This window comes from Halalkalibacter hemicellulosilyticusJCM 9152 (assembly GCF_000513115.1).
Taxonomy (GTDB): domain Bacteria; phylum Bacillota; class Bacilli; order Bacillales; family Bacillaceae_D; genus Halalkalibacter; species Halalkalibacter hemicellulosilyticus.
Map to the genome: position 1 here is coordinate 1 of NZ_BAUU01000035.1, position 40,601 is coordinate 40,601.

General features: G+C 38.6%; 39 protein-coding genes and 2 pseudogenes. 29 read left to right on the forward strand and 12 right to left on the reverse strand.

The features are described from left to right. The coding region (locus JCM9152_RS17710) for an aminoacetone oxidase family FAD-binding enzyme (protein WP_035346672.1) at nt 1–516 on the reverse strand (516 nt) is incomplete at its 3' end. Between the two features lie 412 nt (nt 517–928). On the opposite strand from JCM9152_RS17710, the gene JCM9152_RS17715 reads away from it, so the two are divergent. The 5 genes from JCM9152_RS17715 (at nt 929) to JCM9152_RS17735 (ending at nt 6,547) form a co-directional block, all read left to right on the forward strand. Then, the gene (locus JCM9152_RS17715; RefSeq protein ID WP_035346673.1) at nt 929–2,569 is read left to right on the forward strand and encodes a putative polysaccharide biosynthesis protein; all 1,641 of its coding nucleotides are present in this window, start codon (nt 929–931) and stop codon (nt 2,567–2,569) included. Between the two features lie 127 nt (nt 2,570–2,696). After that, the gene (gene ftsW, locus JCM9152_RS17720; RefSeq protein ID WP_369384587.1) at nt 2,697–3,812 is read left to right on the forward strand and encodes a putative lipid II flippase FtsW; all 1,116 of its coding nucleotides are present in this window, start codon (nt 2,697–2,699) and stop codon (nt 3,810–3,812) included. 71 nt (nt 3,813–3,883) lie between these two features. After that, nucleotides 3,884–5,077: a rod shape-determining protein RodA gene (gene rodA / locus JCM9152_RS17725; RefSeq protein ID WP_035346674.1), complete on the forward strand. Its 1,194-nt coding sequence runs from the start codon at nt 3,884–3,886 to the stop codon at nt 5,075–5,077. A 73-nt stretch (nt 5,078–5,150) separates the two neighbouring features. After that, nucleotides 5,151–5,828 carry an NAD(P)-binding domain-containing protein gene (locus JCM9152_RS17730; RefSeq protein WP_035346675.1) on the forward strand — a complete coding sequence of 226 codons (678 nt, stop codon included), beginning with the start codon at nt 5,151–5,153 and terminating at the stop codon, nt 5,826–5,828. Further along, complete coding sequence (locus JCM9152_RS17735; RefSeq protein WP_035346676.1) at nt 5,825–6,547, forward strand: pseudouridine synthase; 723 nt, start codon at nt 5,825–5,827, stop codon at nt 6,545–6,547. Before JCM9152_RS17730 ends, JCM9152_RS17735 begins: the two co-directional genes overlap by 4 nt. Before the next feature lie 36 nt (nt 6,548–6,583). On the opposite strand, the pseudogene JCM9152_RS22075 reads toward JCM9152_RS17735, so the two are convergent. Then, nucleotides 6,584–6,801 (reverse strand): annotated as a pseudogene (locus tag JCM9152_RS22075) (DeoR family transcriptional regulator). A gap of 245 nt (nt 6,802–7,046) precedes the next feature. On the opposite strand from JCM9152_RS22075, the gene pepV reads away from it, so the two are divergent. Beyond that, nucleotides 7,047–8,474, forward strand: a complete 1,428-nt coding sequence (gene pepV, locus JCM9152_RS17740) for a dipeptidase PepV (protein ID WP_035346677.1) — start codon at nt 7,047–7,049, stop codon at nt 8,472–8,474. A 127-nt stretch (nt 8,475–8,601) separates the two neighbouring features. Here pepV and cysK read toward each other — a convergent pair whose 3' ends face one another. Further along, nucleotides 8,602–9,537 carry a cysteine synthase A gene (gene cysK / locus JCM9152_RS17745; RefSeq protein ID WP_035346678.1) on the reverse strand — a complete coding sequence of 312 codons (936 nt, stop codon included), beginning with the start codon at nt 9,535–9,537 and terminating at the stop codon, nt 8,602–8,604. Between the two features lie 99 nt (nt 9,538–9,636). Here cysK and JCM9152_RS17750 point away from each other — a divergent pair, with 99 nt between their 5' ends. From JCM9152_RS17750 to JCM9152_RS17765, 4 genes are all read left to right on the forward strand, one after another. Further along, on the forward strand, nt 9,637–10,005 hold the full coding sequence (locus JCM9152_RS17750; protein ID WP_035346679.1) for a CidA/LrgA family protein: 369 nt from the start codon (nt 9,637–9,639) through the stop codon (nt 10,003–10,005). Beyond that, nucleotides 10,002–10,688 (forward strand): LrgB family protein, encoded by a 687-nt coding sequence (locus JCM9152_RS17755; RefSeq protein WP_035346680.1) that lies wholly within the window; start codon nt 10,002–10,004, stop codon nt 10,686–10,688. The genes JCM9152_RS17750 and JCM9152_RS17755 overlap by 4 nt, the downstream gene beginning before the upstream one ends. 63 nt (nt 10,689–10,751) lie before the next feature. Then, on the forward strand, nt 10,752–11,642 hold the full coding sequence (locus JCM9152_RS17760) for a nuclease-related domain-containing protein (RefSeq protein ID WP_052016106.1): 891 nt from the start codon (nt 10,752–10,754) through the stop codon (nt 11,640–11,642). A 12-nt stretch (nt 11,643–11,654) separates the two neighbouring features. Next, on the forward strand, nt 11,655–11,948 hold the full coding sequence (locus JCM9152_RS17765; RefSeq protein WP_035346681.1) for a hypothetical protein: 294 nt from the start codon (nt 11,655–11,657) through the stop codon (nt 11,946–11,948). Nucleotides 11,949–12,015: 67 nt separating this feature from the next. Here JCM9152_RS17765 and purU read toward each other — a convergent pair whose 3' ends face one another. Beyond that, nucleotides 12,016–12,882 carry a formyltetrahydrofolate deformylase gene (gene purU, locus JCM9152_RS17770; protein ID WP_035346682.1) on the reverse strand — a complete coding sequence of 289 codons (867 nt, stop codon included), beginning with the start codon at nt 12,880–12,882 and terminating at the stop codon, nt 12,016–12,018. A gap of 505 nt (nt 12,883–13,387) precedes the next feature. Between purU and JCM9152_RS17775 the strand changes: the two genes are divergently transcribed. Continuing rightward, entirely contained in the window at nt 13,388–14,182 is a 795-nt protein-coding gene (locus tag JCM9152_RS17775; RefSeq protein ID WP_035346705.1) for a phosphotransferase family protein, read from the forward strand. A 151-nt stretch (nt 14,183–14,333) separates the two neighbouring features. Here the strand turns inward: JCM9152_RS17775 and JCM9152_RS17780 are convergent, their stop codons facing one another. Continuing rightward, nucleotides 14,334–14,585 carry a YtzH-like family protein gene (locus tag JCM9152_RS17780; RefSeq protein WP_035346683.1) on the reverse strand — a complete coding sequence of 84 codons (252 nt, stop codon included), beginning with the start codon at nt 14,583–14,585 and terminating at the stop codon, nt 14,334–14,336. A 115-nt stretch (nt 14,586–14,700) separates the two neighbouring features. Between JCM9152_RS17780 and trmB the strand changes: the two genes are divergently transcribed. Then, the gene (gene trmB, locus JCM9152_RS17785) at nt 14,701–15,345 is read left to right on the forward strand and encodes a tRNA (guanosine(46)-N7)-methyltransferase TrmB (RefSeq protein ID WP_035346684.1); all 645 of its coding nucleotides are present in this window, start codon (nt 14,701–14,703) and stop codon (nt 15,343–15,345) included. A 312-nt stretch (nt 15,346–15,657) separates the two neighbouring features. On the opposite strand, the gene JCM9152_RS17790 is transcribed toward trmB, so the two are convergent. After that, on the reverse strand, nt 15,658–15,966 hold the full coding sequence (locus tag JCM9152_RS17790; RefSeq protein WP_035346685.1) for a hypothetical protein: 309 nt from the start codon (nt 15,964–15,966) through the stop codon (nt 15,658–15,660). A gap of 160 nt (nt 15,967–16,126) precedes the next feature. On the opposite strand from JCM9152_RS17790, the gene JCM9152_RS17795 reads away from it, so the two are divergent. The 9 genes and pseudogenes from JCM9152_RS17795 (at nt 16,127) to murC (ending at nt 25,918) form a co-directional block, all read left to right on the forward strand. Further along, a complete protein-coding gene (locus tag JCM9152_RS17795) occupies nt 16,127–17,200 on the forward strand; it encodes a M42 family metallopeptidase (protein ID WP_035346686.1) in 1,074 nt (357 codons plus the stop codon). Nucleotides 17,201–17,223: 23 nt separating this feature from the next. Continuing rightward, complete coding sequence (locus JCM9152_RS17800) at nt 17,224–17,739, forward strand: DUF84 family protein (protein ID WP_035346687.1); 516 nt, start codon at nt 17,224–17,226, stop codon at nt 17,737–17,739. A 99-nt stretch (nt 17,740–17,838) separates the two neighbouring features. Continuing rightward, entirely contained in the window at nt 17,839–18,444 is a 606-nt protein-coding gene (locus JCM9152_RS17805) for a hypothetical protein (RefSeq protein WP_035346688.1), read from the forward strand. An 11-nt stretch (nt 18,445–18,455) separates the two neighbouring features. Next, the gene (locus JCM9152_RS17810) at nt 18,456–19,478 is read left to right on the forward strand and encodes a PTS sugar transporter subunit IIC (RefSeq protein WP_035346689.1); all 1,023 of its coding nucleotides are present in this window, start codon (nt 18,456–18,458) and stop codon (nt 19,476–19,478) included. A gap of 14 nt (nt 19,479–19,492) precedes the next feature. Beyond that, nucleotides 19,493–19,819: a thioredoxin family protein gene (locus JCM9152_RS17815; RefSeq protein WP_035346690.1), complete on the forward strand. Its 327-nt coding sequence runs from the start codon at nt 19,493–19,495 to the stop codon at nt 19,817–19,819. A 298-nt stretch (nt 19,820–20,117) separates the two neighbouring features. Beyond that, nucleotides 20,118–20,915 (forward strand): DUF1444 domain-containing protein, encoded by a 798-nt coding sequence (locus tag JCM9152_RS17820; RefSeq protein ID WP_035346691.1) that lies wholly within the window; start codon nt 20,118–20,120, stop codon nt 20,913–20,915. A 161-nt stretch (nt 20,916–21,076) separates the two neighbouring features. Continuing rightward, nucleotides 21,077–23,266, forward strand: coding sequence for a DNA translocase FtsK (locus JCM9152_RS17825; protein WP_035346706.1), 2,190 nt, complete (start codon nt 21,077–21,079; stop codon nt 23,264–23,266). Between the two features lie 86 nt (nt 23,267–23,352). Then, a pseudogene (locus JCM9152_RS17830) lies at nt 23,353–24,447 on the forward strand (nicotinate phosphoribosyltransferase). Nucleotides 24,448–24,607: 160 nt separating this feature from the next. Then, on the forward strand, nt 24,608–25,918 hold the full coding sequence (gene murC, locus JCM9152_RS17835) for a UDP-N-acetylmuramate--L-alanine ligase (RefSeq protein ID WP_081728105.1): 1,311 nt from the start codon (nt 24,608–24,610) through the stop codon (nt 25,916–25,918). Nucleotides 25,919–26,243: 325 nt separating this feature from the next. On the opposite strand, the gene JCM9152_RS17840 is transcribed toward murC, so the two are convergent. Next, the gene (locus JCM9152_RS17840) at nt 26,244–27,359 is read right to left on the reverse strand and encodes an aminopeptidase (protein WP_035346693.1); all 1,116 of its coding nucleotides are present in this window, start codon (nt 27,357–27,359) and stop codon (nt 26,244–26,246) included. A 217-nt stretch (nt 27,360–27,576) separates the two neighbouring features. On the opposite strand from JCM9152_RS17840, the gene JCM9152_RS17845 reads away from it, so the two are divergent. Then, complete coding sequence (locus JCM9152_RS17845) at nt 27,577–28,008, forward strand: DUF948 domain-containing protein (protein WP_035346694.1); 432 nt, start codon at nt 27,577–27,579, stop codon at nt 28,006–28,008. 2 nt (nt 28,009–28,010) lie between these two features. Further along, nucleotides 28,011–28,442, forward strand: a complete 432-nt coding sequence (locus JCM9152_RS17850; protein WP_035346695.1) for a YtxH domain-containing protein — start codon at nt 28,011–28,013, stop codon at nt 28,440–28,442. 101 nt (nt 28,443–28,543) lie between these two features. Here JCM9152_RS17850 and JCM9152_RS17855 read toward each other — a convergent pair whose 3' ends face one another. Together JCM9152_RS17855 and JCM9152_RS24210 are read right to left on the reverse strand one after the other, a co-directional pair. Further along, nucleotides 28,544–30,223 (reverse strand): cell division FtsA domain-containing protein, encoded by a 1,680-nt coding sequence (locus tag JCM9152_RS17855; RefSeq protein ID WP_369384589.1) that lies wholly within the window; start codon nt 30,221–30,223, stop codon nt 28,544–28,546. Next, entirely contained in the window at nt 30,223–30,690 is a 468-nt protein-coding gene (locus tag JCM9152_RS24210; RefSeq protein WP_369384590.1) for a cell division protein FtsA, read from the reverse strand. Before JCM9152_RS24210 ends, JCM9152_RS17855 begins: the two co-directional genes overlap by 1 nt. A gap of 212 nt (nt 30,691–30,902) precedes the next feature. On the opposite strand from JCM9152_RS24210, the gene JCM9152_RS17860 reads away from it, so the two are divergent. The 5 genes from JCM9152_RS17860 (at nt 30,903) to JCM9152_RS17880 (ending at nt 35,647) form a co-directional block, all read left to right on the forward strand. Next, nucleotides 30,903–31,979: a bifunctional 3-deoxy-7-phosphoheptulonate synthase/chorismate mutase gene (locus JCM9152_RS17860; RefSeq protein ID WP_035346696.1), complete on the forward strand. Its 1,077-nt coding sequence runs from the start codon at nt 30,903–30,905 to the stop codon at nt 31,977–31,979. Nucleotides 31,980–32,272: 293 nt separating this feature from the next. Next, entirely contained in the window at nt 32,273–33,274 is a 1,002-nt protein-coding gene (gene ccpA / locus JCM9152_RS17865; protein ID WP_035346697.1) for a catabolite control protein A, read from the forward strand. Between the two features lie 32 nt (nt 33,275–33,306). After that, entirely contained in the window at nt 33,307–34,107 is an 801-nt protein-coding gene (motP, locus tag JCM9152_RS17870) for a flagellar motor protein MotP (RefSeq protein ID WP_035346698.1), read from the forward strand. Continuing rightward, entirely contained in the window at nt 34,094–34,879 is a 786-nt protein-coding gene (gene motS / locus JCM9152_RS17875; RefSeq protein ID WP_439644217.1) for a flagellar motor protein MotS, read from the forward strand. The genes motP and motS overlap by 14 nt, the downstream gene beginning before the upstream one ends. 69 nt (nt 34,880–34,948) lie before the next feature. Then, nucleotides 34,949–35,647, forward strand: a complete 699-nt coding sequence (locus tag JCM9152_RS17880; RefSeq protein ID WP_035346699.1) for a 5'-methylthioadenosine/adenosylhomocysteine nucleosidase — start codon at nt 34,949–34,951, stop codon at nt 35,645–35,647. Between the two features lie 97 nt (nt 35,648–35,744). Here JCM9152_RS17880 and JCM9152_RS17885 read toward each other — a convergent pair whose 3' ends face one another. The 3 genes from JCM9152_RS17885 to JCM9152_RS17895 are packed head-to-tail and all read right to left on the reverse strand — an operon-like array spanning nt 35,745 to nt 38,228. Beyond that, a complete protein-coding gene (locus JCM9152_RS17885) occupies nt 35,745–36,911 on the reverse strand; it encodes an acetoin utilization protein AcuC (protein ID WP_035346700.1) in 1,167 nt (388 codons plus the stop codon). 5 nt (nt 36,912–36,916) lie between these two features. Beyond that, nucleotides 36,917–37,552 (reverse strand): acetoin utilization AcuB family protein, encoded by a 636-nt coding sequence (locus JCM9152_RS17890; protein ID WP_035346701.1) that lies wholly within the window; start codon nt 37,550–37,552, stop codon nt 36,917–36,919. 43 nt (nt 37,553–37,595) lie between these two features. After that, nucleotides 37,596–38,228, reverse strand: coding sequence for a GNAT family N-acetyltransferase (locus JCM9152_RS17895; protein WP_035346702.1), 633 nt, complete (start codon nt 38,226–38,228; stop codon nt 37,596–37,598). 166 nt (nt 38,229–38,394) lie between these two features. Between JCM9152_RS17895 and acsA the strand changes: the two genes are divergently transcribed. After that, a complete protein-coding gene (acsA, locus tag JCM9152_RS17900; protein WP_035346703.1) occupies nt 38,395–40,110 on the forward strand; it encodes an acetate--CoA ligase in 1,716 nt (571 codons plus the stop codon). Nucleotides 40,111–40,601 lie beyond the last annotated feature (491 nt).

Here is a 40,601-nt window from a genome sequence, read left to right on the forward strand (position 1 = left end):
GCCAGTGTGTGGAACTGATATTCCTCCTGTTGCGATAATAACTGAGGAAGTGTATAGCTTATCCCCTGTTGATAGTTGAACGTAATCGACAGCGCCTTCTACATATTCAATCGTTTCAACGTGAGTATTTATCCGGATCGTTACGCCGAGTCGATGAACTTCACGTAAAAGCGTTTCGACGACTGTGGTCGCTTTATCATTAACGGGAAACATACGCCCGCGGTCTTCTTCTTTTAACGCGATACCAAGCCCTTCAAAAAAAGCTATAATGTCTTCATTATTGAAAACAGAAAAAGGACTGTACATAAATCGTCCATTACCAGTGATGTGGGCAATCAGGTGGTCGATTTCCATTAGATTTGTCACGTTGCAACGCCCTCCACCAGAAATCGCAAGTTTGCGTCCGAGTTTACTTCCTTTATCGATAAGTAGTACTTTGGCACCGTATGTTGCAGCGGCAATAGAGGCCATTAGACCAGATGGTCCACCACCAATGACAATGACATCTTGTTTCATTTCTACACCTCATCTCATACAAAGAATAAGGAAGTATACCAATTTATAAATGGGAAAGCAAGCACGTAATATAAATTGATTACAAAGAATGTTAGAATTTTGCAACCTTTTAGTTAAGCACTAGCCTTGACTCTATGGTAAAATGCAAAGGAGTCTTTAAAAGTAAATGTCAAGATGGGCGTTATGTTTTTTTAAAGAAGTTATTTGCGTTTTTCTTTAAATATAAAATTCTTAGAAGTTTAATCAAAGTGGGTGTAAGTGAATTCAGAGAAGGACGTTGGCTTCGCACGTTACACGTTAATCTAGAAAGAAGTTCACTTTCCGAATGAACTCAAACCCGGGAAACGGCTACGTACGAAGCAATTAAGGAAAGACTGCTACGCAGCTTTTCTTAAAGAAAGAAGGTATGACGATGTCTGATCAAAAGTTATTGCGCGGCACAATGATCTTAACAGCTGCGACAATGATTTCAAAAGTACTTGGTCTTATTTATATTTTTCCTTTTACAGCTATCGTAGGCTCAACTGGGGTAGCATTATATAATTATGGTTATCTCCCATACATGGTTTTACTAAGTTTGGCGACTTTAGGAGTCCCTTTAGCGATTTCAAAATTTGTTTCAAAATATCATACATTAGGTGATTACCGTACAGGTCATCGCTTGTTTAAGTCAGGAATCATCGTTCTATCTATAACAGGCTGTTTCGGTTTTCTCTTATTATTTCTGTCTGCACCATCTTTAGCTCCTCTTATCGTTGATTCTTCAGACCCTGGCGGAAATACACACGATGATATTGTTTTTACAATTCGAATGGTGAGTGTTGCCTTAGTGGTCGTTCCTATTATGGCTGTTATCCGTGGTTATTTCCAAGGCTTTCAATCGATGGGGCCAACTGCTGTCTCACAAGTGATTGAACAGCTCGTTCGTATTTTCTTTATTCTAGTTGTGACTTTCTTTATTGTACAAGTGATGAATGGTGAAGTGGGTACGGCAGTTGGATTTGCAACATTTGGTGCATTTACAGGTGCGATTGGTGGCTTAGTTGTATTAATGATGTACTGGTTTAAACGAAGACGGTTTATATATGAGCAAATTGATAAAAGCACAGTCGACCATCAGCTTTCCTATAAGGAGATGTATAAAGAGCTAATAGCGTATGCTCTCCCTCTTTCGTTTGTTGGTTTAGCTTTGCCTCTCTACCAAATAATTGATTTATTTACGTTTAATCAAACACTAATGGCAAATGGGATGGACCAGGTTGTATCTGAGACGTATTTTGGTGTGTTTTCAGGGACAGCCCATAAAATTATTCTCATCCCTATGGCTTTAGCGACTGCTTTATCTGTGACGTTGATTCCAACGATCACTAAATCATTTACGAGTGGTGATCAACAAACGTTACAGAAGCAGATCACGCAAACTTTTCAAATCATTCTCTTTTTAACTATACCAGCTGCAGTAGGGCTATCCGTACTTTCTTATGCGGTGTTTGGGTCTTTATACGGCTTGGAGGATCTTGAAATTGGTGGCTATATTTTACGGTATTATGCACCAATCACTTTATTCTTTGCTCTATTTGCTGTAACAGCAGCCATTTTACAAGGGCTTAATAAACAAAAATATGCTGTCATCGCGTTAGCAGTTGGTTTAGGAGTGAAGCTGTTAACAACTCAGCTGTTACTTTCTTGGCTCGGCCCAATTGGAGGAGTGTTCGCAACCTATTTAGGATATATCACTTCGCTTGCTGTTACAATCTCAGCGATTGGAAAGTATGCTCAATTCCATTATGGATTTGTCGCTAAAAGAGCACTCCTAATTTCGATCTTCTCGTTTATAATGGCTATAGGTGTGATTGTCATAAACCTTGGGATGCGACAAATGTTGGGAGAGGTGACACGTTTAGCTGAGTGGGGTATTTTACTTTTAGGGGCAGGGGTAGGTTTTGTTATTTTTATGTTCCTATCTTATCGCTCTCATTTAGCAGGACAAGTATTAGGGAATCGATTTCGTTTCTTGAAAAGAGAAAAAGCAAAACAGCAGCAAGGTAATTAGTGAGCATTCGACAAGTGTTGCTAATGATATCCTCTTTTGCTCTTTTTTCGCCTTTGATATAATAAAAGAATAGATCACAATAATCATGAATAGAAATGGTAGAATAAGGGTGTAGTTGGAGGATGCGATGAAATATTCATTTCGAAAAGATAATGACTGGTTCTTAATAATAACAGTATTCCTTCTTGCGATATTTGGCCTTATTATGGTCTTTAGTGCAAGCTATGTATTTGGAATCGCAATGGAAACACCAGACCCTTACTTTTATATAAAACGACAATTACAATGGTTTTTTCTTGGAACTTTCTTTTTTCTTGTCGTCATGCATATTCCTTTTCGATTTTATAAAAAGCTATCACCATTGCTTATTATCTTATCACTCATAGCATTGGCACTTGTCCTAGTACCTGGAGTAGGCTATACCGTAAATGGAGCAACAAGGTGGATTCGGATTGGATCATTTCAAATTCAGCCTTCAGAAGTTGTTAAAATTGTGATTATTATTTATTTAGCACAAGTGTATTCGCAAAAGCAAGCCTATATCGATCAATTTATTCGCGGTGTTATGCCACCACTTATTATTGTAGGCTTTATATTTGGGCTGATAATGCTTCAGCCTGATTTAGGTACGGCGACGTCCATTATGCTTGTAGCTGTCATCATCGTTTTCTTTTCAGGTGCGAAATGGTGGCATTTGCTAAGCTTAGGAATTGTAGGAGGCTCGCTGTTTGCTGTCTTTTCAATGTCTGAGGATTACCGTATAAGGCGTCTAACTTCTTTTGTGGATCCTTTTGCTGATCCACTAGACTCAGGATTACAGTTAATTCAATCGTATATAGCCATTGCACATGGTGGTCTTAGTGGTACAGGCTTGGGGCAAAGTGTTCAGAAGCTATTTTATTTACCTGAACCATTTACGGATTTTATTCTAGCTATTATCTCTGAAGAGCTAGGTCTTCTAGGTATTGCATTTGTGTTAGGCGCACATGCTCTGATTTTGTTTCGTGGAGTTATGATAGGAACACGATGTAAGAACCCATTTGGTAGCTTGTTAGCATTTGGAATTGTCTTTCAAATTGCGATTCAAGTCGTGTTTAATGTTGGTGCGGTCACGGGTTTATTACCTATTACAGGTATTCCTCTTCCGCTCGTTAGTAATGGTGGTTCATCCTTGTTTGTCACTTTAGTCTCTTTGGCGATTTTAGCAATATTTCTCGCTACAACATTCGGCAACAACGTTTAAATGAAAATAAAGATGACGTCCAGCTTTCTGCTTCATAAAGTAAGATTGCTGCTCTATAGATGGAGGGTCACATGGAAGAAAGAAAGACACCTTTTCAACAGCTCGATTATACGCTGCTGTTTTTAATGTTTGTTTTAATGTGTATAAGCTTATTAGCGATTTATAGTGGGGTTTCTGGCTCGACTCAATATGCGTTGGTCCCTTCCGCTGTCGTGACACAACAATTAGTGTTTTATGCAGCGGGTTTTATTATTATGATTGGGATGTTATTTGTTGATTATGATTTGTTTAAGAGCTTCTCAATCCCATTATATTTCCTTAGTTTAATTGCTTTAATATTAGTATCTTTTACACCTTTAGGAGTGCATAGAAATGGTGCGACCCGCTGGCTGGACTTAGGCTTTGCAGAACCACAGCCATCAGAAATTATGAAGATCGTTCTTATTATCATTTTGGCACATATGTTATTTAACATTACCCATCATCGAGTGGAAAAGGATTTGAAGTCAGATCTTGTTATTGTTTTTAAAGTGTTAGCGGTCGGGTTGCCACCTTTTTTCCTTGTATTGCAACAACCTGATTTAGGAACGGCTCTTGTTATTGCTAGTGTGATTGCAACGATGCTACTATTGTCAGGAGTCGCATGGCGAATTTTGTTTGCTCTTGGGCTTTCAGCAGTTGCTGGTTTACTAGGGCTCATTTATCTTCATAATACGAATTATGAATTATTTTCAAAATTTATTGCAGGTCATCAATTAGAACGTATTTATGGTTGGTTAGACCCTTATGAATATCAAGGGAGTTTTGGGTATCAGCTCGTTATGGCGATTCGGGGAATTGGCTCGGGACAATTGTATGGAGCTGGCTTCATGCAAGGGGTGCAAACACAAAGTGATATAGTTCCTGAAATTCATACTGATTTTATTTTTACCGTCATTGGAGAAGAATTTGGGTTCTTTGGAGCTGTTATTTTGATTGTAACGTATTTCTTATTGTTTTATCGGATGATTATAATTGCCCTTACGTGTAACAATTTATTTGGAACGTATTTAGTTTCAGGAGTGATCGGCTTACTCGTTTTCCAAGTTTTCCAAAACATTGCGATGACGATCGGATTAATGCCTATTACTGGCTTGGCATTACCTTTTATAAGCTATGGGGGAAGTGCTCTCATGACGAATATGATTGCAATGGGAATTGTTTTGAATGTTAATATGCGAACGAAGCACTATATGTTTGAATCGGATGAAGAAAGTTTGTCATGAAAAGAGTGAACGTACATTGATACGGGTATAGATAGAAGAAGCTGTATGAAGGAAAACATGAGGAGGGATGATCATGAAAGTAATCATTGGTTCTGGAAGGTTAGCGACATTACTTATTGATCGATTCAACCGTTCAGAGACGATCGGGGTGTATGGTCGAAACGAGAGTAAGGTACAATCGTTATTAACAAGATATTCTCATTTAACGAATGTCTCTATCGAACAATTAAAAGTAGCTGATGATGTCTTTCTTTGTATCCCGGCCTCCAGTTATCAAGATTTTTTTAAAAAAGCGAGCCCTTTTTTAAAAAAAGAAGCGACGTTTTACCATATGGCAACTGCGTTAATGAAGGAAGATGTGGAAGAGATGCTGCAAGGGCAATCTGTGATTCCATTAAAGTTTGCCGGTCATGCGATTCAAGCGAAATATGATCAAGGTGGTACGCTCGTTCTAGAGAAGCAATGGAGTGAAAAATGTGATTTGATTAAGCAGCTATTTCCTCTCATGCAAGTTGTCATTGGGACAGAAGAAGAGGTTTTGATGGCTAACACGCTAGCGACAAAAGCAGCGATCGAGATGGCTATGACTGTTGAGAAGGAATTAAAGAAAAAAGGAATCGCAGATGATATCTCTTCACAAATGCTCAAACAAGTTGTACCTGGAGTGTTAAACAGTTATTTATCAGGAGATCTTGGTCATTTTGCTCGTACATTTGTGAATGAAGTGCAAAAAAAGGTGGATCATCAATGAGACTTGATAAATTATTATCTCATACAGGCTATGGGACACGGAAAGAAGTGAAGAAGCTTCTGAAAACAGGTGCGATAAAAGTGAATGAGATGTGTGTGAAAGATGCGAAAACGCAAGTAGATCCACAAAATGATACAGTGAGCGTCTATGAAGAAATGATCCATTATCAACCGTTGATTTATTTAATGTTAAATAAACCAAAAGGGGTTATTTCGGCAACTGAGGATCAGCGTCACAAAACTGTCGTCGATTTATTGGAGAGTACTTATCAGCGTTATGAACCATTTCCGGTAGGACGCTTGGATAAAGACACAGAAGGGCTATTGCTGTTAACAAATGATGGTCAATTTTCTCATTCGCTTATGTCCCCTAAGAAACATGTTAAAAAGACGTATATAGCTGAAGTAGCTGGATTAGTAACAGATGAGGATCGACTCCTTTTTCAAAAAGGCGTGAAATTAGATGACGGTTATTGGACGAAGCCTGCAGAGTTAATCATTTTAAAAGCAGGTGAGGTCTCTACTGTACAATTGACGATTACCGAAGGAAAGTTTCACCAAGTCAAAAGGATGTTTGAAGCAGTGGGGAAGAAAGTAACGGAATTAAAGCGAACACAGATTGCCAACTTACGGTTAGATGAAACGTTGAAATTGGGAGGATATCGTGAACTACGTGAGGATGAATGGCCTCTCCTATTTAATGATCCTACTAGCCAATAAAAACCAGAGGATTTTCGCTCCTCTGGTTTTTATTGGCTACGATACGCGGATCTTCTTATTCGTGACCGTCCATTTCCCACGACTGGGGCTCTCAACGAGCTTGTTGTATTCAAGGACATTTAAATCTCGTTGATGGTACGTTGAGTCGTTCCGAACTCTTCAACTAGTTCATTCGTTGTGACGGCCCCCTTTTGTTTGATGTAAAGGTAGATAGACTTAATTCGAGTCAGCATACGATCAGTTGAAGTTTTCAAACAACCACTCCTTCTTCTTAATCATGACTTTGTTAAGTAGAGTCTATGTAATAGAAGCTCCTTTCATGACGCTTATTACATGGACGAGTGAAACAACATCGACATTTAGGGACAGTTGCAATTTACATTTAAGAAAGGTATCGTTAAGTGGTTCTTTAATGGATATACGTGTAGCAACCTTTCATTAATTACATTTTACAATAGACAGGATAAATAAGCAAAGTGAAGCACTAATAATTGTTTAAATGGGGGGATACGATGTGAATTGGCAAGAAGAAGTGAACAAACGGAAGGAACAAATTGTCGAAACAGCAAGAGCATTTTTGCAAATTGAAAGTGTACTTGATGAAGCGACTGCGACTGAATCGTCTCCATTTGGCAAGGGGATTGACAAAGCATTAACTTTTTTATTACAACGAGGTAAGGAATTCAACTTATCAACAAAAAATGTTGATGGCTACGCTGGGTTAATAGAGTATGGTCATGGAGAAGAAAGTGTCGGTGTGTTATGTCATATTGATGTCGTACCAGCTCAGTCAAATGGTTGGCTAACGCATCCTTTTGCCGCAGAGGTGAGAGATCAAGCTATTATTGCTAGAGGAGCTATGGATAATAAAGGTCCGACGATTGCATCTTTCTTTGCCTTAGTGTTATTAAAGGAATTAGGGCTAGAGGTGAACAAGCGAGTTCAATTAATTCTTGGAACGGATGAGGAAAGCCATTGGCGTTGTGTTGAGCATTATTTTAAGCAAGAAGAAATGCCAGTGATCGGTTTTGCTCCTGATGCGGATTTTCCGATTATACATGCTGAGAAAGGGATCATTGATGTGATGCTATCACAGTCTAGGCAAGCAACGAATCAGCCTAACTCTATTATTAAGTTAGTTCGCTTTACTGCTGGTGAGCGAATGAATATGGTGCCTGATGAAGCAGTTGCTTTACTTGAAGGGAACCTTACACATTTAGAAATGATTAAAGAGAAATATGAGCACTACTTGCAAAATGAAGGATTAGATGGAATGGCTCGACTGAAACAGAGCCAAATTGAACTCACCTGTTTTGGCAAGGCTGCTCATGGATCAACACCAGAAGTAGGAGTAAATGCTGGAGTTGAGCTTGCATCGTTCTTGGTACATCAAGGAAATCTCCAAGATGCAATAAGTCGATTTTTCTCATTTGTTTCAACGATGAGACATGACTATACCGGGAAATCCTTTGGCATTGATATGAAGGATGAGGTCTCAGGAATGTTAAGTGTGAATGCAGGCTTAATCACATACGAAGAGGATGGAGAAGCGCAACTAGGCTGTAACATTCGCTATCCTGTAACGAAAAATGGTGATGTTCTTATCAATAAGCTCGCAACGCTTGCACAAGAGCATCGGCTCCATTGTCGGATCATTGATCATATGAAGCCAAGCTATGTCGAGAAAGATGATCCTCTTATTCAAACGTTACAGGCCGTTTATGAGCGTCATACTGGTGAAAAAGCTGAGCTTTTAGCTATTGGTGGTGGAACGTATGCGCGATCATTGAAGAAAGGAGTTGCATTTGGCCCATTATTCCCTGGACGAGAAGATCGTGCTCATCAGAAAAATGAAGAAATTTTAATTGAGGATCTGTTGAAGATGACGGCGATTTATGCCGATGCTATGTATGAACTAGCTAAGTAATACCAAAGCCTCCAGAAAGTCGTAACATAGAAAGTGTCTAGTTCTGTTCTAACGTTTAAAAGCCTAATGAGAAGTGTACGACTTCTCATTAGGTGTTGGTGCTAGTAATGGTTTGATGTTAATAGTGCTAGCTTTCGAAGTCAAATAAATCTGTGGATAAATATCGTTCTCCAGTGTCACAAGCAATGGCGACGACAGAATCTTGTGGAGTGAGCTTCTTAGCGATTTGTAGTGCTGCAAAGCAAGCTGCTCCTGAGGAAGGGCCGACAAGGATGGCTTCTTCTCGTGCTAGGCGAAGCGTTATGTCGTAGGCATCTTCGTCTTCTACTTTATGGATCTGATCATAGACATCTTCATTTAAAATAGGTGGTACAAATCCTGGACTAGTCCCTACAAGCTTGTGAGGACCAGGCTTTCCTCCTGAAAGAACGGGAGAGCCTGCGGGTTCAACGACATGGATCGTTGACTGTGGGTACATTTTCTTTAATTCTTCGCCTGTACCTGTAATGGTTCCGCCTGTGCCAGAAGCTGCGACAAATGCGGAAAGGGATTGTCCAATTGAATCAAGACTGTCTTTAATCTCAACTGCTGTTGTATGGCGATGGGCATCTGGGTTTGCACTATTTTCAAATTGCATCGGAATAAAGCTATGTGGGATCGTTTTAGCTAGTTCATTTGCTTTTTGAATAGCACCGGGCATCTTTAGATCACCATCTGTCAAAACGACGTCCGCACCGTAGGCTTTTAATAAGTTAATTCGTTCTTGTGACATCGTATCAGGCATGACTAGAATGGCTTTATAGCCTCGTGCAGCGGCATTCATCGCAATGCCAATACCAGTATTGCCGCTAGTTGGTTCAATAATTGTGGAATTAGGCTGTATGAGCTTATCCTGTTCAGCTTGTATGATCATTTGATAGGCAGCGCGGTCTTTAACACTTCCACTTGGATTTTGCATCTCCATTTTTAAATATACAGCTGCCCCATTTGGATCGGTGATGCGGTTTAAGCGAATTAATGGAGTTTGTCCAATTAGATCGGCTATATTATTTACTACTTTCATGATGGGTACACGTCCTTTCCTGTCAAGAAACTTTCTATAGTGTATCATAATCGCGCTTTTAGAATAAAGATATCTTTTCGCTATAAATTCGGAGGAAATATGAAGTATTTACAAATCACTTTGCAGTTATTAATTTTTATTGTTATTTACTATTTGGGTGTTTGGATACAGCAATTATTGTCATTGTTTATTCCAGGGAGTATTATTGGGATGACGCTATTATTCTTAGCTTTATCACTGCGTCTCATTCCAGCAAAATGGATTGAACAGGGTGCGTCTTTAATGCTTAAGCACTTACCTTTATTATTTATACCAGTAACCGTTGGGGCATTACCGTATTTACCTTTGTTTAAAGGGAGAGCGGCTCTCTTATTATTAATTGCTCTTATAAGTACAGCTATTGTTATGACTATTTCTGGACTCATCTCGCAGCGAATGGTAAGAGAAAAAGGGGATGAGCTAGTATGATTGTAGGTATGACGTTATTTGGTTTTAGTCTGACTTTGTTAGCATATGTGCTTGCAAAAGCATTGTACAAAAAGATTCGTATTCCTTTTTTGTTACCTGTGTTAACGGCGACAGCTAGTATTATGATTCTTTTAACAGTTTTCAATGTTTCCTATGAAACGTATTATTTGGGAGCACAGTGGTTTGACCATTTGTTAGGGCCTGCTGTCGTGGCATTAGCATTACCGCTTTATCGACAGCTACCTTTAGTTAAGAAATATTTGAAGACAATTTTAGTCAGTGTTAGTATAGGAGCAGTTATTGGTGTTAGTACGGGACTTTTATTAGCTGGTAGACTTGGAGTCACAGAAGAGTTACAATTATCAATTGTCCCTAAATCTGTTACGGCTCCTGTTGCAATGGATGTTGCTGTTTCACTCGGAGGAGTACCTGCATTAGCTGCGGTCTTTGTTGCGGTAGCAGGAATTGGAGGCTCCGTTATTTCCTCTTATGTTTTTCAATTAGCTCACATTCATCATCCTCTTGCCCGTGGAATTGGGCTGGGTTGTGCTTCTCATGCTATTGGAACAGCAAAAGCGTTAGAATATGGTGAGCAGGAAGGAGCCATTAGCTCCATTGCGATGACGATAAGTGCAATCGTCGTTTCCATTATTGCTCCTTTTCTTGTCTTTCTATTATACTGAAGAAATATTCAATCATAGTGTCATGTAAGGGTTTAGAATAGATGTGGGGTGGGGGATAAGTAAGTGGCTCATTTAATAAAGCTGAAGGATTATTCATCGCGGTATCAATTTGATATTCATCGATATCCTAGTCAGTATACTCGCTATAAGAAGGAAAGATGGTATTATTTAAAAACAGAATGGGATCAACTCCAATTTGATGGGGATAGAGAGAAGCAAGAGCAAGGAGTGGATCATAAGCATCGACTTCGCTCTTTTTTTACAAAAATTATAAGATGGGGACAGTCTATTATACCAGACGACTATTCTTCCGAAAGATCTTTTCAAACGTTAGATGATGTGAAAAAGCAGTACGCCCGTGAATTGTTCAAGATGCAAATTAAGTGGGCGACGTCAATGAAAACAGGAGAGTTACATGTGGATGAAGACTTTGAACAGGACCATTGGCTACGGTTTTTTGCACAACAAATTCCAGATAGCTATTTCTTAATGTATCATCCAGTGTTTCTTTATAAAAAGGCTGAAGTTGATTTAGATATTGTTCTTATTAGTCCTTCAGAAATTTGGTGTATTACGATTCTAGATGGGAAAGAACATAGTATATTTGAAGCACGGTCAGGTCGTTATTGGTTTGAGTATATTGATGAAACGAAGAAGCAACGGATTAATCCACTAATTACATTAAAACGAATGCGTGCAGTTATTGAAGAGCGTTTAAAGGAGTCTTCAATGACATTTCCGATTAAGCAAGTAGTTCTTTGTCGTAACGGAATGATTGATTATCAATTGCAAGGAACGAATGTGGAGGTTATTGATAAGCGTGAATTTAATAAGTGGCTGGAAAAATTACAGAACCATCCATCTCCGATCAAACATAGTCAAATGCAAGTTGCTACATTATTATTAAAAGAATGTGTTGATAAAAAAGAGAATGAAGAAGAAGAGAGAGAGTAGGGGGAAGTTTGGTTGAAGTATAGACCGAGTGATTTTCATTGGAATATACGTAAAGTTTTGAACTGGATGGGACAAAGGGAGATTATGATTGAAATCGTTGATCTTGATGATTGTGTTTCATTTGGTCGAACTGTAAAAGATGCAAAAAATGATTTAGAAGAGGCGCTTTACCAATGGATTAGAAAGAATGGTATTGATCAGCTTCCTGAAGTAAGAGAGACGGCTCAGTTGATTTATATCGAAAAAGAGATGGAGAAAGAAGAGTTCGATCGGATTAACGAGGAAATTAAAGAAATGAAGCTATAAGAGGCTGGGGGACTTTCCCAGCCTCTTTATTAAATATTAGTTAAGCTCAAGCAATTGAAGAGCCATTTTAGAATATGACCGTCTTATTACCATATACGATAATTTGATCATTTAAATGCCATGTAACGGCTCTAGCAAGCGCGATTCGTTCGACTTGACGACCGGCTATTTTGAGCTTATCGGTTGTGTAGCGATGATTTACACGTAAAACATCTTGCTCAATAATGGGACCTTCATCTAAATCATCCGTTACGTAATGAGCGGTTGCACCGATTAATTTCACGCCTCTCTCAAATGCCTTTGCATAAGGATTAGCTCCAATAAATGCAGGTAAAAAAGAGTGGTGAATATTAATGATACGTTTAGGAAATGTTGAGACAAAGGTTGGTGATAAAATTTGCATGTAACGTGCTAGTACTATGAAGTCTATTTCATATTTATGGAGAAGCTTGATCGCTTCTTGTTCTGCTTCTGCTTTGCTTTCTTTCGTAACAGGAACATAAAAGAACGGAATTCCATATGATTCAACTTCATTTTGCAGATCCTTATGGTTGCTAATAACTAACGGGATCTCTGCTTTTAGTTCTCCAGCTTTCCACTTCCAAAGCAATTCAAGAAGGCAATGGTCTTCTTTAGAGACGAATATGGCCATTTTTTTCTTCCTAGAAGCAGGTTCCATACGCCAATCCATCGAGAATTCACTCGCAATTTCAATGAACGAATGACGAAGATCCTCTAATTGATAAGAGCCATATAGGTCAAATTCAACACGCATAAAAAACATACCGCCTGAAGGGTCGGTTGAATACTGGTCTGATTGAAGAATGTTGGCTCCATTTTTTTGTAAGAAAGCTGAAACAGCTGCCACAATACCTGGTTTATCGTGACAAGAAATTAATAAACGAACTTGCGTCGATAAGCTATTTACTGTCATTATAAGTCCTCCACATTTGTTACTATCCATTTCATTATACGAAAATACAATATACAAGTAAAAGGGATCTTACATATTGAAGCAAATTACTAGGTTCTTTGTCAATGAATCATATTAGAAAAACGATTTTGCCGATGAGCGTAACGTTTAATTTGTGAATACTAAACTCATGGAAAGAAATAATAGTAACTATAGATTGACTGTTCATAGGCTTCTCTGATAGGATAAACTATATTAGGTGTCGTATGTTTGTGAGCAGAGCCTGGCGGTTGCAGCTCTGCTTTATCACTTTATTAATAAAACGAATGAGTTGATAAATAAAGTCTAGGTTATTAATGATTGAGTGATCTTTTCTTACCATCATTGTGATGATCATTTTATTAAAATAACCGATTAACGTGAGCTCAAGCCTTTTCTTAGTAGAATACTGATGATTTTACTTGAAGGAAAGATAGCGATGTAGCGTTCGGCTTCGATCTCATATAGGAAAAGACAGTGAATGAAAATGAGGGTGAATCGGGTGGAACAATTATTAGGTGATGGCTGGAAGGTATTGCCGGCCGGAGGAGTGACAGGAGAAGCATATATTGCTCAACAAGGTGAGCAAACCGTTTTTTTAAAGCGGAACTCGTCCCCATTTTTAGCTGTTCTTTCGGCAGAAGGTATTGTTCCGAAGTTGCTATGGACGAGAAGGCTTGAAAATGGTGATGTTGTAACAGCGCAGCGCTGGTTAAGTGGGCGAGAATTAAAAGCCTATGAAATGAAAGAAAATAGGGTCGCAACACTTTTAGCAAAAATTCATAATTCTAGTGAATTACTCGATATGTTTAAACGAATTGGAAATGAACCGTTAACTCCTTATCGTATAGTAGAAAATTTACGATTACAATTACAAGCCCATCACCTCGAAGATCCTACAATTGAACAAGCAATGACGTATCTAATTGATAAATTAGAAGCTGTTCGTTTTCATCATTATGTCGTATGTCATTGTGATATTAATCATAATAATTGGATGATTGATGAAGAGGAGCATTTGTATTTGATTGATTGGGATGGAGCTAAAGTAGCAGATCCAGCCATTGACTTAGGCTTGTTACTTTATTCTTATATTGCTGAATCAGATTGGACCGTTTGGCTAGAGCAATATGGAATGGTGTTAGATCAATCTTTGCGTGAGAGAATGCACTGGTATGTTGTATCGCAATCCATTTCTGTACTGATTTGGCATTATGAACGTGAGCAATTAAATGAAGTGGAACAGTTGAAGGGATATTTAAACAGTTTATTACTAAGTTAAATATAGCGAGGGTGCTTTAAATGGTTTTGAACCTTTTAAGGCACCCTCTAATTAGTAGTGGTTGTTCATTTAAATCATTCTTTAAGAACCACGTGAACAAATAACAACGACTGATTTTTACTACCTTATTTCCGGGGGAATGGAGAGTAGACTATTCGATGTTTAGCGAGTTCATCCATTGACTAACCTCTTCGTCAGGAAAGGGCTGGTGATTAAGGGTGTGGAGCTGTTTAATTGATGAAAGCGTCGCACGTAGTTCTGGTTCTAAGGAAGTATCATTTGAAAGGCTAGACACTAGCCGTTCAATTTGAGCTGCCTCATCAGTTGTCATATAATGTTCATTCGCCTGGTTTTGCAAGAGGTCTTTTAATAATTGAAGCTTCGTTTGTGACGTGATCGGCATGTTATAAAGACTCCTTTCAATCTTATGAATGACGTAAAAATGTTCATTGTTATCGTAACCGAATGTAAACAATATATACTTATCTAGTTATTTTCACGTTAAGGAGTGTGCACAGATGAGATTAAGAAATAAACCGTGGGCGAAAGAAGAATTAGCCAAATATCCTGAAATAGTGGTTCAACGACCTGATTTGCACAAAGGGAAGTGGCAAGAGCTTTTTGGGAATTGTCATCCAATTCACATTGAAGTTGGCACAGGAAAAGGGCAATTTTTAACCGGGATGGCTCAGCAGTATCCAAATGTAAACTTTATTGGAATTGAAAAATACGAGACTGTACTATTAACGGCTTTAGAGCGAGCAAAATCATTAAAGCTTCCTAATCTGAGATTTTTAAATGAGGATGTTATTGATTTGCTACAATTCTTCGAAACGGATGATTTAAGCAGAGTGTACATTAATTTTACCGATCCTTGGCCAAAGAACCGACATGAAAAGAGAAGATTAACTTACAAGGATTTTCTCGCCTTATACGAGCAATTGTTAAAGAGTGATGGTGAAATTCATTTTAAAACAGACAATCAAGGTTTGTTTGAGTATTCGTTGGAAAGCTTCTCAAGATTTGGATTAATTATTAAAAATGTTAGTCTTAATCTACATAAAAGTCAGTTTGAAGGAAATATCATGACGGAATATGAAGAGAAATTTTCAAAAAAAGGAATGCGAATTTATCGCTGTGAAGCTTCTTTTAAAGAAAAATAAGTAGAAAAAACATCTATCGGTGTCATTCGTTTAGTTGAATTTAAAGATGTTATTATTATGAGTCTGGGACAAAACAAAAGTGTTTAGCTGAGATTCCGAACATTTAGATAACGTAGTGGATGAAATATACGTAGACTCCTGCGGGATGAAAAGCAGAGGTGAGACCCCGAAGTGCGTAGCACGAGGAGGCTCACCAGCTTCCCGCGGAAAGCGAAGTATATTTCAGGAGTGGTGAATGTGCTCCACTCTAGATTTGTTCGGTATCTCACTTATGAAAAATACCTTTGTCCCAGTCTCTAAGGAACATTCAGGTTACAATGGCTTCAACTCGATGATTGTGCCACTGTTCGTAGCAACAAGAAATTCATATTGAACAGTTCCAGTATCGGTAGCTGTCGAGATTCCACCACGGTAGACATGATAGTCAATTGATTGACGAGTAACTGTTTCAGGAACCATATGAATCCATGAGCCGGAAATGTGATGCGTTGGTTGCATCGCTTTTTTGACTTTTTTTAATGCGGTTTCAGGTGTTATATTTTGAGGTCCTTTTTTATTTTGAAGCCATATTCCTATTGACACCCCTACACCTAATCCAAGTAAAAAGCGTTTTATGGTCATTTTCTTCTTCCTTTCTTCTCATTGAGTCCAGTTCTTCCTTTTGTTCAATTGTAGTATACATAAAAAAAGTTATTTGACCAAGCTGAGCAATCAAAGTAGCATCCTTTTTAAAAGTTAGCTAAAATGAATAGAAGTGAGTGGAAAGAGAAAGGAGATAGGTATGAACTCAAATACATTGTCGATGTTTCAAACGTTAACAGAATTACAAGGTGCTCCAGGATTCGAACATTCGGTGCGCCATTATGTTCGAACGCAATTGGAGAATTATACAGAAGAAATTATTCAAGATCGATTAGGAAGTATCTTCGGGGTGAAACGTGGTGATGAGTCAGGCCCAAATGTAATGGTAGCTGGACATATGGATGAAGTTGGGTTTATGGTAACATCTATAAGTAAAAATGGACTCATTCGATTTCAAACGTTAGGTGGATGGTGGAGTCAGGTTTTACTTGCTCAACGTGTTCAAATCATAACGGCAGAAGGACCCGTGATTGGAGTTATCGGTTCAACTCCACCTCATTTATTGGACGAAGCACAGAGAAAAAAGCCTATGGCAATAAAGCATATGTATATTGATATTGGGGCAGATGACCAGGATGATGCTGTTAAGATTGGAATTAAGCCAGGCCAACAAATTGTACCAGTCTGTCCATTTACTAAAATGTCTAATCCTAAGAAGCTTCTTGCTAAAGCTTGGGACAATCGTTATGGCGTTGGGCTTGCCATAGAATTGCTAAAGGAATTAAAGGATGAAAAAATCCCTAATATTCTTTTTTCTGGAGCAACTGTTCAAGAAGAGGTTGGATTAAGAGGAGCTGCTACTGCTGCAAATATGATAAAACCTGATATTTTTTATGCATTAGATGCAAGTCCAGCCAATGATGCGACTGGCGGTAAGGATGCGTTTGGTCAACTAGGCAAGGGAGCGCTATTGCGTATTTTTGACCGTTCGATGATTACGCACAGCGGGATGAGAGAATTTATTTTGGATACAGCTGAATCACATGATATTCCATATCAATATTTCATTTCTCAAGGTGGAACAGATGCTGGACGAGTTCATGTGACAGGTGAAGGTGTACCATCAGCTGTCATTGGTATTTGTGCAAGGTATATTCATACATCAGCTTCTATTATTCATGTCGATGATTATGCTGCTGCAAAGGAACTGCTAATGAAATTAGTGAAAGCAACAGATAATACGACAATCCGATCCATTCAAGAGAGTGTATAACATTGGGATGAAGGAGGAATGAGATGATTATTGCAATTGGATCCAAAAATCCGGCAAAGGTTCATGCTGTTCAAGCTACTCTTATTCAAGAGGAAATCCGCTTTATTCCAGTAGATGCTAAATCAAGTGTGGACTCACAACCTTTTTCTGACGAAGAGACGATTCAAGGTGCACGAAACCGCGCAAAGAATGCTCTTCTACAATTGAGTGCTTCAACAATGGCCTTTGGATTAGAAGGTGGAGTCATTGAGACTCATTTCGGTCTAATGCTATGTAATTGGGGAGCGCTTCTTCATCAGGATGGAAGAGAATGGATGGCTGGAGGGGCTCGAATTCCTCTCCCAGAAGACATATCGAATCAACTTCGTTCTGGTCAGGAGCTTGGGAATGTTATGGCGGAGTATGTCGGTGACCGGGAAGTTCGAAAAAAACAAGGTGCTATTGGCGTATTTAGTCATGGACTTGTTGATCGAAAAGAAATGTTTTCTCATATTGTAAAACTCCTTTATGGTCAATACTTGTTGAGCGAAAAACATTAAATCCTGTCATGTTAGCTGTAAACGGTTCTTGTCAGCCTTATAGGATAAAGGTATGATAAAGAAGGAATCTTTAAGTTCTTTTAAAGGAGTGTCCTTATTTTGAAAGTGAACCGGTGGTTGACTCGAGTTGGAATTATTTTTTTGCTTTTTGGATCAATGTTGATTATAGGGTGTTCAGTATCAGACGAAGAAACGATTGAGTTAGGCTATGAGACGTATATGGATCTTATCCAACAAGAACCTAATGAGACGAACATGGAAGAAGAAGGCGTTGAATTGTATTTACCAAATCATTTAGTTGTATCTGAAAGTTCACCTTTTAATATGTTGATTGAGGATCAACAAGGTGATCAACTTTACTTACTATTTCATTATCCAGCAGAGCCTAAGACGAGCTCCTTTCACCTAGAACGTGATAGAGAGTTAGAAGAAGATGCAATTATCTTTGAGGTTGTTGAAACAGATGATTACCTTTCCTTCCTAGTCATTAAGAATGACGCTGATGTAGTGGATGAGGTTGAGGAAAATGTGCAAGAAATAGAAAGTGATGAAGAATTACAGCAAGAAGAACAGCTATTTGTTTCGGTTACGATAGGTGGAGCAAAAGTATCTACGCTTACCACTTATGAGGAGTTAGTAGAAGATATTGAGCTAATGACAAAAATGATTCATTCTTATCGATTAGTTGATGAAGAATCGTCATAGGAGGAGCATGCGTGAGGTCGTTCTTAAAAAGAAAAGGGATCGAATGTTCATGGCGAACATATTTTATTACAGGTCTTAGCTATATGGCATTAGGCTTGTTTGCCTCTCTTATTATTGGTCTGATTATGAAAACGGCTGGAGAGAATATTGAACCGTATATTCCAGCATTTTCATTGTTAGTCGATATGGGAGATTTAGCAATGGGCTTAATGGGTCCAGCGATTGGGGTGGCTGTTGCTTATGGTCTAAAAGCACCGAGGTTAGTCGTATTTGCTGCTGTTATTACTGGAGCTGCTGGGGCTGAGCTTGCTGGACCAGCAGGAAGCTTTATCGCTGCTGTAATGTCAGTAGAGATTGGAAAGCTCGTTTCCCAAGAGACAAAAATCGATATTATTGTAACACCTTTTGTTACAATTGTATCAGGGTTTCTTACAGCTTATTTTATTGGACCTTGGATTCAATTGGCATTAACTCAATTTGGAGAGCTGATAAAATGGGGAACCGAACAACAACCAATATTATTAGGAATTATTGTTGCTACATTAATGGGGTTAGCATTAACAGCACCGATTTCGAGTGCAGCATTAGCCATCATGCTTGAGTTAGATGGAATGGCTGCTGGAGCAGCGACAGTCGGCTGCGCAGCTCAAATGATTGGATTTGCTGTAAGTAGCTATCGTGAGAATCGTTGGTCTGGTTTGGTCGCTTTAGGCATCGGAACATCAATGCTACAAGTACCGAACGTGATGAAGAACCCACTTATTCTTATACCACCTGTTATTGCAGGAGCGATCTTAGCTCCTTTTGCAACTGTTATGTTTCAAATGTCAAACAGTGCAGCTGGTGCCGGTATGGGGACAAGTGGATTAGTTGGCCCAATTTTAACAATTTCCGATATGGGCTTATCAATCAATGTAATCGTTGCGATCGGGTTGCTTCATTTTATCGGACCAGCTATTATCAGTTTGCTTGTGTCAGAATGGATGAGGAAGAAGGGACTTATTCGTTTTGGTGATATGAAAATTGACCAATAAGGAGAGAAAAAGAGATGGAATCAATTAAATCAATAGAACAGTTTAAGGAACTATCAACTAAGGAGTCAGCTGTATTTGTCTTTTCAGCAGATTGGTGCCCGGATTGTAAGGTGATTGAACCTTTATTGCCACGAATTGAGGCAGATTTCCCGAGCTTCACGTTTTATTATGTTGATCGTGATGAATGTATTGACTTGTGTCAAGAATTAGACATATTAGGGATTCCGAGCTTTCTTGCATATGTGGATGGAAAAGAAGTCGAGCGCTTTGTTAGCAAGGAACGTAAAAGCGAGGAAGAAATTGTTGAATTTTTAACGAAAGCAGAAGCGCATATTGGTTGAGTTAAGAAGGTCACTCGTGATGAAATAAGAGTGACCTTCTTTTTATCAAATAAACCATTACACGTTTTTTCGAACAAGTTAAGAATGGATAAAATCCTTTAGTGAATTCAATGGTGACGCCTGCTTTTACGTTACACAAAGAGTACTTTCAACTAATCTAAAACCGTTGTAACGACTACACGACGCATTTAAGAAAAGGGTGCTGCGTTGTTTCACTTATATTAAGAAGAAAGTCGGTTGCGATTCTGTTTAAAAAATGATTGAATAAGAATTCAAGGTATAGTAGGAGTGATGGGAAATGGAAATGAGAGAATTCCGTAAAAAGATTGAACAAATGTTAGACAAAGACGGATGGACTCTTTTTTATGATCATAAAGAAGCAACATTACGAATTGAAGATAAAGAAATTAAAAAAGGGGTCACTTTAGCTCTGAAGCCATTGTTAGCAAAGTGGGAACGGAAGGAATTCGATTCTATTGATGAGGTCGTAAGATATGTAGAAGTTGGGCTTGAATCAATGCGAACAAAGCCTATGCTCGATGGGAATGAGAGCAACATCTACCCTATTATTCGTGCGACATCTTTCCCTACTGAGACAAAAGAAGGGCAAGCGCTTTTATTCGACGAGCATACAGCAGAGACAAGAATTTACTATGTTATTGATTTAGGAGAGTCTTATACTCTTATTCATGAGCAACTACTTGAGCAAACATCATGGACGAAGACAAAGATTAGAGAAATGGCGGCGTTTAACCTTCGCTCATTACCTCAGCCTTTGAAAGAGGACGAGGTGGCAGGAAATAAGTTTTATTTTCTGCGTGCGAAGGATGGTTATGATGCAAGCAGAGTCCTTGACCAATCGTTATTAGAGAAAATGAATCGTCAAGCGGTAGGACAGCTAGGCATTTCGATACCACATCAAGATGTGCTTGTTTTTGCTGATTTAGTAAACGAAAGAGGATATGATGTATTAGCACAAATGGCTTTGCAATTCTTTGGCGAAGGACGTGTCCCTGTAACAGCATTACCATTTATGTATGAAGATGGTGAGTTAGAACCTACATTTATTTTAGCGCAACGTAAACCAAAGTCATGATTTTAAAAAAAATCGGAACAGGATCATTTGAACATGATATAATAAGAAACAAAATATAAGTCTAATGATAAAGTTGGTCTGAATAGAAGAGAGGAGTTGTTCTCATTTAAAGAGCAACTCTTCTTACATGTCATTGAAAGAAAGTGGTGAACAAAGTGGGGATGTTACGTCACTGGGTTAGAAAAATAAAACAATTATTGGATGAAAAAGAGCAGATTACAGAAGAAGAACAGGAGCGTCGTACGTATCATTATTCAACTGAGCAATCAAATGCTCATGCTAGGGTGATGTACAATTATCCTAGAAAGGGGAAGTTCCGCTTTCCTGTTATTGAGGATGAAGAGCGAAAACAATCCGAAACCGTTGATCAAAAAGAACCTTTTGTTCCTTATGAAGCTCGTGAAACACCGACTCCAAAAAATGATTATAAATGGACGATCACACCATCTCCTGTATACGGCTATAAGGAGCAACAGAAATCTGTTGAGCAAAATAAAATGGAACCGAACATTGAGAACATTGAATTAGAACATACTGAACAAAGAATAGAAACGAACGACTTACTCTCTCGAAAACGCGAGAAACGAGTTGAGTCAATTGCTACGAAACAGGAGCCTGTTAAACGTGAAAAAATGAATGAGTCAGCTGATGATTTTGTTCATGAGGGAATAGCAGTTAAAGAAGAATCTACTGTTGATCATGAGCAAGTAAAAGATGAATTAACATTAGCAGCAGGTCGTATGGGAGATGAAGGAAGTAGTAGCAATCGTCAAGAACGAATGCGTCGCAAGCTTGAGCGGCAAAAGGTTGCAAAAACAAATCAAGAGCAAGAAGAACAAACAGTTCCTTATAATGTTATGATGTTACCAAAAGATAGAGTGTCAAATAACAAAGTAGAGGAGAAGGAAAGTAAAGAGGAAGGCACGACCACGTATACCTTTCCTTCGATCCAACTCTTGCGCTTCCCTGAGAAGAAGCAAACGGATAATCAAGATTGGCTGCATCAGCAGGCGTCCATTTTAGAAGAGACGCTACATAGCTTCAATGTTGAAGCAAAGGTTGTTCATGTCACACAGGGTCCTTCTGTGACACGGTTTGAAATTCAACCAGGAAAAGGTGTGAAGGTGACGAAGGTAACAGGACTTAACGATGATATGAAGCTAGCTCTGTCTGCAAAAGACATTCGAATTGAGGCTCCGATACCAGGGAAAAACACGATCGGAATCGAAGTTCCCAATCAGCAATCAGCTCCGGTTTTTTTAAGGGAATTGTTGCGAAGAGATTTATTTATTAGAGAAAGCTCACCATTAACGGTTGCGCTTGGTCTCGATATTTCAGGGCAACCGATTATGACCGATTTGCAAAAAATGCCTCATGGCTTAGTGGCGGGTGCCACAGGGTCGGGGAAAAGTGTTTGTATCAATTCAATATTAATTAGCCTTTTATATAAAGCGACTCCTGATGAAGTCAAGCTTATGCTCATTGACCCGAAGATGGTCGAGTTAGCTCCATACAATGAATTACCTCATCTCGTAACACCAGTCATAACGGATGCGAAACAAGCAACGATTGCATTGAAATGGGTTGTCGAGGAAATGGAACGGAGATACGAACTCTTTAGTCAATATGGTGTACGAGACGTGAAGAGGTATAATGACTTATACTCTGAATCAGCTGATAAGCCGGCACTACCGTATATGTTGGTTGTTATTGATGAACTTGCTGATTTAATGATGGTTTCACCACAGGATGTAGAAGACTCCATTTGTCGTATTGCGCAAAAAGCGAGAGCATGTGGGATTCATTTATTGCTTGCAACACAGAGACCGTCTGTTGATGTCATTACAGGTCTTATTAAAGCGAATATCCCTACACGAATTGCTTTTTCAGTATCGAGTCAAACTGATTCAAGAACGATTTTAGATTCTGGTGGTGCAGAACGCTTATTAGGTCGAGGAGATATGCTTTTCTACGAAAATGGCTCACCGAAGTCGATTCGTGTACAAGGAACATTTGTGTCTGATGAAGAAATCGAAGAGGTTGTATCATTTGTAAAAAAGCAACGCCAGCCAGAGTATTTACTTGAACAAGAACAATTAATGAAAGTAGCAAAAACAGACGATGTAGATGATGAGTTATTTGAAGAAGCATGCCATTATGTAGTCGAACAAGGTGGTGCTTCGGCTTCAAGTCTACAACGGAGGTATCGAATTGGCTACAACAGAGCAGCGAGGTTAATTGATATGATGGAGGATGCTGGTATTATATCTGAAGCAATGGGTAGTAAACCACGTCATATCCTTGTGGATTCGATTCAATTAGAAGAGGTCTTATATCATGAATCGACATAATTATTTTAAACTTGTTTTCACGATCAAGGTTCTATATGATATATAGATATGAAGAATAGTCGAGGAATAACAAGGAGCTCAGTCTTATGAAAGAAATCACACTTAAACTAAATGGAGAAATTAAACGGTTAACGAATGAAACGTTTAAATTTGATGAGCGTATAAAGGATGGTTGGTTTTCTGCCGTCTATTTCTTGAAAACACGAGAAATTGTGAAAAAATATCGCCCTGGTCGTGCTGTCACGATGCAGTTTTTTCAAAAGGAACATGCTGTTCTTTGTGGAACAGATGAAGTGATTGCATTGATTAAAACGTTTGCGAATAATCCAGAGCAATTAGAACTTCGATCTTTAGAAGATGGCGATAAAATAAAGCCTTATGAAACAGTGTTCACTATTACTGGTAACTATGAGGATTTTGGTTATTTAGAAGGAATCATTGACGGAATATTTGCGAGAAGGACATCTGTGGCAACGAATGTTTATAATGTTGTTAAGGCCGCTCGTAAGTCAGGCTTTCAAAAGCCGGTCATTTTTATGGGAGATCGTGATGATCATTTTACACAACAAGCAGGCGACGGTTATGCAGCGTTTATTGGCGGGTCAAAAGCTCAAGCGACTCATGCGATGAATGAAGTGGTGGGAAAAAGGGATGGGGACGATGCCACATGCTCTTATACAGCTTTTTGAAGGAGACATTGTTGAGGCAACGAGAGCCTATAAAGAAACGTATCCTGAAGATGACCTAATGGCACTTGTTGATTATAATAATGATGTTATTACGGACTCGTTAAAAGTGGCGAGAGAGTTTGGTGCTGACCTGAAAGGGGTTCGGTTGATACGTCTGCTATGATGGTTGACCAATTTTTCTGTCGAAATCCAGAAGTGATGGGAACGTTTGATCCTCGAGGAGCCAATCCAACTCTTTTATTTGCGTTGCGTGAAGCACTAGATAAAGAAGGCTTTCAGCACGTCAAAATCATTGCTACTGGTGGGTTTAATGCTGACCGTATACGAAAATACGAGGAGGCTGGTGTGCCTATCGATATTTATGGAGTAGGTGGCAGCTTACTGAAGATTAATATTGGGTTTACTGGTGATAATGTACGAATAGGTGGGGAACATGAAGCTAAGTCGGGCCGAAGATTTCGGGATAATCCAAGACTAACTTTAGTTGATTAAGACAGGATTAGCTGAAAAGGGTCTTTTCTGCTACTTTTTACATATACTATTGGATGAAAAGAAGTGCAGCGTATATGACTTGTTATTAAGCGCGTCGATTTGAAGGATGAAGTAAAGTGCGTCCATGGCGCAACAATACCATGTGAGTGACGGAGGTCCAATTATGACATATCATTTTATTGGAATAAAAGGTTCAGGTATGAGTGCATTGGCACAGGTACTGCATGATATGAAGCTTTCTGTGCAAGGTTCTGATGTCGAAAAGACATTTTTTACACAAAAGCCTCTCGAACAAAAAGGGATAGCATTACTACCATTTAATGAAAGCAATATTCAACAAGGACAACAGGTCGTTGTGTCTGCTGCTTATGGTGAAGACCATGAAGAGCTGAAGAGGGCACGAGAACTTGAATTGAATGTTCAGAAGTACCCTGAGTTTTTAGGGAATTTCATTCAACAATTTACTAGTATAGCTGTTACCGGATCGCATGGGAAAACATCTACGACAGGTTTATTGTCTCATGTATTAGGTGCAGCGTTTCCAACTTCGTATTTAATTGGGGATGGTACTGGAAAAGGAGAAGAGGATTCTCGTTACTTCGTATTCGAAGCATGTGAGTATAGAAGGCATTTTTTACATTACAAACCTGATTATTGTATTATGACGAATGTCGATTTTGATCATCCTGATTATTTTCAGAACGTAGATGATGTGTTCTCAGCTTTTCAGGAAATGGCGAAGCAAGTAAAGAAAGCGATTGTTGCTTGCGGTGATGATCAATACTTAGAAGGCATTCAAGCAAATGTTCCAGTCGTCTATTATGGTTTCGGTGAACAAAATGATTTCCAAGCTCGTCATGTTGAAACGTCTAGTGAAGGAACTCACTTTGACGTTTATATTCGCAATCATCTGTATGGGAAATTTACGATTCATCGCTTTGGGAATCATCATATTCTAAATACGTTAGCTGTTATTGCTCTATGTCACTATGAAGGGGTTCCTGTCGAAGTGACAGCGGAACACATTGTAACATTCCAAGGAGTTAAGAGAAGGTTTAGTGAAAAAGCAGTCGGAACACAAGTGTTGGTTGATGACTATGCTCATCACCCTACTGAAATTGCTGCAACCATTGAATCAGCGAGGCAAAAGTATCCGAATAAAGATATTGTAGCCGTTTTTCAGCCTCATACATTTACAAGAACTGAAATGTTTTTACAAGAGTTTGCAGACTCTTTGCATGCTGCTGATTATGTTTATCTTTGTGATATATTTGGTTCTGCACGTGAACAGAACAGTACGCTCTCAATTGAGGATTTGCAACGATTAATTCCAGGTGCGCAGTTAATTTCAGTTGAATCAATCGAAGTTTTACGTCAGCATGAAAATAGTATTTTATTATTTATGGGTGCTGGGGATGTTCAGAAATTCCAAAGAGCATACGAGGAAACTTTAGGAGCCAAACATTCATAACTCAACAGCATAATGATTTGAAAAAGGGTTCTGTTAAGGAGGGCATTGCAAAAGTTTGATTTTCAACTTTTGCAATGCCCTTTAAATAGTTGATTTGCCTTTTTCACAGAATAAGAAATGATAAAATTCGAGGAAGGAAGTGAGAAGAACTTAAGAAGCTAGGGAACCATTCAGTGAAGAGCGTTGGCTTCGCTCGTTACGTGTTTTTCTGAAAGAACGCTACTTTCATTAAAACTTAAACCCACTGTAACGGCTCCGCACAACGCTTTAAAGAAAAGACTTTGTCGCATTTTCTTTAGTGGCTTTCTGTAAAGGGAAATTTCTTTTAAGTTAAATTCTCAGGGTTTAAAGGTTGTAATAAGTTTGGAATAAATCGACCATCTTTTCGAATTAATTCTCCATCAAAATAAATCTCACCACCACCGTATTCAGGGCGTTGGATCATAACAATATCCCAATGAATAGCTGATTGATTCCCATTAGAGGCTTGTTTATAGCATTGGCCAGGGGTAAAATGGAAGCTTCCATCGATCTTTTCATCAAAGAGAATATCTTTCATCGGGTGTTGGATATAAGGGTTTACACCGATTGCAAACTCTCCGATATAACGTGCACCTTCATCTGTATTAAGTAATTGATTAATGCGATCACTGTCATTAGCTTGAGCCTCGATAATTTTCCCGTTCTTAAATGTAAATGAAATGTTTTCATAAGTGAACCCTTGGTAAGGCGAGGCTGTATTATAAGTAATTGTCCCGTTGACAGATTCTCTAATTGGAGCTGTGAAAACCTCACCATCTGGAATGTTGAACGTTCCAGCACATTTAATTGCAGGGATTTGTTTAATGGAAAAGCGTAATTCCGTCCCAGGTCCTGTAATGAATACTTCATTAGTCTCATTCATAAGCTCGACAAGTGAATCCATGGCCCGACTCATTTTTTGATAATCTAAGCTGCAAACGTTAAAGTAAAAATCCTCGAATGCTTCAGTGCTCATGTTAGCTAGTTGAGCCATTGAGGAGTTAGGGTAACGTAACACACACCATTTCGTTTTCGGTACGCGAATTTCACGATGGACTTTTGTTCCAACTGTTTGACTATATAATGCTAATTGTTCACTTGGTATATCGCTATGCTCAGAAATATTATCACCAGCTCTTAAGCCGATATAACCATCCATATGGCTCATCATATTTGCTTCGAAGCTTGCTTGTAACGTCAGTTGCTCATCAGTTGCTTGCATAAGAAGTGAACGATCTATTTGATAATCTTTTAATAAAACAAAGGGTTGCCCTCCTACCTTGTATACTTCTCGTATGATTGCTGTTACAAGCTCTCTTTGTAAGCCAAAGTTTTCAATTAGGATACGTTCTCCTTTTTGAACATTAATGGAATACGTAACAAGGTTATGGGCTAATTGTTGAATACGAGGATCTTTCATACTATTCTCCTTTTTTTATTGTTAGATTTATTAACATATTACTATTTTTCTTCTACAAAGTGTATCAAACTATTTATCATACAACTTCTATTTATATGTATGAACAGGAAAATAATGCATGGATTTCGAATTTATTGTTGTGATTCATGTTTAGAATGTTACAATTATGGGTATTAGAAATTATAACAATGCACTGTACAGGAGGTGAGAGACGAAGGTGATCATTTTGTACATAAGCGCATTAATTGTTGCAATAGCTTTTGCAGTACTTGTTATTTATTTAGTTCGAACGTTGAAATCAGCTAATCGTACGTTGGAGCATGTAGCAAATACTATGGCTGGAATTGAAGTTCAAATGAATGGCATTACGAAAGAAACGGAAGCACTCCTCCAGAGAACGAATCGATTAGCAGACGATATTCAAGATAAGTCGAATTCGATAAATTCTATTTTTAGTTCTGTCAATGAACTAGGGGATTCTGTTGGACAATTTACTCAAACGATTCGTCATATGTCAACGACGATTTCCAATCAAGCGAATAGGCAGTCAGATCAAGTTGCTCAAGTGATTCAATGGGGCAATGCTGCTCTTGATCTTTATACTAGATATAAGGAAAAGAAAAACGCGACAAATATGAAGGAGGAATAATCATGGGTGACATGAATACGAAGGATTTTTTAATTGGGACGTTAATTGGAGGAATTGTTGGGGCTTCAGCTGCTTTATTTCTTGCTCCTAAATCAGGTAAAGAATTACGTAGTGATTTATCAGAGCAAGCACAATTAGCTAAAGAAAAAACAAGTCAATTTACATCAACAGCATATGATAAAGGGAGTGAATGGGCCTCATATGCGAAGGATAAATCTTCCTCTATTGCAAAGGTTGTATCAGAGCAATCTAATCAAGTAGTAGAGAAAGTGAAGGACGTTGCCAATCAAGCTCAAAGTACGGGAGAAGTGCTTGCAGATGATTTAAAAGAAACAGTTGAGTCTGCACATGGCGAGGTCAAAGATCATGTTCAAAAAGAGGCGGAAGACGTTAAGGAGAAGGTAGAGAAAGAAGTAAACGAAGTGAAATCTTAATAGTGCAAAAGAGACTACGTCAACTAATGGTTGGTTGATTCGTAGTCTCTTTTTGTGTTTTCACTCAACATAGGAATCGATTGAAATCGTTGTTAATAAAATTATTTTATTTCAATATGATCACCGTGTTTTATTTCACTTGTGAAGGATGCTTTTTCATTATTAAGTAGAATGGAAAATGATTTACCAGACAAGCTAGATAGCTCAATATTCACAACTGAAAAAATATCTTGTAAAATAAACGGTTCAGTTTGCTGCATGGCTGTTCTGACTGTGTCCCCGTTTTCAAGCACATCGTCTAAAGAGAGCTTTTGGCCATTTCGCGTAAAGGATAGCAAAGGTTTAGCTAATTGGACCTGATTTTGGTTAAAGGAAACGGTTATTTGTTGCATAGCATCTAACTGATGAAGAGTGATCATCGTTTGAACTGTATAGATACAATTTTCATCTGTTGGATAGTCAACCTCTACCTTATCATATTGCTGCAGTATTGATTGTAATGCTGCAGCCTTACCATTTACGGTAATAGTAGGAATATGCTTATTAAATGATATCTTTTCACCATCCAATTCAATTTCGAATGGATGAAAGGCTTGTAATGAATGTCCACACTGTTCCAATAATTTTTGAACGGTCGTTACTTGTTCAATGACAATATGATCACGGTCCTCAACACGCTTTGCTAAAGATGCAGGGTGACCATTTTGTTTAATCTTTGCTAGTAGCTCCTGCTTTTCACCGTTTAAATGAACAACGACTGTAGGGTCTTCACCTACTAATTCAGCAATGGTCATTGTTGCCTCTTTCCCATCCTGTCCTTTTTCAACAGTTAGACAATCATTCGGCTTTAATGAATCATCTAAACTGGCACTCTCCCCATTTTTCAAAATACGAGGTGGTGTCCCATGTTCACCTGGTATTGAAATGAGTCGCCCTTGTATGGTCACCATTTTTGCTAATCCTGGCTTTCCATACAATTTTGCAATATCGATTCCAGCTGCAAGTAGTCCATCACCTACTGTTAACGTTTTGACATCAAATAATCGTAATGTGCGATCATTAATCGTCACACTTATATATTCAATAGGGTTCTCTTTGGCAGCTATTGCGATGCCAATCGGTGTAACTAGATCTGGTCCATATGTTTGTTGATCATTCTTTTGCAATTGCTTTATCGCATCTGCACCACGTATAGCAACTCGATTTGTTGGTAATCCGAGAATGGATGCAATGTACTCTGGGAGCTTCGGTGTTAAGCTTCCACCACCAACTAGCATGACTGCTTTTGGGGATCTCCCGTTAAGGCGGAGGATTTCATCACTAATGGATTGAGCTAACTGACGGATCGCATCCTCAATAGGTGAGACGACTTCATCGCGAGTAAGAACGGTTTCCATTCCGAGAATATCTGTAATCGTTACAGCTTCTTCAGTCGATAGTTCGCGTTTGACTCTCTCTGCGTCAGGAAAATCGAGTAAGAAGTGATCGCTAATTGCTTCAGTTATTTCGTCTCCTGCAACGGGAACCATTCCGTAAGCAGTGACGGTATTTTCTTCTGTTAGTGCAATATCAGATGTACCTGCCCCAATGTCAACTAAAGCGACATTTAGACGACGCATTGAATGAGGAATCAACACATTAATGGCCGCAATTGGCTCCAACGTCAATGCTTCTAGTTCTAAATTCGTTCGAGATAAGGCCGCGAGAAGAGATTCAACAACCACTTTTGGCAAGAATGTTGCAATGACTTCTACTGAGGCTTCTTTACCTGTTTGATCCATTAGGCTTCCAATTGGTTCATCGTCAAGTAAATAGCTAAAACGGAATAGCCGACACAATAATAATCAGTGCTAGAATCTGTCCGTTCATTCGCAAGTTCGTATTGTGCTTGTTGAACGGCACTTAATTCGAGGTGTAATAAATCATCGCGAGTCAGCATGGGCTTTGCGTCGATATTAATAGACACCTTTGCTCGAATGGTTTTCAATGAACGTCCAGCAGCTGCTACACAAACCTTCTTAAGTGGTCCGTGCTTTTCTTCTAGTTTCTGTTTAATCATTTCAATCACTCTAGCGACAGAAGGGACATCATGAATTTGTCCATCAAGCATGGCGCGCTCGTCATGTTCTTTTGTATATGAATCTAGTAGTGAAAAAGTTTCCTCTTCCTGTTGTAATAATAGTCCTACTACAGACCGTGTACCTATATCTAAGGCAAAAAGAGGAGAGTTTGTTTGATTTGTTGTCATGAAGATCCACACCTTCAACCGTATTTTGTCGATTATATCCTTATATTTTACTAGAGATTACAAGAAAACGTAAGGAAAAAGATATAAATAACACTTTAACGCTTAAAAGCGTTTAATTAATAAAGAAATAAATCGTGACATTCTTGTCGATTTCCGATATAATAACGTTAAATTCTAAAAAGAAGCCAAAGATAAAGGGAGAGTGGAGTATAGTGAGTAACGAGAAAGTAGATTTGTTGAGATCAGAATTAGATGAGGTGAATCTGAAGCTTCTTGATTTAATTAATGAACGCGCACGCCTTGTTCAAGAGATCGGAAAAGTTAAAGGAACGCAAGGTGTCAATCGCTTTGACCCTGTGAGAGAACGCAGTATGCTTGATCATATTGCTGCTAATAATAATGGTCCATTTGAGACTTCGACATTGCAACACATTTTTAAACAAATTTTCAAAGCTAGCCTTGAGCTACAAGAAGAAGATAATAGTAAAGCATTACTAGTTTCTCGTAAAAAGCATCCAGAAAATACGATTGTAAACTTGAAAGGTGAGACAATTGGTGACGGGGAGCAACGTTTGATTATGGGACCTTGTGCTGTAGAAAGCTACGAGCAAGTGTACACCGTTGCTAAGGCATTAAAAGAGCGTGGCATTACGTTATTACGTGGAGGAGCTTTCAAGCCTCGTACATCTCCTTATGATTTCCAAGGTCTAGGAGAAGAAGGATTGCAAATCTTAAGAAAAGTGGCTGATGAGCTAGGTATGGTTGTCATTAGCGAAATTATTAATCCAGCTCATGTAGAAATGGCGTTAGATTATGTTGATGTTATTCAAGTAGGTGCAAGAAACGCCCAAAACTTTGAACTATTAAATGCGGTAGGTTCAGTTGATAAGGCTGTTTTACTTAAGAGAGGGTTATCAGGAACCATTTCAGAATTCATTCATGCAGCAGAATATGTTGTATCAAAAGGCAACAGCCAAGTGATGCTGTGTGAGCGTGGAATTCGTACGTATGAAACAGCAACACGCAATACCCTTGATATTTCAGCAGTACCAATCTTAAAGCAAGAGACACATTTACCAGTACTAGTCGATGTAACGCATTCAACAGGTCGTCGTGATTTGTTACTTCCATGTGCGAAAGCGGCACTTGCAATTGGGGCAGATGCGGTTATGGCTGAAGTCCATCCAGATCCAGCTGTAGCTCTTTCTGATTCAGCACAGCAAATGGATATTGAACAATTTAATACGTTTGTAAATGAATTACAAGCTTCTGGATTGTATAAGCGCTAATTGGTTCATCATAAATGCCAAAGGGGATATCGAAAGGGCACTGAAAAAATTTTAACTTGGTGCCCTTGATAACGAATCCTTTTTGGCATTTTATTTATTGTGCTGCCTTTCAATTTTTTTTTTTGAAAGGTCCGTTAATTTGTTCGCATGGAAGGATATACTATTGAAAAAAAATGAAAATATAATGAAAATATTTTCATTCCTTGTCGATATAAGTAGTATAAGACATTGCGAACGTCTACTTAGTGTCGTATGATAACTATAATTAGGAATGAAAAATAAGGAGGATAACAGTGAACACGACTATTTATGACGTAGCAAGAGAAGCAGGAGTATCCATGGCAACCGTATCACGTGTTGTAAATGGTAATCCAAATGTAAAACCAACGACAAGAAAAAAGGTACTTGAGGCAATTGAGCGATTAGGATATCGTCCTAATGCTGTAGCAAGAGGTTTAGCGAGCAAGAAAACAACGACTGTTGGGGTCATTATCCCTGATATTTCAAGTATCTTCTTTGCTGAGTTAGCGCGAGGTATTGAGGACATTGCAACGATGTATAAGTACAATATTATTCTATGTAATTCTGATCAAAATAAAGAAAAGGAAATTCATTTAATTAATACATTGCTTGAAAAGCAAGTAGATGGAATTGTCTTTATGGGAAGTCAGATAACAGAAGATCATGTAACAGAGTTTAAACGTTCACCTGTTCCAATTGTATTAGCTGCTACATTCGATAAGGAACTGGAAGTGCCATCCGTTAATGTTGACTATCAACAAGCTGCATTTGATGCCATTACTCATTTGATTGAAAATGGGCATGAAAATATTGGTATGGTAACAGGGACCCTAGATGATCCTGTTAATGGATACCAAAAATTCACAGGCTACCGTAAAGCTATTGAAGAAGCTGGTTTAACATTTAACGAAAATTTAGTGAAAATTGGTGATTACACGTATGACTCTGGGATTGAGGCAATGAACCAATTCCTTGATTCTGGTGAAAAGCCAAGTGCTATTTTTGTTGCGACTGATGAAATGGCTCTCGGTGTTATTCATGGTGCTCAAGACCGTGGTTTGAACATTCCTGAAGATATTGAAGTGATTGGTTTTGACAACACAAGACTTGCAACAATGATTAGACCAACACTATCGACCATCGTTCAACCTATTTATGATATAGGCGCAGTTTCTATGCGTTTATTGACTAAGTATATGAATAAAGAGGAAGTGAGTGAACATACGGTCGTATTACCTCATCGTATTGAGCTTAGACAATCGACAAAATCATAAGTAGATACGTTTAGAGAGATAGGGAGAGGAATATGAAGAAATTTGATCTGATGACAGTAATAGGGATCTTTTTGGGGATTTCAGTCCTATTACTAGCTATCTTTAATAATGCTGGTGCTGGAGGAGTTGTCTTTTTTATCCAGATTGCTTCCATACTAATTGTTGGTGGAGGTACAACAGCTGCGATTATTATTTCGTTCTCATTACAAGAACTCAAAGTTATGCCGAAAGTATTAAAGGAATCATTTCAATCTCACAATCATGATTTAAATGATTTAATTGATACATTTGTTGATCTTTCAGGTAAGGCACGTCGAGAGGGGTTGTTATCTCTTGAGGCAAGTGCTGATGAAGTAGAAGATCCATTTATTCGTAAAGGTGTATTACTAGCTGTCGACGGAATTGAACCAGATGTCATTAAAGATATTATGATGGCTGAGGTCGTTGCGATGGAAGAGCGTCATAGAAAAGGACGAGCTTTATTAGAAAAGGCAGGGGAGTTTGCACCAACTTGGGGAATGATTGGAACCGTAATTGGTCTTGTCCTCATGTTACAAAACTTAGATGATCCTTCAACATTAGGGCCTAATATGGCGGTAGCTTTGTTAACGACTTTGTATGGAATTGTTCTTGCTAATTTAGTGTTTATACCAATGGCAAATAAGCTAAACAACAAAACCGATGAAGAAGTATTTGTTAAACAAATTATTATTGAAGGTGTTATTGGCGTACAATCAGGACAAAACCCTAAGATTTTAAAAGAAAAGCTCAGTGCTTTTATTAGTGAAAAAGATAAAAAAGAAGAAACAGGAGAAGAAAATGTTGAATCGTAGGCGAAAAAAGGAGGAAAAAGGCGCTCCAAAGTGGATGGTTACTTTTTCTGATTTGATGACGTTGATTCTCGTCTTTTTTATTCTATTATTTTCAATGTCAGTTGTCGATGCACAGAAATTTAGAGCGATTGCTGAATCCTTTCAACAGCGTCAAATTTTTGATTTCATGCCGTCTGCCATTGAATTTCAAGATCCGAATGAAATAAGAGACCACGAGTTAAGAGATGCCGATGTAGATACGGAATCTGACGAGCAAGGTACTGATGACCCTCAAGAACAAGATGATGTTCCTAACGAGGCTCAGATGGACGAGCTGTTAGAGGAAGTCAATGAATTTCTTAATGAAAATGATTTAAATGATCTGATATCAGCAACAAGAGATGATCGTGGTGTTGTATTAGTCTTGCAAGAACGTACGTTATTTGAATCAGGTGAAGCAGATCTGTTAGATGAAGCTCAGCTTATCTTAAATAAAGTTGGAACATTATTAGAAGCTATCCCAAATATCGTGAAAGTTGAAGGGCATACAGATAGTAGACCAATTTCAACTTTCCGTTACCCATCAAACTGGGAGCTATCTGGTGCAAGATCAAGCAGTGTAATTCGGTATTTAATTGAGGAATATGATTTAGAACCGAATCGCTTCATATCTACTGGATATGGTGATACTCGTCCAGTAGTTGATAATACGTCGGCAGAAAATATGAGTCAGAATCGACGTGTTGTCATTGTCATCTCAGATCCGACTTACGATGATGGCTATACGTATTAATTGATAGAGATGTCCTATGAGGCTTATTAAAGAACTCATAGGACATCTTGTGTAAGGAGACGATTTAAAGTGAAAATTGCAATTATAGGGGCAATGGCAGAAGAAATCATAGCTTTAAAAGAAGAAATGACGATACATAAATCAACAGAGATTGCCCACGTTCAATTTTATGAAGGAAAAATGTCTACAAAAGATATTGTCCTTTGTCAATCGGGTGTCGGAAAAGTCAATGCGGCTTTGACGACACAAATTTTAATTGATCATTTTCAAGTAACGCATATTTTCTTTACAGGAGTAGCGGGAGCTGTTGAAGAACAATTAGAAGTTGGCGATATTATTATTTCAACGAGTGCGATGCAACACGATATTGACGCAAGTCCATTAGGCTTCAAAAGAGGCGAAATTCCAATGTTTCCTAGCTCATCCGACTTTAAAGCAAGCACTGAGCTCATCAAGCTAGCAGAAGAGAGTTCCATAGCAAGTGTTCACCGTAAAGTATTAAAGGGGCGTGTCGTTAGTGGTGATCAGTTCATTGCAAATACGGAATTGGTTAGCGATTTAAGAAATACGTTTAATGCAGTATGCGTTGAAATGGAAGGATCGGCTGTAGCTCAAGTGGCGACATTAAATAACATTCCGTTTGTTATCATCCGTTCTATTTCTGATAAAGCGAATGGTGAAGCTTCTATGAGTTTTACTGAATTCACTGAACTAGCGAGTGAGCAATCTCGTTTAATCGTATCAAATATGATTAAGAACATGTCATGATCTTCGTTCGTTAAGAGTGACTGAAAAGTGAACTAAATAAGGCCACGGAAAAAGTTTAGTTTTTATCTTTTCCCGTGGCCTGTTATTATGAAGCTCCTTATTCTTTTCTCTTGTTTTCGTTTCGAATGTGATAAAGCGCCTGGTCGAGAATGGTTGAATTTTTTTCTGTTATAATCGCTCGACGTGGTATGTCTGGAAACGTGTCAGAAGTGTCCATCCATGAACGGAGTAAAGGTGTTTTTGCCTGTTGCTTCCAACGTTCAATCCATTTCTCTGGTAGTTTTTCTGGTAGATTGTCCAATTGGTTAGTCATTGCTAACCAAATGTATGACCAAGCTCGTGGTACAACATTCCAAATGTCATAACCTCCACCTCCAACAGCAATCCACCTACCGTTGCAAAATTGATGAGCTAACTCGTGTGCAATTTGTGGAATTCTTTTATACGTTTTCATAGAAGAGCAAAGGTGAGTAAGTGGATCAAGAAAGTGGGCATCGGCTCCATTTTGAGTGAGTATGACATCAGGCTTAAAAAAATCGATCACTTCTCTAAAGGCTGTTTCGTACAATGTTAAAAAAGATTCATCTTCCGTAAAAGCATCAATAGGTACATTAATGGAAAAGCCGTACCCTTGACCACTTCCTTTTTCATGGACTTGACCTGTACCTGGAAATAAGTATCGACCTGTTTCATGGATGCTTAGCGTACATACATTTGGATCATCATAAAAGGTCCATTGAACACCATCACCATGGTGAGCATCTGTATCTACATAGAGCACACGTGCCTGATAGTGTTTACGCATATATTCAATCGCAATGGAGCTATCATTATAAATGCAAAAGCCAGATGCTTTCCCTCTAAAGCCATGATGGAGGCCACCACCTAAATGTAAGGCATGTTGTGCTCTTCCTTCCATAACCTCATCAACAGCTTGTAACGTTCCTCCGACGATTAAGGCTGCAGCGTTATGCATGTCAGGAAAAATGGGAGTATCCTCGGTGCCTAAACCGAATGGTTCTCCTATTTTTAATTCCCCTTTACTTGCTTTTTTAACAGCTGCGATGTAATCTTCTTGATGAATCAAAGCAATTTCCTCATCTGAAGCTATTCGAGGTGGGATGACGTCGTTCATGTGTATGGCATCCATTTGTTGCAATAAATCAAATGTTGATTCAAGGCGAATATGATTGAAAGGATGATCCTCATTAAAACGATAACCGAGCTGCTTACTTGAATAAATATAAATACTATCCTTTTTCATTAAGCTCACTCTGGTTCTTTTGGCCAAATGACATGGTAGCCACTTTTCTCAATTTCGCCAATAATACGCCTTGGGTCAATCGTTTGTATTCGAAAAGCTAATACTTTAAATTGAGGATCAGGATAAGGATAGACGAGTACACTAGTAATAGGAACATTTTTTTCTTTAAAAATGCTAGCGATATCAGCTAGCTTCCCTGTAATATTCTCCACTTTTACTTCAATGTGTGAACTAGGCTGATGGGCTCCCATTAATTGAACAAGTGTATGGAGGATATCCGTTTCTGTAATAATGCCTACTAGCTGATTATCTTGAACGATTGGTAGACAGCCGATATGATGCTCGTAGAATAAAATAGACGCCTCTGCTACAAAATCGAGAGGGTGTGCGGTAATAACATGACGTGCCATGATAGAAGAGAGTGGTTTTAGAAAATCTTCCAAATGATCAGTTGAATGAAAAATAGAAGGGCTAGCATCTCGTATATCTCGATCAGAGATAATTCCAACAAGCTGATTGGATTTATTTACGATCGGTATGTGTCTAATTTGTTTTAACTCAATCGTTTGCATGGCATCTTTTATCGTAGCATCTTCTTCTAACGTAATGACGTTTTCCTTCATGATTTGCTTAATTAACATTGAAAACAACCTTTCTTTCTTTATTCTTACATTGCTACGCGTCTTAATACATAAAGCGATTCTGAAAGCGAATCTGATCAAATTGTTGCATCGATTCTTGACTGACACGATTACCGACTCTGGCCATTAAACAGTTCGCTGGATGCGAACAGATTTCAGGATCGTCCGTTGCATACCATATGAGGCCACCAGCGTTCATCATCTTCTCCATCATATTTCGATATTCCCATACATCAAGTCCACTACCTTTTAAATCCCAATGCCAATAATATTCAGTCGTCATAATAATATAATCTTCCATAGCTTCATCTTTCATTGAAAATTGTAGTAAATGCTTACCAAGCTTAGCACCTCGGTATTTTGGGGCTATTTCAATCGCCCCAAGCTCAATTAAGTTCTCCATTTTCCCCTCTGACCAGCGTTCAAGGGGATCCGGATAAACAAAAGTGACATAGCCAACGATCATTTGATTATCACAAATGACATTAATTCGACCTTCAGGAAGCTCGGCAATTTCAATTAGTGCCTCCTTCTGCTCTAATGGCGGGCGAAAGGATGTTAAGTCTTCATGAAAATCTAACTCCTTTATTCGATTGGGTGAAATGGGCCCTTCAATTAGGACTTCGTCTCCGTGGAAGGGGAGATTCATAGAAAAGTAGGTTTTAAAATGCTGCATGTTTGTAACCACCTTATTAACAACGAGTAAACAACGGTATTTTGAGAAAAGAATTTCAGGAATATTTTCTCATAAGAAGTTAAGGTTTACAGTTTGAATTTGAATGCGTTTTCAGTTACTATTATAATGTAAATTGAAAACTTATCAATAGAGGGGAAGATGTGTGATGAAAATGCAAGCGCTTCCGTCTGAAAAAGGAACATTTAATCTTACAAACTATGAGGATACGAATCAATCCTTTAATTGGAAAGACGTTGAGGGAACATTTAGTTGGGCTAAAACAGGACTTGTGAATATGGCTTATGAAGCGATTGATCGCCATGTTGACAATGGAAAGGCTGATCAAATAGCTCTTTATTACAGTGATGCAAAAAGAGATGAATCATACACGTTTAAACAATTAAAAGAACAGTCAAACAAGGCTGCAAATGTATTAAAAAGTGTTGGGGTGGAAAAGGGCGATCGAGTGTTTATTTTTATGCCACGTTCCCCAGAGCTATATTTTGCTTTTCTAGGTACGCTAAAGGTCGGGGCCATTGTTGGACCGCTTTTTGAAGCATTTATGGAAGGCGCAGTAAGAGATCGCTTGGAGGATAGTGAAGCGAAAGTGTTAGTCACAACTCCTGCATTATTAGAGCGGGTGCCAGTAGCAGATCTGCCTCATCTGGAAACGGTTTTTATTGTAGATGACGAGTTTACTGAGCAGGGTTCTTATTTGGATTTCAATAAACGATTAAATGAAGCTAGTCCAGAGTTCGATATTGAATGGGTAGATCGCGAAGATGGACTGATTTTGCATTATACATCTGGGTCAACTGGAAAGCCTAAAGGTGTTCTGCATGTACATAATGCAATGATTCAGCACTATCAAACAGCAAAGTGGGTATTAGATTTAAAAGAGGATGATATATATTGGTGCACAGCAGATCCTGGATGGGTAACAGGAACATCCTATGGAATTTTCGGCCCTTGGTTAGCAGGAGCAACGAATGTCATACGTGGTGGTCGATTTAGTCCACATGATTGGTATGAAACGTTGGAACGGTATCAAGTCACGGTATGGTATAGTGCGCCAACTGCATTTCGGATGTTAATGAGTGCCGGTGATCAAGTAGTGAAGAAGTATAACCTATCTTCATTACGGCATATTTTAAGTGTCGGTGAGCCATTAAATCCAGAAGTGATCAAATGGGGAAAAAATGTTTTCAATTTACGAATTCACGATACATGGTGGATGACTGAGACGGGAGCACAAATGATTTGTAACTATCCATCGATGGAAATTCGACCAGGTTCAATGGGGAAACCAATTCCAGGTGTTGAAGCAGCTATTATTGATGACCAAGGTAATGTATTACCTCCAAATCGTATGGGGAATTTAGCCTTAAAAGTAGGTTGGCCGTCCATGATGAGAGCGGTATGGAATAATAAGCCGAAGTATGATAGTTATTTTCGATTAGAAGGCTGGTATGTTTCAGGAGATTCAGCTTATATGGACGAGGATGGTTATTTTTGGTTCCAAGGCCGTATCGATGATGTTATTATGTCGGCTGGTGAACGTGTTGGCCCATTTGAAGTAGAAAGTAAGCTTGTTGAGCATCCGGCAGTCGCTGAAGCTGGTGTCATTGGGAAGCCGGATCCCGTTAGAGGAGAAATCATTAAGGCATTTATTGCTTTACGTGATGGGTATGAAGTGACAGCGGAGCTAGAGGAAGAAATCCGTTTATTTGTAAAGAAAGGGTTAGCAGCACATGCTGCTCCTCGTGAAATTGAATTCAGGGCCAAATTACCGAAGACGAGAAGTGGTAAAATCATGAGACGTGTTTTAAAAGCATGGGAATTAGACTTGCCAACCGGTGATTTATCGACAATGGAAGATTAATCATAATGATGAAAAAGGGGAGGATATAACTAGCGTCTAATAGTGGAAAAGGTGAATGAAAGTAGCTCAAATTTACCTTTTCCTATTTTGTGTGTAATTCTTCTATTCCTTTAGTTGTTGGCAGTGTTTTACATTCACTGCCATTAACGCGAAGCTTTTGTTTTCGGTGGGTGCCTTCTTTTGCTTTTGAACGGAATAGGCACCCTGAACAATCTTCGCATTATAGGTTGGAGCTTCGTCGGAAATCTGTTAGATCGGTACGGACTTGATGATTGTGAAATTCAAGTCGTTTTGATTAGGGAATGTATAGGTATCTATTTCGCCATTAAATAAATCCCCCCATTCCGGGTGTGGGTTCGAAGCGCTAGATTGTGGAAAATTTCTACCAAAAAGCCTAACAAGTATAACTTGTTAGGCTCAGACCGTAGACAAAACGGCTTTGAGATATGACTCTCAAAGGCGTTTTTGTATTTTTCGTATGGTTTTTCGGT

Bases quoted from the DNA above. Each gene is read 5' to 3' on its own strand.
- JCM9152_RS17715 (WP_035346673.1), top strand. From the start codon at position 929: ATGTCTGATCAAAAGTTATTGCGCGGCACAATGATCTTAACAGCTGCG.
- ftsW (WP_369384587.1), top strand. From the start codon at position 2,697: ATGAAATATTCATTTCGAAAAGATAATGACTGGTTCTTAATAATAACA.
- rodA (WP_035346674.1), top strand. From the start codon at position 3,884: ATGGAAGAAAGAAAGACACCTTTTCAACAGCTCGATTATACGCTGCTG.
- JCM9152_RS17730 (WP_035346675.1), top strand. From the start codon at position 5,151: ATGAAAGTAATCATTGGTTCTGGAAGGTTAGCGACATTACTTATTGAT.
- JCM9152_RS17735 (WP_035346676.1), top strand. From the start codon at position 5,825: ATGAGACTTGATAAATTATTATCTCATACAGGCTATGGGACACGGAAA.
- pepV (WP_035346677.1), top strand. From the start codon at position 7,047: ATGGGGGGATACGATGTGAATTGGCAAGAAGAAGTGAACAAACGGAAG.
- cysK (WP_035346678.1), bottom strand. From the start codon at position 9,537: ATGAAAGTAGTAAATAATATAGCCGATCTAATTGGACAAACTCCATTA.
- JCM9152_RS17750 (WP_035346679.1), top strand. From the start codon at position 9,637: ATGAAGTATTTACAAATCACTTTGCAGTTATTAATTTTTATTGTTATT.
- JCM9152_RS17755 (WP_035346680.1), top strand. From the start codon at position 10,002: ATGATTGTAGGTATGACGTTATTTGGTTTTAGTCTGACTTTGTTAGCA.
- purU (WP_035346682.1), bottom strand. From the start codon at position 12,882: ATGACAGTAAATAGCTTATCGACGCAAGTTCGTTTATTAATTTCTTGT.
- JCM9152_RS17775 (WP_035346705.1), top strand. From the start codon at position 13,388: ATGAGGGTGAATCGGGTGGAACAATTATTAGGTGATGGCTGGAAGGTA.
- JCM9152_RS17780 (WP_035346683.1), bottom strand. From the start codon at position 14,585: ATGCCGATCACGTCACAAACGAAGCTTCAATTATTAAAAGACCTCTTG.
- trmB (WP_035346684.1), top strand. From the start codon at position 14,701: ATGAGATTAAGAAATAAACCGTGGGCGAAAGAAGAATTAGCCAAATAT.
- JCM9152_RS17790 (WP_035346685.1), bottom strand. From the start codon at position 15,966: ATGACCATAAAACGCTTTTTACTTGGATTAGGTGTAGGGGTGTCAATA.
- JCM9152_RS17795 (WP_035346686.1), top strand. From the start codon at position 16,127: ATGAACTCAAATACATTGTCGATGTTTCAAACGTTAACAGAATTACAA.
- JCM9152_RS17800 (WP_035346687.1), top strand. From the start codon at position 17,224: ATGATTATTGCAATTGGATCCAAAAATCCGGCAAAGGTTCATGCTGTT.
- JCM9152_RS17815 (WP_035346690.1), top strand. From the start codon at position 19,493: ATGGAATCAATTAAATCAATAGAACAGTTTAAGGAACTATCAACTAAG.
- JCM9152_RS17820 (WP_035346691.1), top strand. From the start codon at position 20,118: ATGGAAATGAGAGAATTCCGTAAAAAGATTGAACAAATGTTAGACAAA.
- JCM9152_RS17825 (WP_035346706.1), top strand. From the start codon at position 21,077: ATGTTACGTCACTGGGTTAGAAAAATAAAACAATTATTGGATGAAAAA.
- JCM9152_RS17840 (WP_035346693.1), bottom strand. From the start codon at position 27,359: ATGAAAGATCCTCGTATTCAACAATTAGCCCATAACCTTGTTACGTAT.
- JCM9152_RS17850 (WP_035346695.1), top strand. From the start codon at position 28,011: ATGGGTGACATGAATACGAAGGATTTTTTAATTGGGACGTTAATTGGA.
- JCM9152_RS17855 (WP_369384589.1), bottom strand. From the start codon at position 30,223: ATGGATCAAACAGGTAAAGAAGCCTCAGTAGAAGTCATTGCAACATTC.
- JCM9152_RS24210 (WP_369384590.1), bottom strand. From the start codon at position 30,690: ATGACAACAAATCAAACAAACTCTCCTCTTTTTGCCTTAGATATAGGT.
- motP (WP_035346698.1), top strand. From the start codon at position 33,307: ATGAAGAAATTTGATCTGATGACAGTAATAGGGATCTTTTTGGGGATT.
- motS (WP_439644217.1), top strand. From the start codon at position 34,094: ATGTTGAATCGTAGGCGAAAAAAGGAGGAAAAAGGCGCTCCAAAGTGG.
- JCM9152_RS17885 (WP_035346700.1), bottom strand. From the start codon at position 36,911: ATGAAAAAGGATAGTATTTATATTTATTCAAGTAAGCAGCTCGGTTAT.
- JCM9152_RS17890 (WP_035346701.1), bottom strand. From the start codon at position 37,552: ATGTTAATTAAGCAAATCATGAAGGAAAACGTCATTACGTTAGAAGAA.
- JCM9152_RS17895 (WP_035346702.1), bottom strand. From the start codon at position 38,228: ATGCAGCATTTTAAAACCTACTTTTCTATGAATCTCCCCTTCCACGGA.
- acsA (WP_035346703.1), top strand. From the start codon at position 38,395: ATGAAAATGCAAGCGCTTCCGTCTGAAAAAGGAACATTTAATCTTACA.